General features: G+C 66.2%; 60 protein-coding genes and 2 tRNA genes (1 of these 62 cut by a window edge). 26 read left to right on the top strand and 36 right to left on the bottom strand.

Features of this window, described 5'->3' with window-relative positions; translation table 11 throughout:
* Positions 1–131: the final stretch of an apolipoprotein N-acyltransferase gene (gene lnt, locus VE759_RS07510; RefSeq protein ID WP_324929792.1), read on the top strand. 1384 nt of this gene lie to the left of the window's left edge; only the last 131 of its 1515 coding nucleotides appear in the window; its start codon lies off the left edge, out of view; the stop codon is at positions 129–131.
* On the opposite strand, the gene VE759_RS07505 is transcribed toward lnt, so the two are convergent.
* Positions 128–574 carry a universal stress protein gene (locus VE759_RS07505; RefSeq protein ID WP_324929740.1) on the bottom strand — a complete coding sequence of 149 codons (447 nt, stop codon included), beginning with the start codon at positions 572–574 and terminating at the stop codon, positions 128–130. The genes lnt and VE759_RS07505 overlap by 4 nt on opposite strands.
* A gap of 597 nt (positions 575–1171) precedes the next feature.
* Here VE759_RS07505 and VE759_RS07500 point away from each other — a divergent pair.
* The 6 genes from VE759_RS07500 (at position 1172) to VE759_RS07475 (ending at position 8348) form a co-directional block, all read left to right on the top strand.
* Complete coding sequence (locus VE759_RS07500; RefSeq protein WP_324929738.1) at positions 1172–2722, top strand: hypothetical protein; 1551 nt, start codon at positions 1172–1174, stop codon at positions 2720–2722.
* Positions 2723–2732: 10 nt separating this feature from the next.
* Positions 2733–3392 (top strand): UdgX family uracil-DNA binding protein, encoded by a 660-nt coding sequence (locus VE759_RS07495; RefSeq protein WP_324929736.1) that lies wholly within the window; start codon positions 2733–2735, stop codon positions 3390–3392.
* Positions 3393–3464: 72 nt separating this feature from the next.
* Positions 3465–4856, top strand: a complete 1392-nt coding sequence (locus VE759_RS07490; protein WP_324929734.1) for an amidase — start codon at positions 3465–3467, stop codon at positions 4854–4856.
* 142 nt (positions 4857–4998) lie between these two features.
* Entirely contained in the window at positions 4999–5871 is an 873-nt protein-coding gene (locus tag VE759_RS07485) for a TIGR03619 family F420-dependent LLM class oxidoreductase (protein ID WP_324929732.1), read from the top strand.
* Positions 5872–6058: 187 nt separating this feature from the next.
* Positions 6059–7234, top strand: coding sequence for an acyl-CoA dehydrogenase family protein (locus VE759_RS07480; protein WP_324929730.1), 1176 nt, complete (start codon positions 6059–6061; stop codon positions 7232–7234).
* A gap of 7 nt (positions 7235–7241) precedes the next feature.
* Positions 7242–8348: an acyl-CoA dehydrogenase family protein gene (locus tag VE759_RS07475; RefSeq protein WP_324929728.1), complete on the top strand. Its 1107-nt coding sequence runs from the start codon at positions 7242–7244 to the stop codon at positions 8346–8348.
* A 606-nt stretch (positions 8349–8954) separates the two neighbouring features.
* On the opposite strand, the gene VE759_RS22870 is transcribed toward VE759_RS07475, so the two are convergent.
* From VE759_RS22870 to VE759_RS07460, 3 genes are all read right to left on the bottom strand, one after another.
* Positions 8955–9158, bottom strand: coding sequence for a hypothetical protein (locus tag VE759_RS22870; RefSeq protein ID WP_414687853.1), 204 nt, complete (start codon positions 9156–9158; stop codon positions 8955–8957).
* 60 nt (positions 9159–9218) lie between these two features.
* Positions 9219–9289: transfer RNA gene (locus VE759_RS07465), tRNA-Cys, on the bottom strand.
* A gap of 112 nt (positions 9290–9401) precedes the next feature.
* A complete protein-coding gene (locus VE759_RS07460; protein ID WP_324929726.1) occupies positions 9402–10271 on the bottom strand; it encodes an SCO6745 family protein in 870 nt (289 codons plus the stop codon).
* A 24-nt stretch (positions 10272–10295) separates the two neighbouring features.
* On the opposite strand from VE759_RS07460, the gene VE759_RS07455 reads away from it, so the two are divergent.
* A complete protein-coding gene (locus tag VE759_RS07455; RefSeq protein WP_324929724.1) occupies positions 10296–10925 on the top strand; it encodes a maleylpyruvate isomerase N-terminal domain-containing protein in 630 nt (209 codons plus the stop codon).
* Entirely contained in the window at positions 10922–11644 is a 723-nt protein-coding gene (locus VE759_RS07450) for a haloacid dehalogenase type II (RefSeq protein WP_324929722.1), read from the top strand. The genes VE759_RS07455 and VE759_RS07450 overlap by 4 nt, the downstream gene beginning before the upstream one ends.
* 54 nt (positions 11645–11698) lie before the next feature.
* Here VE759_RS07450 and VE759_RS07445 read toward each other — a convergent pair whose 3' ends face one another.
* The 3 genes from VE759_RS07445 to uvrB form a co-directional block, all read right to left on the bottom strand.
* Positions 11699–11926, bottom strand: a complete 228-nt coding sequence (locus VE759_RS07445; RefSeq protein ID WP_324929720.1) for a deoxyribodipyrimidine photolyase — start codon at positions 11924–11926, stop codon at positions 11699–11701.
* A gap of 137 nt (positions 11927–12063) precedes the next feature.
* Complete coding sequence (locus VE759_RS07440) at positions 12064–13461, bottom strand: MFS transporter (RefSeq protein WP_324929718.1); 1398 nt, start codon at positions 13459–13461, stop codon at positions 12064–12066.
* A 109-nt stretch (positions 13462–13570) separates the two neighbouring features.
* On the bottom strand, positions 13571–15730 hold the full coding sequence (gene uvrB / locus VE759_RS07435; protein ID WP_324929716.1) for an excinuclease ABC subunit UvrB: 2160 nt from the start codon (positions 15728–15730) through the stop codon (positions 13571–13573).
* 56 nt (positions 15731–15786) lie between these two features.
* On the opposite strand from uvrB, the gene VE759_RS07430 reads away from it, so the two are divergent.
* From VE759_RS07430 to VE759_RS07410, 5 genes are all read left to right on the top strand, one after another.
* Complete coding sequence (locus tag VE759_RS07430; RefSeq protein ID WP_324929789.1) at positions 15787–16290, top strand: DUF402 domain-containing protein; 504 nt, start codon at positions 15787–15789, stop codon at positions 16288–16290.
* A gap of 113 nt (positions 16291–16403) precedes the next feature.
* Positions 16404–17402 (top strand): non-homologous end-joining DNA ligase, encoded by a 999-nt coding sequence (gene ligD / locus VE759_RS07425; RefSeq protein WP_324929714.1) that lies wholly within the window; start codon positions 16404–16406, stop codon positions 17400–17402.
* The gene (gene ligD, locus VE759_RS07420; protein WP_324929712.1) at positions 17402–18301 is read left to right on the top strand and encodes a non-homologous end-joining DNA ligase; all 900 of its coding nucleotides are present in this window, start codon (positions 17402–17404) and stop codon (positions 18299–18301) included. The genes ligD (VE759_RS07425) and ligD (VE759_RS07420) overlap by 1 nt, the downstream gene beginning before the upstream one ends.
* On the top strand, positions 18294–19073 hold the full coding sequence (locus tag VE759_RS07415) for an Fpg/Nei family DNA glycosylase (RefSeq protein WP_324929786.1): 780 nt from the start codon (positions 18294–18296) through the stop codon (positions 19071–19073). Before ligD (VE759_RS07420) ends, VE759_RS07415 begins: the two co-directional genes overlap by 8 nt.
* Before the next feature lie 47 nt (positions 19074–19120).
* Positions 19121–19654 (top strand): hypothetical protein, encoded by a 534-nt coding sequence (locus VE759_RS07410; RefSeq protein WP_324929710.1) that lies wholly within the window; start codon positions 19121–19123, stop codon positions 19652–19654.
* Between the two features lie 3 nt (positions 19655–19657).
* Here the strand turns inward: VE759_RS07410 and coaE are convergent, their stop codons facing one another.
* From coaE to polA, 3 genes are all read right to left on the bottom strand, one after another.
* Positions 19658–20818 carry a dephospho-CoA kinase gene (gene coaE / locus VE759_RS07405; RefSeq protein WP_324929708.1) on the bottom strand — a complete coding sequence of 387 codons (1161 nt, stop codon included), beginning with the start codon at positions 20816–20818 and terminating at the stop codon, positions 19658–19660.
* A gap of 12 nt (positions 20819–20830) precedes the next feature.
* Positions 20831–22276, bottom strand: coding sequence for a 30S ribosomal protein S1 (gene rpsA / locus VE759_RS07400; RefSeq protein WP_324929706.1), 1446 nt, complete (start codon positions 22274–22276; stop codon positions 20831–20833).
* 189 nt (positions 22277–22465) lie between these two features.
* Positions 22466–25141 (bottom strand): DNA polymerase I, encoded by a 2676-nt coding sequence (gene polA, locus VE759_RS07395; protein ID WP_324929783.1) that lies wholly within the window; start codon positions 25139–25141, stop codon positions 22466–22468.
* A 245-nt stretch (positions 25142–25386) separates the two neighbouring features.
* On the opposite strand from polA, the gene VE759_RS07390 reads away from it, so the two are divergent.
* From VE759_RS07390 to VE759_RS07375, 4 genes are all read left to right on the top strand, one after another.
* Positions 25387–25764, top strand: coding sequence for a Zn-ribbon domain-containing OB-fold protein (locus tag VE759_RS07390; protein WP_324929780.1), 378 nt, complete (start codon positions 25387–25389; stop codon positions 25762–25764).
* Positions 25761–26990 (top strand): lipid-transfer protein, encoded by a 1230-nt coding sequence (locus tag VE759_RS07385; RefSeq protein ID WP_324929704.1) that lies wholly within the window; start codon positions 25761–25763, stop codon positions 26988–26990. Before VE759_RS07390 ends, VE759_RS07385 begins: the two co-directional genes overlap by 4 nt.
* A 152-nt stretch (positions 26991–27142) precedes the next feature.
* Positions 27143–27607: a redoxin domain-containing protein gene (locus VE759_RS07380; protein WP_414687855.1), complete on the top strand. Its 465-nt coding sequence runs from the start codon at positions 27143–27145 to the stop codon at positions 27605–27607.
* A gap of 12 nt (positions 27608–27619) precedes the next feature.
* Positions 27620–28537 carry a cytochrome c biogenesis CcdA family protein gene (locus VE759_RS07375; protein WP_324929700.1) on the top strand — a complete coding sequence of 306 codons (918 nt, stop codon included), beginning with the start codon at positions 27620–27622 and terminating at the stop codon, positions 28535–28537.
* Here VE759_RS07375 and VE759_RS07370 read toward each other — a convergent pair.
* From VE759_RS07370 to VE759_RS07345, 6 genes are all read right to left on the bottom strand, one after another.
* Positions 28534–29274: an ABC transporter ATP-binding protein gene (locus VE759_RS07370; protein ID WP_324929699.1), complete on the bottom strand. Its 741-nt coding sequence runs from the start codon at positions 29272–29274 to the stop codon at positions 28534–28536. The two genes, VE759_RS07375 and VE759_RS07370, sit on opposite strands and share 4 nt — an antisense overlap.
* Positions 29258–30085 (bottom strand): ABC transporter ATP-binding protein, encoded by an 828-nt coding sequence (locus VE759_RS07365; RefSeq protein WP_324929697.1) that lies wholly within the window; start codon positions 30083–30085, stop codon positions 29258–29260. The genes VE759_RS07370 and VE759_RS07365 overlap by 17 nt, the downstream gene beginning before the upstream one ends.
* Positions 30082–31311 (bottom strand): branched-chain amino acid ABC transporter permease, encoded by a 1230-nt coding sequence (locus VE759_RS07360; protein ID WP_324929695.1) that lies wholly within the window; start codon positions 31309–31311, stop codon positions 30082–30084. Before VE759_RS07360 ends, VE759_RS07365 begins: the two co-directional genes overlap by 4 nt.
* On the bottom strand, positions 31308–32345 hold the full coding sequence (locus VE759_RS07355) for a branched-chain amino acid ABC transporter permease (protein ID WP_324929693.1): 1038 nt from the start codon (positions 32343–32345) through the stop codon (positions 31308–31310). Before VE759_RS07355 ends, VE759_RS07360 begins: the two co-directional genes overlap by 4 nt.
* A gap of 72 nt (positions 32346–32417) precedes the next feature.
* Positions 32418–33629 (bottom strand): branched-chain amino acid ABC transporter substrate-binding protein, encoded by a 1212-nt coding sequence (locus VE759_RS07350; protein ID WP_324929691.1) that lies wholly within the window; start codon positions 33627–33629, stop codon positions 32418–32420.
* Between the two features lie 142 nt (positions 33630–33771).
* Positions 33772–34401: an ANTAR domain-containing response regulator gene (locus VE759_RS07345; RefSeq protein ID WP_324929689.1), complete on the bottom strand. Its 630-nt coding sequence runs from the start codon at positions 34399–34401 to the stop codon at positions 33772–33774.
* Positions 34402–34575: 174 nt separating this feature from the next.
* Here VE759_RS07345 and VE759_RS07340 point away from each other — a divergent pair.
* Together VE759_RS07340 and VE759_RS07335 are read left to right on the top strand one after the other, a co-directional pair.
* Positions 34576–34649 (top strand) — tRNA-Leu (locus VE759_RS07340).
* A 199-nt stretch (positions 34650–34848) separates the two neighbouring features.
* The gene (locus VE759_RS07335; RefSeq protein ID WP_324929687.1) at positions 34849–35055 is read left to right on the top strand and encodes a hypothetical protein; all 207 of its coding nucleotides are present in this window, start codon (positions 34849–34851) and stop codon (positions 35053–35055) included.
* Positions 35056–35253: 198 nt separating this feature from the next.
* Here VE759_RS07335 and VE759_RS07330 read toward each other — a convergent pair whose 3' ends face one another.
* Genes VE759_RS07330 through VE759_RS07285 form a run of 10 tightly spaced genes read right to left on the bottom strand, consistent with a single transcriptional unit; the run spans position 35254 to position 40468 of the window.
* Positions 35254–35574, bottom strand: coding sequence for a gas vesicle protein K (locus VE759_RS07330; RefSeq protein ID WP_324929685.1), 321 nt, complete (start codon positions 35572–35574; stop codon positions 35254–35256).
* Positions 35549–35764, bottom strand: a complete 216-nt coding sequence (locus VE759_RS07325) for a gas vesicle protein (protein WP_324929682.1) — start codon at positions 35762–35764, stop codon at positions 35549–35551. The genes VE759_RS07330 and VE759_RS07325 overlap by 26 nt, the downstream gene beginning before the upstream one ends.
* Complete coding sequence (locus VE759_RS07320) at positions 35757–36548, bottom strand: GvpL/GvpF family gas vesicle protein (protein WP_324929680.1); 792 nt, start codon at positions 36546–36548, stop codon at positions 35757–35759. The genes VE759_RS07325 and VE759_RS07320 overlap by 8 nt, the downstream gene beginning before the upstream one ends.
* Positions 36538–36918: a gas vesicle protein gene (locus VE759_RS07315; protein WP_324929678.1), complete on the bottom strand. Its 381-nt coding sequence runs from the start codon at positions 36916–36918 to the stop codon at positions 36538–36540. Before VE759_RS07315 ends, VE759_RS07320 begins: the two co-directional genes overlap by 11 nt.
* Complete coding sequence (gene gvpO / locus VE759_RS07310) at positions 36915–37238, bottom strand: gas vesicle protein GvpO (RefSeq protein ID WP_324929677.1); 324 nt, start codon at positions 37236–37238, stop codon at positions 36915–36917. Before gvpO ends, VE759_RS07315 begins: the two co-directional genes overlap by 4 nt.
* Before the next feature lie 5 nt (positions 37239–37243).
* On the bottom strand, positions 37244–37486 hold the full coding sequence (locus VE759_RS07305) for a gas vesicle protein GvpG (RefSeq protein ID WP_324929675.1): 243 nt from the start codon (positions 37484–37486) through the stop codon (positions 37244–37246).
* Positions 37487–37489: 3 nt separating this feature from the next.
* A complete protein-coding gene (locus VE759_RS07300) occupies positions 37490–38290 on the bottom strand; it encodes a GvpL/GvpF family gas vesicle protein (RefSeq protein ID WP_324929673.1) in 801 nt (266 codons plus the stop codon).
* Positions 38287–38688, bottom strand: a complete 402-nt coding sequence (gvpJ, locus tag VE759_RS07295; protein ID WP_324929671.1) for a gas vesicle protein GvpJ — start codon at positions 38686–38688, stop codon at positions 38287–38289. Before gvpJ (VE759_RS07295) ends, VE759_RS07300 begins: the two co-directional genes overlap by 4 nt.
* The gene (locus tag VE759_RS07290) at positions 38685–39653 is read right to left on the bottom strand and encodes an SRPBCC family protein (protein WP_324929669.1); all 969 of its coding nucleotides are present in this window, start codon (positions 39651–39653) and stop codon (positions 38685–38687) included. The genes gvpJ (VE759_RS07295) and VE759_RS07290 overlap by 4 nt, the downstream gene beginning before the upstream one ends.
* 5 nt (positions 39654–39658) lie before the next feature.
* A complete protein-coding gene (locus tag VE759_RS07285) occupies positions 39659–40468 on the bottom strand; it encodes a hypothetical protein (protein WP_324929667.1) in 810 nt (269 codons plus the stop codon).
* A 599-nt stretch (positions 40469–41067) separates the two neighbouring features.
* On the opposite strand from VE759_RS07285, the gene gvpJ (VE759_RS07280) reads away from it, so the two are divergent.
* Together gvpJ (VE759_RS07280) and VE759_RS07275 are read left to right on the top strand one after the other, a co-directional pair.
* On the top strand, positions 41068–41466 hold the full coding sequence (gene gvpJ, locus VE759_RS07280) for a gas vesicle protein GvpJ (protein WP_324929666.1): 399 nt from the start codon (positions 41068–41070) through the stop codon (positions 41464–41466).
* On the top strand, positions 41463–42266 hold the full coding sequence (locus VE759_RS07275; RefSeq protein WP_324929665.1) for a GvpL/GvpF family gas vesicle protein: 804 nt from the start codon (positions 41463–41465) through the stop codon (positions 42264–42266). The genes gvpJ (VE759_RS07280) and VE759_RS07275 overlap by 4 nt, the downstream gene beginning before the upstream one ends.
* A 152-nt stretch (positions 42267–42418) precedes the next feature.
* On the opposite strand, the gene VE759_RS07270 is transcribed toward VE759_RS07275, so the two are convergent.
* Positions 42419–42613 carry a CsbD family protein gene (locus VE759_RS07270; RefSeq protein ID WP_324929663.1) on the bottom strand — a complete coding sequence of 65 codons (195 nt, stop codon included), beginning with the start codon at positions 42611–42613 and terminating at the stop codon, positions 42419–42421.
* A gap of 331 nt (positions 42614–42944) precedes the next feature.
* Here VE759_RS07270 and VE759_RS07265 point away from each other — a divergent pair, with 331 nt between their 5' ends.
* Positions 42945–44309, top strand: a complete 1365-nt coding sequence (locus VE759_RS07265) for an adenylate/guanylate cyclase domain-containing protein (protein WP_324929661.1) — start codon at positions 42945–42947, stop codon at positions 44307–44309.
* On the opposite strand, the gene VE759_RS07260 is transcribed toward VE759_RS07265, so the two are convergent.
* Positions 44249–45091, bottom strand: coding sequence for an alpha/beta hydrolase (locus VE759_RS07260; protein WP_324929659.1), 843 nt, complete (start codon positions 45089–45091; stop codon positions 44249–44251). The genes VE759_RS07265 and VE759_RS07260 overlap by 61 nt on opposite strands.
* 23 nt (positions 45092–45114) lie before the next feature.
* On the opposite strand from VE759_RS07260, the gene VE759_RS07255 reads away from it, so the two are divergent.
* Positions 45115–45738, top strand: coding sequence for a TetR/AcrR family transcriptional regulator (locus VE759_RS07255; RefSeq protein ID WP_324929658.1), 624 nt, complete (start codon positions 45115–45117; stop codon positions 45736–45738).
* Here the strand turns inward: VE759_RS07255 and VE759_RS07250 are convergent.
* Genes VE759_RS07250 through VE759_RS07240 form a run of 3 tightly spaced genes read right to left on the bottom strand, consistent with a single transcriptional unit; the run spans position 45735 to position 48368 of the window.
* A complete protein-coding gene (locus VE759_RS07250) occupies positions 45735–46487 on the bottom strand; it encodes an amino acid ABC transporter ATP-binding protein (RefSeq protein WP_324929778.1) in 753 nt (250 codons plus the stop codon). The two genes, VE759_RS07255 and VE759_RS07250, sit on opposite strands and share 4 nt — an antisense overlap.
* A 17-nt stretch (positions 46488–46504) precedes the next feature.
* The gene (locus VE759_RS07245) at positions 46505–47416 is read right to left on the bottom strand and encodes an amino acid ABC transporter permease (RefSeq protein ID WP_324929656.1); all 912 of its coding nucleotides are present in this window, start codon (positions 47414–47416) and stop codon (positions 46505–46507) included.
* A gap of 1 nt (position 47417) precedes the next feature.
* A complete protein-coding gene (locus VE759_RS07240; protein ID WP_324929654.1) occupies positions 47418–48368 on the bottom strand; it encodes an ABC transporter substrate-binding protein in 951 nt (316 codons plus the stop codon).
* Positions 48369–48513: 145 nt separating this feature from the next.
* Here VE759_RS07240 and VE759_RS07235 point away from each other — a divergent pair, with 145 nt between their 5' ends.
* Positions 48514–49149: an HdeD family acid-resistance protein gene (locus VE759_RS07235; RefSeq protein WP_324929652.1), complete on the top strand. Its 636-nt coding sequence runs from the start codon at positions 48514–48516 to the stop codon at positions 49147–49149.
* Between the two features lie 60 nt (positions 49150–49209).
* Complete coding sequence (locus VE759_RS07230) at positions 49210–49710, top strand: DUF4190 domain-containing protein (RefSeq protein ID WP_324929650.1); 501 nt, start codon at positions 49210–49212, stop codon at positions 49708–49710.
* Here VE759_RS07230 and VE759_RS07225 read toward each other — a convergent pair whose 3' ends face one another.
* From VE759_RS07225 to VE759_RS07205, 5 genes are all read right to left on the bottom strand, one after another.
* Positions 49711–51105 carry a bifunctional lysylphosphatidylglycerol flippase/synthetase MprF gene (locus VE759_RS07225; protein WP_324929648.1) on the bottom strand — a complete coding sequence of 465 codons (1395 nt, stop codon included), beginning with the start codon at positions 51103–51105 and terminating at the stop codon, positions 49711–49713.
* A 10-nt stretch (positions 51106–51115) separates the two neighbouring features.
* Positions 51116–51952: an acyl-CoA thioesterase II gene (locus VE759_RS07220; RefSeq protein ID WP_324929776.1), complete on the bottom strand. Its 837-nt coding sequence runs from the start codon at positions 51950–51952 to the stop codon at positions 51116–51118.
* Positions 51953–52063: 111 nt separating this feature from the next.
* Complete coding sequence (gene pyk, locus VE759_RS07215; protein ID WP_324929646.1) at positions 52064–53482, bottom strand: pyruvate kinase; 1419 nt, start codon at positions 53480–53482, stop codon at positions 52064–52066.
* Between the two features lie 32 nt (positions 53483–53514).
* Positions 53515–55017 (bottom strand): glutamate synthase subunit beta, encoded by a 1503-nt coding sequence (locus VE759_RS07210; RefSeq protein ID WP_324929644.1) that lies wholly within the window; start codon positions 55015–55017, stop codon positions 53515–53517.
* Positions 55010–55399 (bottom strand): hypothetical protein (locus VE759_RS07205; RefSeq protein WP_324929643.1); only part of this gene is annotated, 390 nt, incomplete at its 5' end. The genes VE759_RS07205 and VE759_RS07210, both read right to left, overlap by 8 nt.

Below are 55399 nucleotides of genomic sequence, written 5' to 3'. Positions count from 1 at the left end.
CGCTCGGCTCACAGACGACCGTGTACCAACGGTTCGGCGACTGGATGCTGCCGGTCGCGTTGTCGGTCTTGGCCGGCGCCGGCGTCGTGACGATGCTGCGGGCGCGCGGCGGCGTGGCTCGTGGTGCCTAGCCGGTGGTGTGCACGATCAGCACGTCGGACTTGGCCCGCCGGGAAACGTTGGCCGGAACCGATCCGAGCAGCCGGCCGGCAATGGTGCTGAGTCCGACGTTGCCGACGACCAGCAGGTCGGCGCTGACCTCCTCGGCAAGATCGACCAGCGCATCGACCGGCGGGCCGACGATCGGGCGCTCCTCGATGTCCTTGGCACCGGCCGCCTTGGCACGGTCGTGGGCCTCGCGCAGGATCGCGTAGATGGGCGCGTTGCCCGTCGCCTTGTAGCTCTCATTCTTCAGGACGTCTTGGGCGCGGTGGTCATCGCCGGCGGGGAAATACGCGGTCGCGACGATCAGCTTCGCGCCATCCGCGGCAGCGATCGCGCCTGCCCGGTCGACCGCACGCAGCGACGAATCCGAGCCGTCGGTCCCGACCACCACGGTCCGATAGCCGCCCATTTACCCTCCCAGTGCTCGGTGGCCCACTTTGTTAGGGCCAACCCCAGACACTAACGCTTCGCCGGACGACGTTGGGTCGGATTGGCGACGCGATGGCGCCCGCCGATGCGATCGTGCACCGGCCGACCGGCACGAACGCCGGCCACGTGAGCTTGGTGACAGCTTCATTGCGTTGTCATTGCGTTCTCTGAGGCGTTCTTCGAGGCGTTCTTTGAGGCGTTCTTTGAGCAATTCCGGTTCCGCCCGGCTATCGTCATCGCCAGCGTGACGCCGTTCACATCGCCTCTCTTCGGAGGTCACAGACATGCGCGCCGGTATGGGCAATCGGTTGCGACGACAGGCATTTCAGTCGCGACGCGGGAAGGCCGCGCGCAACGAGCGGTCCATGAATGCGGCATGGGCGGCCGATGCCGACAAACGACGCCGCAAACGCCTTGCGGAACGCCGCCATACCCGGGATCGCGCGTGCTCACCGAATCGGCGGCGATACAACGAGGTTCACGCCGACGTTCACGTTTGCGCCTGCGCGAGGGTTATTTCGGCGACTAGCAGGGTATTCAGCCCGCAGGAACCGAACCCCGCCAACCGAGCAGACGCGTGAACGCTGTTATCGCGGTCGCCCCGCACGCGGCCGAACAGAAGCCGAGCCGGGATAAAACGCGGCTACTGGACCCGCTGGCGATCGCGGCGTTTGCGGCCGCGGTCAGCCTCGCCGGGGCGGGAAGGCCGTCGCTGTGGTTCGACGAGGCCGCCACGATCTCGGCTTCGGCCAATCGGTCGCTGGGCGACATGATGCGCATGCTCGGCCACATCGATGCGGTACACGGCCTCTACTACCTGATCATGCGGGGCTGGTTCGCGCTGTTCCCGGCCACCGAGTTCTGGTCCCGAGCGTCGAGTGTGCTGGCCGTCGCCGGGGCGGCCGCCGGCGTGGTCGTGTTGGCCAAGCAGTTCTCGACCCGAGCGGTGGCGCTGTGCGCCGGCACTGCGTTCGCGATCATGCCGCGCACCACATGGGCGGGCATCGAGACGCGCTCCTATGCCTGGTCGGCGCTGGCGGCGGTGTGGCTGACGGTCCTGCTCGTCGCCGCCGCGCGCCGAAACGGGCCAACCCTCTGGATTCGCTACGGCCTGCTGATGGCGTTGTCGGTGCTGCTCAACGTCTACCTGGTGCTGTTGGTGTTGGTGCACGCCGCGGTGGTGCCGCGCCTGGCCCCCACCCGGTCGGCTGTGAAGCGTTGCGCCGCAACATCTTTCGCCGTGATCGCCGCCGTGACACCGTTCCTGGTGTTCGTGCACGGCCAGATCTTTCAAATCGGCTGGATCTCGCCGCTGAGCTGGAAGACGATCCGCGACGTTTGGGTCGGCCAATATTTCGACTACGGCGTGCTTTTCGCGATCGCGGCCGGCATGCTCATCGCGGCGGCCGGGTTGACTCAGGCGCGGCGTAGAGCCGATTTGGACGACGGGACTCGTCGGCTCCTCGCCGTCGCGCTGGCCTGGATCGTCATCCCGACCGGCGTCATCCTCGTCTACTCGGCGCTGTTCAACCCGATATACCACCCTAGGTATCTGTACTTCACGGTGCCGGCGATGGCGCTGGTGCTGGGGGTGTGCGTCGTCACGGTCGCCGGGAGCCCGGCCCTGATGACCGTTGTCTTGCTCGTCCTCTCCGCGGTGGCGGTGCCCACCGTTCTGTACCAACGGAGTCCGTACGCCAAATCAGGCATGGACTACAGCCAAGTCGCGGACCTGATCACCACCCACGCCGCCGCGGGCGACTGCCTTGTGATGGACAACACCGTAAGGTGGAAGCCGGGCCCGATTCGGCCGATGATCTCGGCGCGGCCGTCGGCGTATGCGAAGCTGATCGACCCTGGCCGCGGCGCGTCGGCGGCCTCGCAGGGCACGCTGTGGGACGGCCATATCGCGATCTGGGCCGTCGCCGACCGGATCAGCGACTGCACGGTGCTGTGGACGGTCTCCGAGTTCGACAAGACGCGCCCCGCCCACGAGACCGGAGCCAACCTGTCACCGGGCCCGAGCTTCGGCGATGCGCCCGCGTACCAGGTCCCCCACCGGCTCGGGTTTCGCCTGGTCGAGCGCTGGCAATTCAACTTCGCACAGGTCCTGAGGTCCACGCGATGACCAGGAGGCGATGACGATGGCAGCCCCGGGTGCTGTCGACTTCATACCCGACACCGACAAGCTGGCCGACCTGGCGGCCGCCGCGCAGGGCTGTCGAGGCTGCGACCTGTATCGAGACGCCGGCCAGGCCGTCTTCGGCGTCGGATCGTCGGACGCCAGCATGATGCTGGTCGGTGAGCAGCCCGGCGACCAGGAGGACCGCCAGGGGTTGCCGTTCGTCGGGCCCGCGGGCCGGTTGCTCGACAAGGCGCTCGTCGAAGCGGGCGTCGACCGCGGACAGGTGTATGTCACCAACGCGGTCAAACACTTCAAGTTCAGCCGCGCCGCCGGCAGCAAGCGCCGCATCCACAAGACACCCAGCCGGACCGAGGTCGTCGCGTGCCGCCCGTGGTTGGTGGCCGAATTGAATGCGGTCCAACCCGACGTGGTCGTGCTGATGGGCGCCACGGCCGCACAGTCGTTGCTGGGCAGCGGCTTTCGCCTCACCCAGCATCGCGGCGAGGAGCTGCGTCTGCCCGATGATTCGGCGATCGATCTGGACGTGCAGCCCAAGCTGGTGGCGACCGTGCATCCGTCGTCGGTGCTGCGCGGGCCGCCGGAGGATCGCGAGAAGGCATTCGACGCGCTGGTCCGTGACCTTCGATTCGCCGCGGGGTTGATGCCGCAGTGACGGTTCCGCGGTGCTTGCCGCGGGGTTGATGCCGCGGTGACGGTTCCGCGGTGAGACGATGATGTCTCGGGTATGAACGCTGACATCGCCTTCACCGGCGCCGCAGAACAGGCCCGGATGCTAGCCCGCGGCCAGATCACCGCGCCCGAGTTGGTCGAGCTTTACCTCGACCGGATCAACCGGCTGGATCAGGAGCTGAGGGCCTACCGGGTGGTGCTCGCCGACGCCGCCCGCGCCCAGGCCGCCGTTGCACAGCAACGGCTGGACGCCGGCGAACGGCTGCCGCTGCTCGGCGTGCCGCTGGCGATCAAGGATGACGTCGACGTCGCCGGCGAGGTCACCACGATGGGCTGCGGCAGTTACGGTCCGGCGAAAACGGAAGACGCCGAGGTGGTGCGCCGACTTCGGGCCGCGGGCGCGGTGATCCTCGGCAAGACGGCGGTGCCGGAGCTGTGCCTTTGGCCGTTCACCGAGTCCGTCACGTTCGGCGCAACCCGTAACCCATGGGACCCGGCGCGCACGCCGGGCGGCAGCAGCGGCGGCACCGCGGCCGCCGTCGCCGCCGGACTCGCGCCGCTCGGGCTTGGCTCCGACGGCGGCGGGTCGATCCGCATCCCGGCGACCTGGTGTGGCCTTTTCGGCGTCAAGCCGCAGCGTGACCGGGTGCCATTGGCGCCGCACGACAATGTCTGGTACGGGCTGAGCGTGAATGGCCCGCTGGCCCGCACGGTCGAGGACGCCGCGCTGTTCCTCGACCTCACCACCGCGACGCCCGCGCCCGACGGCGGCTTCATCACCGCGGCCGCTCGCCCACCGAACCGGTTGCGGATCGCGTTGAGCGCCAAGGTGCCCCCGCCGCTGGTCGCCAGGGTGGGCACGGCACAACAGACGGCTCTGGACGAGGCGGAGAAGCTCTTGCGCGACCTGGGTCATGACGTCGTGCGCCGCGATCCGCACTATCCGGCGGCGGCCACGTTGGCCGGCTTCATTCCCCGCTACCTGCGCGGAACCCGCGACGAGATGGCCGGTGTGCCGCGGCCCGAGGTACTGGAATCCCGCACCCGGGGCATGGCCCGCCTCGGCGGGCTGTTCTCGGATCGGCGGATGGACGCCGTGCTGGCCGCGGAATCGGCGATCACGGAGCGAGTGTTGCGGATCTTCGACGACGTGGACGTGGTGATCACGCCCGGGACGGCCACCGGCCCGTCGAGGATCGGTGCCTATCAACGGCGCGGGGCGATCGCGACGCTGTATCTGATCGGGGCGCGCGTGCCGTTCCAGGAGGTTTTCAACGTCACGGGGCAGCCCGCTGCGGTGCTGCCGTGGGGACTGGACGATCAGGGTGTGCCGCTGTCGGTGCAGCTGGTGGGCAGGCCGTTCGACGAGGCGACGCTGCTGGCGTTGAGCGCCCAGATCGAGGCGGCTCGCCCGTGGGCGCAGCGCCGCCCGCCGGTGAGCTCATGAAGAGCTCTGGCGATGCTCTGCGGCGCGGACGCTCGGTGCGGCACGGATGGTGCCCGCGGCACGGACGGTCTCTGCGGCACGGACGCTGATCGAATCCCATTAGGATTCGCCGAAGCCCAACGTCGAAGCTCGAGGAGGCGCGGTGCGGTTCACGTATGCGGAGGCCATGACCGACCCGACGTTCTACGTGCCGCTGGCCCGGGCCGCCGAGGCGGCCGGCTACACCAGCATGACTGTGGCCGACAGCATCGCCTACCCGTTCGAGTCGGTCTCGACGTACCCGTATACGCCGGACGGCAGCCGAGAGTTCTTGGAGGACAAGGCCTTCATCGAGACGTTTGTGCTGACGGCGGCGCTGGGCATGGTGACCACCACGCTGCGATTCACCACATTCGTGCTGAAGCTGCCGATTCGACCGCCTGCGCTGGTCGCCAAGCAAGCCGGTTCGCTCGCGGCGCTGATCGGCAACCGGCTGAGCCTCGGCGTCGGGATCAGTCCGTGGCGTGAGGATTTCGAATTGATGGGCGTGCCATTCGCCAAGCGCGGCAAGCGGATGGACGAATGCATCGAAATCGTCAAGGGCCTGGCGACGGGCGACTATTTCGAGTTCCACGGCGAGTTCTATGACATCCCGAAGATCAAGATGACGCCGGCGCCGACGCAGCCGATCCCGATCCTGGTCGGCGGGCACGCCGATGCGGCGCTGCGCCGGGCGGCCCGCGCCGACGGCTGGATGCACGGGGGCGGCGAGCCCGAGGCGCTCGATCGGCTTCTTAAGCGGCTCAAACAGTTCCGCGACGAGCAGGGCCGGACGGGACCGTTCGAAGTTCACGTCATTTCCGCTGACGCGTTCACCGTCGACGGGATCAAGCGCCTCGAGGACAAGGGCGTGACCGACGTCATCGTCGGCTTCCGGGTGCCCTACATCATCGGCGCCGACACCGAGCCGCTGGACAAGAAAATCCGGCACCTGGAGAAATTCGCCGAGCGGGTGATCGCAAGAGTCAACGGCTAGCCATCGTCGTGCTGGTTCCGCGGTGGCGCCGACTCGTGGCGTGGGTGGCCTCGCCGGGGGCGCCCTGGCCGCGATCTGTCGGCCGACGCGTTTATCCGTTTATCAAGGAGGGCGGTCGAACGACGACGTTCGGGCACGGCAGGATGGGTGAGGCACCCGCAAAGACGTGCGGATCATCGGAGGCAACATGAGACTGGCGCTCACCGACAAAGAGGCCGCTTTCCGCGACGAGCTTCGAACGTTCTACACCACAGAGATCCCGCCGGACATCCGCGACCAGGTCCGCGCGGGCCTGCCGCCCCAGCGCGACGACATCGTCACCAGCCAGCGGATCCTCAACGCGCACGGGTTGGCGGTGCCGAACTGGCCCGTCGAGTGGGGCGGCAAGGAGTGGACAGCGGTTCAATACCAGATCTGGTCGGACGAGATGCAGCTGGCCGGGGTGCCCGAGCCGTTGACCTTCAACACCAAGATGGTCGGCCCGGTGATCGCGCAGTTCGGCTCGCAGGAGCTCAAGGAACGGTTCCTGCCGCCGACGGCCAACCTGGACATCTGGTGGTGCCAGGGGTTCTCCGAACCCGAGGCCGGCTCCGATCTAGCCTCACTGCGCACCACCGCCGTCCGCGACGGCGACACCTACGTCGTCAACGGGCAGAAGACCTGGACGACACTTGGTCAGTACGCCGACTGGATCTTCTGCCTGGTCCGCACCGACCCCCAGGCGCCCAAACGACAGGCCGGCATCTCGTTCATCTTGATCGACATGGACACGCCCGGGCTGACCGTGCGCCCGATCAAGCTGATCGACGGCGGCCACGAGGTCAACGAGGTGTTCTTCGAAGACGTCCGCGTGCCGGCCGATCTTGTCGTCGGCGAGGAGAACCAGGGGTGGACCTATGCGAAGTTCCTTCTCGGCAACGAGCGCACCGGTATCGCCGGCATCGGCCGCACCAAGTTGAAACTGGCCCAGGTGAAGGAGCATGCCGCCGACACAACCGGCGGCAACGGCTCGGTGCTGGACGATCCGCTGTTCGCGGCACGCATCGCAGAAGTCGAAAACGAGCTGCTGGCACTGGAACTCACGCAGATGCGGGTGGCCGCCGACTCCAAGGACGGTAAGCCCAACCCGGCGTCGTCGATCCTGAAGCTGCGAGGCAGCCAGCTGCAGCAGGCCGTCACCGAACTGCTGGTCGAGGCCGCGGGCCCGGACGCCCTGCCGTTCGATGCCGGCGACGACATCGCGTCGCCCGGATGGGCGCAGCGCAGTGCCCCGACGTACCTCAACTACCGCAAGGCCTCGATCTACGGCGGTAGCAACGAGGTTCAGCGCAACATCATCGCCTCGACGATTCTCGGATTGTGAGACCGCCATGGACTTCGAACTGACCGAAGAGCAGCGCCTGTTACGCGATACCACTCGCGAGGTGCTGTCGCGAAGCTACGACCATGAGAGCCGCACCAAGGTGCTCGAGACCGAGCTCGGCTGGAGCCGTGACGTCTGGTCACAGCTGGCCGAACTGGGAATTCTCGGTCTGGGTTTCGACAGTGAAGAAGCCAGCTTCGTCGAAGTCATGGTCGTCCTCACCGAGTTCGGCCGACACCTGGCGCCGGAGCCGTTCGTTCACGCGGCGCTGATCCCCGGCACGCTCATCGCCGACGCGGGAACCGAGCAGCAGCGCCGAGCACTCGATGCGGTGTCCGGGGGCCAGCGGTTGCTCGCCTTTGCCCACCGCGAGCCCGGCGCGCGATGGCCGTCGACTGAGGTCACCACCAAGGCGACGCGGGCGGGCGACTCGTGGGTGGTGAGCGGTCGGAAAAACCCTGTGCTGGTGGGTGATTGCGCGGATCAGCTGGTGGTCTCCGCGGCGCTGCCCGACGGCGGCGTCGGGCTATTCCTGGTCGACGGCGACGCTGTCACGCGCCGCCGGTACTCGACGTTCGACGGTCGCCGCGGCGCGCAAATCGACTTCGACCAGGCCCCGGCCGAACCGCTCGGCGAAACCGCCGACGCTTCTGAGCACATCCGGCACGCCGTGATCCGCAGCCAGGCGGCATTGTGCGCCGAAGCGGTCGGCGCCATGGAGGAAGCGCTGCGGCTGACGACCGAATACCTGAAGACCCGCAAGCAGTTCGGGGTCACGCTGAACAAATTCCAGACATTGACGCAGCGCGCGGCGGACATGTACGTGTCGTTGGAGTTGGCGCGCAGCATGAATCTGTACGCCGGGTTGTCGATTGCCGACGGCAACATCGACCCCGTGATCGCCTCGCGGGCGAAACTGCAGATCGGTCGCTCGGCGCGGCACGTCGGCCAAGAGGCCATCCAGCTGCACGGCGGAATCGGGATGACGGCCGAGTATCCGGTGGGGCACTACACCGCGCGGCTCACTGCGATCGAGCACACGCTCGGCTCGAATGATGATCATCTGCGTGTGCTGATGGACCAGCTCCGGAACTACGACGTCGTGTCGCTTTGACGGGTCAGAACCAGCGGCCGGCCCTGACGACGCCGGTCGCAGCTAACTTAACTAGCCTTTCCAAATGGGTACGGTCCCTGTGGCTGTATTGAGGTCGCGTTGAAAATATAGTTAACCCGCACCCAGCCCCTTCCGTTATCCGGCTCGAAGGTGGCGCAGCCGCATCCGCCGTCGCACTCGCTGGCGGGGTGTGGTGGGTGCCCGCACACGCAGGGCTCCAGGGACTCCGCCGTCTGCGCGGCCGCCGGCGCGGTGGTCACGAGCTCACGAACGATGTCCCACGGCGGTCGGACGAAGTGCCTCGCGACAGTCTGCAGGGTCCGCAAGCCACTTGGCGGCAAGGCGCGGGCGAGGCCGCCTGTGGCGGTGACGTCGTCCATCACTCCAGACTCGCCGCGCGCGGTCATTTGGTCGTCAACGCTGGCACCCATTGCCGCTTGCGGTTAGCTGCAATTCCGGCTCACCCTCACCACCGCTCGGTTAGCCGATCGGCTAAGCGTCAAAAGCCGTCAGCTAACCTAGGCGGTGTGGTTGCCGATGAACCTGCAGCCGGCCGACCGCAGTTCTGCCGGCACAACGTGTTGTGCTGACGATCATGCGCAGTGATTACCTCAGCCGAGCCCAACGGATGCCAGGCAACACGGGTGTGGTCGGCTCGGTGGCCACCGCAGGCAGCATTGGGGTGGCGAGCTCGGCGACGACCGCGGGCAGCTTCGGGGTGGTGGGCTCGGCGGCCACCGCCGGCAGCGTCGGAGTGGCCCACTCGGCAGGCACCGCGGGCAGCGTCGGCGTGACGATCTCGGGCGGCACTGCAACCCGCCTGCGAGGGGCTGACTTTAGAGCCAGCGGCGGTGAGCGAGTGGCGGTGTGAGCGAGTGGCGGGATTCGAACCCGCGTAAACGGCTTTGCAGGCCGGTACCTAACCACTCGGTCACACCCGCGTCGGGTCCCGATCCTGCCAGCGCGGCCGGGGACCGCCCAGTGTTTCGATCGTCGTGATCGCTAGCGGTCAGGCCTGTGAAATAAGACTTCGGCGCGCCCCGAACCCAATAGTCAGCGGTGCTCGCCGAATCTGGGACCGAGCCCCGCCGCCGGCAACACGCCCGCCGACAACACCGCCGCGCGCACCGCCCTGGCCAAACGGCGGAGCTCATCGGCCTGGTCGTCGGGGATGGTCCGCCACGGCTGGTATGCCAGGTCGTCGGTGAGATCCTCGATGCGCGAACGAACGTCGTCGCCCAACGGAGTCAGCTTGCCCGCCGCGTCGAGCAATCCGCGGTCGCGCAATCGGTCGACTCCGGCGTCCCATTGCTCGGCGCTCCAGCCGCGCAGCCGGCGGGCGAAGTCATTGGTGAACCCGATACCGGCGGCCGAGTGCGTAATCAAGGCCTCCAATCCACCGAGCTCGTGCGCGATCAGCGCCGCGATGTGCCCGTCGCCGCGGTACTCGCGCAGCAGCGTGACCGCATGCCACAGCTGTCCGCATACCGACTGGGGCCACGGCAGTTCGGCGTGCGCCGCGTAAAGCGGGCGCCCGTCCCCGTCGGGTATCGACTCCGCCGCCCTGCGCAGGATGACCGCGCCTCGCGCCAGCTCCGACGACCCGGCCAGCTGCTCGCCGAGCACCCGTGGCATCGCCTCCTCGACGATCTCGTACCGCATCCGCGTCACGGCCGCCGGCGACGCGATCTGCCAGGCCGCGGGAATCTTCGCTGCGACCAGCTCGGGATTGAAGTTGTAGAACGTCGCGGCAACCACGCCGGCCGACACCGCGCCCATCGGCGCGGAGCGGCTCGCGAAATACCGCATCCGGTTGTCCATGCCAAGCGCGCCGAACTTCTCCTCGGTCTCCGGCACGAAATAGGACGCGGAATGAAACGGGTCAATGGTTCGGCACAGGAGGCCGGCCGAGAACGCGTCCACGATCACCGACCCTATGCTGTGGCGGTGAGGGACGGTTATGACGCGGCACTGTCCACCTATGCGTCCGCGGCGCGGAGCTTCGCCCGGCTTGTCGCCGACATCCCACCGGATCGGTGGAGCGGACCGGGCCTTGGCGAGTGGAATCTTCGGTCTCTTGTCGGCCACACCTCGCGGTCGCTGACGACGGTGAACACATACCTGAGCAGCGTGGCCGAGCGGATCGACATCGCCAGCCCGCAGGAGTACTTCGCGCACGCCAACGCGATGGCGGCCGAGCTGGGCAGCGACGAAGTCGTGGAACGCGGCCGACAGGCCGGCAAGTACCTCGGCGCCGACCCGGCGGCGTCCGTGCACGCACTGGTCGACTTGGTGTTGGGCAAGCTTTCGGACAGCGGTGACCATCCGATCCAGGTGATCGGTGGGCTGGGCATACGCCTGCGCGACTACCTGCCGACCCGGACATTCGAGCTCGCCGTGCACAGCATGGACATCGCCATGGCACTTGATGTGTCGTTTGCGGTGCCGGAAGACGTCCTGACAGAGTCGACCGCACTGGCCGGGCAGATCGCCGTGGCGATCGGCGCGGGCGAGACGGTGCTGATGTCGTTGACGGGTCGACGGACGCTGCCGGAGTCGTTCTCGGTCGTGCGATGATCGGCGAGCGCCTCACTGCGCCAAAGGCGTTGCTGTTCGATGTGCAGGGAACGGCAACGGATTTCCACACGACCGTATGCGACGAGGCAGCGAGGATCGACGCCGGGCGGCGTCCGAATATCGACTGGGGCGGATTCGTTGCACGCTGGCGTACCGGATATTCCGCGGCGCTGGAGGCGGCAACCGCCGGCCGTGGCGGTTGGGTGTCCGTGCACACGGTGTATCGCCGCGTGCTCGACCGTGTGCTCGACGAATACGGCATCGCCGATCTTTCGAGTGCTGGTCGCGACGAGCTCGCGCTGGCCTGGCAGCGGCAGAAGCCGTGGCCTGATGTCGTACCGGGACTGCATCGGCTGAAGCGCAAATTCACATTGGCAACCCTGTCCAACGCGGATGTCTCGATGGTCGTGAACATGTCCAAGCGGGCCGCCCTGCCGTGGGATGCCATTTTCACCGCGGAAATGGCCGGCGTGTTCAAGCCAGACCCGTTGATTTACCGAACGGCCGCTGCTTACCTCGGTTTGCAGCACTCCGACATCATGATGGTGGCCAGCCACAAGTACGACATCCGCGCCGCGGGGCGTCTGGGCTTTCAAACCGCGTTCATTGCTCGCCCGCTGGAGTTCGGCGTGGCCGGCCGGGTCGACACGGCCTTCGACGCCGAATTCGACATCAATGCCCACGATTTCATCGATCTGGCCGACCAGCTGAGCTGTTAGAACCGGATCAATTGGCCGAACTGGTAAAGCCGGCTGCTACCAGGCGTTGACGGGCTACTTCTTGGAGGGAATGACGATCACGACGATCAACGTCAAGATTGAGAAGAACAGGCCCAGAATGCCCCAGCCAAGGGGATTGCGGCCCTTCATCGCTGCGATGATCGCGCACACGATCGCTGCAATGATGCTGCCGATCGCAACGAAAATGCCCTTGATTCCCTTCAGAATCAATCCTGCCGCTTCCGGTTGACTTTGCGCGGCAAGCACCAACCCGTGGAGCATGGTGACCCCTCATGCTAGCGACGCGCTGTTGTGTCGCGCGTCTGTGCGGTCGCGGATACCCGCTTGCGGGGCGTGTCAACCTCGACGACGTGTCGAGGCTACTCCAGACCTGGACGGTGGCTTGGGCTGTGACGCGACTACGGGCCGGCGCGGCTGGCCCGAACCGACGCGGCCGTCCCGACCGCGGCGAGCACCGCGAACACTGTGAACAGCCAACGGGCCGCCGATAAGTCACCGGCATCGACCAAGTTCACCACGACGCCGGCAAGACCGGCGCCGACGGCGCCGGAGATCAACTGCACCGTGTTGATCGCCGCGGCCGCTGCTCCCCCCTCGACGGGATCGTCGACCGAACCCATCACCCACGCCGACAGGTGTGGCCACGCCATGCCGACGCCCGTGCCGACGATGAAGTGCGCCACCGCCCACACCGCGACCACCACCGGCGAGGCGCCGGACTGCTGGGTCAGCGCCGCGAGCCCCAACCCGACCGCGGCGACCAGCGGTGCGACGGAAACCAGCCGGTGCACGTGACGTGCGCCGGTCACCGATGCGCTGACGATTTCGGACAATGTCCACCCGACGGCCAATGCGGCGCCGAGGAATCCGGCGGTCACCGGCATCAGATGCGCGAGCCGTTGACCGAACAACGGCACATACATGTTGGCCATCGTCGCCGCCATCAACAGTCCGATCGTGACGTACATCCACTTCAGCGGACCGGGGCCAAATGCCATGCGGGGCAACACTGAGTGACGTACCCGTCGATCGACGAACAGAAAGCACCCCACCAGGCCGACACCCGCCGCGAGGAAGACCGCAGTGGCAGCTGCGGCGCTCTGCACACCCGCCACGCTCACCGCCAGCGCAGCGGCGCCCAACAAGAGCAGCGACCACACCGGGATGCGGACCAGGGGCACGCCGTCGTCGTCGGGCGCACGCGCGGGAAACGCGGCAGGGACCAACACCGCCATCAGCCCTGTCAGTATCGTAAGCGAGCCGAAAGCCCAACGCCACAAGCCGAATTGAGCGAAAAGGCCACCCGCGGCCGGACCGGTCAGCGTGCTGATGCCCCACATCGCCGACACCAGTGCCGACGCGCGCGTCCACAGCGATTCAGGCAGTGCGGCCCTGATGACCGCGTAGCCCAAGCCGGCGAGCGACCCGCCGGCCAGGCCTTGGACGGTGCGGGCCACCAGCAAGGTTTCCATGGTGGGCGCGATCGCACACCCCGCGCTGGACAGGCCGAAGAAGGCCAATGTCACCAGGTACGCCAGTCGTGGTCCGCCACGCGCCAGCAGCGGCCCGACAGTCGTCGCCGCGATCACCGACGCGATCAGATAAACGGCGGTCACCCATGCGTAGTACTTCTGGCCGCCGATGTCGGCGACCGCGCTGGGCAGCAGGCTGTTGGTGAGGAATTCGTTGGTGGCGTACAACAAGACACCGCCGGCCAACACCGTCGCCGCGCCGCCGTGCTCGCGGCCCAGCAGCGCGCGCCAGCTGCCGGTGGCGGGCGTCGCCGTTTCGGTCACCTCGGCCACGCTAAAGGCTCAACCATGGTTGAGATCAAGCGCCCGAGTGTGCAGTCTTGTACGTCCAGTGCGGCGTGTCGGGTATGAAACCGCACAGTGGGCGTTCAGATCACTTCAGCCCCGCGGCGTCCATGCCGCGCAGTTCCCGCTTCAGATCGGCGATCTCGTCGCGGATCCGGGCCGCCAACTCGAACTGCAGATCGCGGGCGGCGGCCATCATCTGCGCGGTGAGATCCTTGATGAGGTCTGCCAATTCGGCCCGCGGCATGTTCGAGGTGTCGCGGCCCTCGTAGATCCCGGCGCTGACCGCGCGGCCCGGTTCGCCCTGCGCCCGGCGTCCCCGCGACGCGTTGCGTCCCGAGCCGCCGATTTCGACGGTGTCACTGTCGTCGGCCTCGCGGTACACCTGGTCGAGGATGTCGCCGATCTTCTTCCGCAGCGGCTGCGGGTCGATGCCGCGCTCCTCGTTGTAGGCGATCTGCTTGGCCCGTCGGCGTTCGGTCTCGTCGATGGCTTCCTTCATCGAATCGGTGATGGTGTCGGCGTACATGTGCACCTCGCCCGACACGTTGCGGGCGGCGCGGCCGATGGTCTGAATCAGGCTGCGCGGCGATCTCAGGAAGCCCTCCTTGTCGGCGTCGAGAATCGCGACCAGCGACACCTCGGGCAAGTCGAGCCCCTCACGCAGCAGGTTGATGCCGACCAGCACGTCGTATTCGCCGAGCCGCAGCTGTCGCAGCAGCTCCACCCGGCGCAGCGTGTCGACCTCGGAGTGCAGGTACCGGGTGCGGACGCCCATCTCCAGCAGGTAGTCGGTGAGGTCCTCGGCCATCTTCTTGGTGAGGGTCGTGACCAGCACCCGCTCGTCGGCGTCCGCCCGCTTGCGAATTTCGCCGATCAGGTCGTCGATCTGGCCCTTGGTCGGCTTGACCACCACCTTGGGGTCGACCAGCCCGGTCGGCCGGATCACCTGCTCGACGAACTCGCCGGCGGTCTGGCTCAGCTCGTAGGGCCCCGGCGTCGCCGACAGGTACACCGTCTGCCCGATCCGGTCGGCGAACTCCTCCCACGTCAGCGGCCGGTTGTCGACGGCGGACGGCAGCCGGAAGCCGAAGTCCACCAGGTTGCGCTTGCGGGAGATGTCACCCTCGTACATGCCGCCGATCTGCGGCACGGTGACGTGCGACTCGTCGATGACGAGCAGGAAGTCCTCCGGAAAGTAGTCCAGCAGCGTGGCCGGCGCCGAACCCGGAGGACGCCCGTCGATGTGGCGCGAATAGTTCTCGATGCCCGAGCAGAACCCGACCTGACGCATCATTTCGATGTCGTAGTTGGTCCGCATCCGCAGCCGCTGCGCCTCCAGCAGCTTGCCCTGACCCTCAAGCTCGGCCAGCCGTTCGGCCAGCTCCTCCTCGATCGTCGAGATCGCATGCGCCATCCGCTCCGGCCCGGCGACATAGTGGGTGGCCGGGAAGATCCGCAGCGAATCCACCTTGCGGACGACCTCACCGGTCAGCGGGTGCAGGTAGTAGAGCTCCTCGATCTCGTCGCCGAAGTACTCGATGCGCACGGCCAGCTCTTCGTAGGACGGGATGATGTCGACCGTGTCGCCGCGCACCCGGAAGGAGCCGCGGGTAAAGGCCAGGTCGTTGCGGGTGTACTGGACGTCAACCAGCAGCCGCAGCAACGCATCCCGAGGCACCTCGGTGCCCACGGCCAGTTCGACGGACCGGTCCAGGTACGACTGCGGCGTGCCCAGGCCGTAGATGCACGACACCGACGCCACCACTACCACGTCGCGCCGCGACAGCAGGCTGGAGGTGGCGGAGTGCCGTAGCCGCTCCACGTCGTCGTTGATCGAGCTGTCCTTCTCGATGTAGGTGTCGGTCTGCGCGATGTACGCCTCGGGCTGGTAGTAGTCGTAGTACGAGACGAAGTACTCAACGGCGTTGTGCGGCAACATTTCCCGCAGCTCGTTGGCCATCTGTGCGGCCAGCGTCTTGTTGGGCTCCATGACCAGGGTGGGCCGCTGCACGCGTTCGATCAGCCATGCGGTGCTCGCCGACTTGCCGGTCCCGGTGGCGCCGAGCAGCACCACATCGCGCTCCCCAGCCTTGATGCGGCGCTCGAGCTCGTCGATCGCGGCGGGCTGGTCTCCGGCGGGTGCGTACGGGCTGACCACCTCGAACCGGCCGCCGACGCGCACGACGTCCTCGACCGCGCGGTACTCCGAGTGCGCGACCATCGGATGTTCGGTAGCGAAAGCCATGTTCACCAGCGTAGAACTGGGCACCGACAGGTTCTGTTCCTGCGTAGGATTTCCTCATCCACCCGCCGAAACACGAGACGTTCGACCTGGTCGCGCGCACAAACACCGATCCGAAAGGAATTGTGCGGGCCGTGGACGTCTACACGGTGCGGCCGTGGGGTCTCTACATGGCGCGCCCGACACCGGGCCGGTCCCAGTTCAACTACATCGAATCCTGGCTGCTGCCGTCACTGGGATTGCGCGTCACGATCTTCCACTTCAACCCGGGCCACGAGCGCGCCCAGGACTACTACCTCGACGTCGGCGAATACACGCCCGGCCCGACGGCCTGGCGCGCCGAGGACCACTACATCGACCTGGTCATCCGTACCGGCGTCGACACCGAACTCAAAGACGTCGACGAGTTGCTGACCGCGGTCCGCCACGGCTTGTTACCGCAGCGGGTGGCGCAGCGGGCGATATTGCGCGCGGTCGCGGCGGTCGACGGGCTGGCCGGCCATGGCCACGACCTGCAGCGCTGGTTGTCCGCCAACGGCATGGACCTCACCTGGCGGGCGTAGTCGGGTCGGTTGCCAAACTTCAACTACTGCGGTGCCCGGCTTGTCGCGCAGCAGTTCAGTGTCGCGGGGCCGCGTGCGGTTTCCGGCTTTGAGCAGCGGGTAGGCACCTGGCCATGAGCCCGATCGATCGCCTACCCGACGAAGTGCGGGTGAAATTGCGCGACGAAGCGGTGCCCACCTGGCGGGCTCCCACGCTGGCCACTCTGACCGACAGGCCGTTCTCCGACTCGAAGTGGGTCTTCGAACGCAAATGGGACGGCGTACGCGGCTTGGCGTTCCGCGACGGCAGCCAGGTGCGGCTGCTGTCGCGCAATCGCCAAACACTCAACGCGACGTACCCAGAGCTGGTCGACGCGCTGGCCGCACAGAACCTTTCCCGGTTCGTAGTCGACGGGGAAATCGTGGCTTTCGAGGGTCGGCGCACCAGCTTCGAAAGGCTGCAGGGCCGCCTGGGCATCACCGAACCCCAGCAGGCCCGCGCGTCGGGCATCCAGGTTTTCTACTGCCTTTTCGACCTGCTTCACCTCGACGGCCGCGCCACCACCGAGCTGCCGCTCATCTGGCGTAAGCGTCTGCTCCGCAATGCATTTGAGTTCCACGATCCGCTGCGCTACACGACGCACCGCGTCGCGGACGGCCAGACGGCCTTCCGTCAGGCGTGCCAGCGCGGCGACGAGGGCGTCATCGCGAAGCTGGCGGACGCGCCATATGACGGGCGGCGCTCCAGCAACTGGCTGAAGTTCAAATGCGTGCGTGATCAGGAGTTCGTGATCGGCGGCTACACCCCCCCGAAGGGCAGCCGAGTCGGTCTGGGCGCGCTGCTCGTCGGCTACTACGAGGGCCGTGATCTGGTGTACGCCGGCAAGGTGGGCACCGGCTTCGACACCGTCACGCTGCGCGATCTGCACCGACGGCTGTCCCGCAGCGAGCAGGACGCGTCGCCGTTCACCCGCGGGCACATCCGCGAACCCGGCGTCCATTGGGTGCGGCCGGAGCTGGTGGCGCAGATCGGCTTCACCGAGTGGACGCGGGACGGCAAGCTGCGCCACCCCCGCTTCCGCGGCCTGCGCACCGACAAGAATCCCGACGAGGTCGTGCGGGAGACACGCTGATGCCCCGAATCAAGGTCGAGATCACCCACGCCGACCGGGTGATGTTCCCGGCCGACGGCATCACCAAGGGTGATCTCGTCGATTACTACTCGGAGGTGGCCGACGTGATGGTGCCGCACCTGAAGGGCAGGCCGCTCACGCTGTGGCGGTATCCGCGCGGCATCGGCGAGCATGGATTTGTGCAGCAGGACTTCGCCGACTCGTTGCCGGAATGGATGGGCCGGGTAGAGGTCGACAAGGAGGGCGGCACGGTCGTGCATCCCGTGGCCGACCACCGCGAGTCGCTGGTGTGGCTGGCCAACCAGAACTGCGTCACGATGCACGCGTGGCTGTCGCGGCGGGAACGGCTGCACACGCCCGACCGCCTGGTATTCGACCTGGACCCGTCCGACGGCGACTTCGGCGTCGTGCGCGCGACGGCCCGCGCGGTGGCCGACGTGCTGGAGGATCTCGGGCTGGCCTGCTACCTGCAGACGACGGGGTCTCGTGGCTTGCACGTCGTGGTACCGGTCAGCGGCGACACCGATTTCGACGCGGCGAGGCAGTTCACCCGCGAGGTCGCCGAGGTTGTCGTCGCCGACGATCCCGCGCACCGCACGATCGAGATGCGCAAGGCCAAGCGTGGCGACCGGGTGTATCTCGATGTGATGCGCAACGCGTACGCGCAGACCGCGGTCGCGCCGTACTCGGTGCGCGCACGCCGCAGTGCGCCGGTCGCGACTCCGCTGGAGTGGGACGAGCTGCGCGGCCGCGGGCTGCGGGCAGATCGGTTCACGATCCGAGATGTGCCGAAACGCGTTGCGACACATGGTGACCCGTGGGTCGACCTGGGTCGGCGCGCCCGCTCGCTGACTCGCCCGATGCGGCGCCTGTCCAAACTGCGAGGCGGCCCTGCCTGAACTGCCCGACGTGGAAGGGTATCGCCGGGAGCTGGCCAAGACACTGCCCGGGCGGCGGGTGCGCCACGTAGAAGTGCGCGACCCCGGGGTGCTGCGCAATGCAAGCGCTCGAACGTTGGCACGCAACCTGGTCGGTCGCCGCTTCGACAGTCCGCGCAGGCACGGCAAGTGGCTGATGCTGCCGACCGACGGCCCGACGCTGCTGGTGCACAGCGGCATGACCGGCCATCCGTACTACGCCCCGGCCGGGGCGGAAGAACAGGGGTTTGAGCGCCTGGTGGTCACGCTGGACCGCGGCGAGCTGCGATACGCCGACTTGCGCAAGCTGCGCGGCGTGTGGCTGGCCGCCGGCGAGGACGACGTGGGGAAGGTGATGGGCCCGCAGGGGCCCGACGCGCTTGGCCTCGACCTGCGTGGGTTCACCGAGGCACTGCGCGGGCGGCGTGGACGGCTCAAGCCCACGTTGATGGACCAGTCCGTGATCGCCGGACTGGGCAACTTGCTCGCCGACGAGATCTGCTGGCAGGCCCGGCTCAATCCGTTTCGGCCGGTGGCCGGCCTGACCGACGACGAGCTGCGACACATGCACACCACGATGAAACGGGTGCTGCGCACCTCGGTGCGGCACGGTCGGGTGCCCGGGCTGCGGGGATGGCTCACCGGCGTGCGCGACGAGCCCGACCCCAGTTGCCCGCGCTGCGGCACCCGCCTGCGGCGTGCGCGGGTCCTGGGCAGGACGACGTGGTGGTGTCCTCGCTGCCAACCGGACTGACGCCGTCAATTGGACCCGGATTTGACCCGCGCGTAACCTCGGCTCTCGTGAAACGGGTCGCGCGTACGGGAGTCCTCGGCGCGTCGCTGGCCGCGTTGGTCTTCGGCGGCCAGCTGGCCGCCGGCGGTGCGCTGGCCGATCAGGTGACGCAGGGCGGCCTGCACAACGTCACGTACCGCGCGCGGGTCGACGGCGTGTCGCGCGGCACATTGATCAGCTACAGAGTCAAAGACAGCGCTCTGGAGACCGCGAACCCGACGATGCTGCCCGGCCGCACGTTCGAAGCGAACACCGTGCTGGCCGACCCAAAGAATGCGGGCATGGAGGTATCCGTGCGGTGGCCGTATTCGGCCAACTTGCATTGCGAGATTCTGGTGGACGACACGATCACGGCCCAGGCCGACGATTTCGTTGCGCCGCGGTTGCTGCCGGCCAATGATGATCCGGGTTACGGCAAGCTGGTCTGCGGCTCCGATCTGGGCACCGGCAGCGGCAACGTGGTAAATGATCAACCCGTCAGCGCCCCGCCGGGCGGGGCGCCAGCTCCGGCAGCGCCGCCGGCGCAGGGCCCGCCGACCTGATCGCTAGGGCTGCCAGCCGGTCGCGTCGGCCCAGGACCGTGCCCTGCGGTAGGCGTCGCGCAACCACGGCTCCTTGGCCGCCACGTAGTCGGGGGCTGACTGTGCGTACCGCTTAACGGCCAGATACTCCTCGCGCACGTCCGGGTTCGCCTCGAGCCAGTCCCGGAACAGCAGCGCGAACTGTTGATTGGGCCAGCCATCGACGCGCAGGTGCACGTTCGCGGGGCGCCCGGGATCGGCGGATGCGTGGATGCGCTTGCGCCACAATGACGGATCGTCGGTCTGCGGCACATCGCTGGTGATGCCCTCGACCCGCGGGTATCCGATGTCGGCCAGTGTGTCGCTGAGTTCGTCGGCGACATCAAGGGATTCGACCGTGACTTGGACGTCGATCACGTCTTTGGCATCGAGACCCCGCACAGCGGTGGAGCCGATGTGGTCTACCCGCAACGCGCGTGAACCGCAGGCGGTCTGGATGCGCGCGACGATGCGACGCGCCTGATCGGGCCACGACGTGTCGTACGGCACTAACTGCGTTGGCGCGCTGACGGTTCGGCGCATGCGGATGTTCTCCGCGAGCGGTAGCACGCGGCGCTGCCACAGCTCTCGGGCCTGCTCGACCAGTTCTGCCTCGGCGCCGGAGTTGTCCAGCCACACGTCGGCGACTGCCCGCCGCTGCTCCTCGGTGGCCTGCGCGGCGATCCGCGCGTGGGCGTCGGACTCGTCCATCCCGCGCTTGATCAACCGCTTGACCCGAACCTCTGGGTCGGCGTGCACGATCACGACCAGCGGAAACAGTGGCGCCATGTTGGACTCGACCAGCAGCGGGATGTCCTCGACGACGACCTTGTCCTCGGGCACCGACGCGATGATCTGCTGCCGTCGGCGTGCCACCAGCGGATGCACGATGCCGTTGAGTGTCTTGCGCTGCTCCTCGTCGGCAAAGGCCTTGGCGGCCAAGGCGGGCCGGTTCAGCTCGCCGCTGGGCAACAGGATGTCCTCGCCGAACGCGTCGACGAGCGCGGCGAGGCCTTCGGTGCCGGGTTCGACGACCTCACGGGCGATCACGTCGCCGTCGACAATCACGCCGCCGCATTCGGCGAAGGTCGCCGCCACCGTCGACTTGCCGGCGCCGATACCGCCGGTCAGCCCGATCCGCAGCATCCGCCGGGCCGGCTACGCGCTTCCGGCCAGCTTCTCCCGCAGCGCCGCCAACTGGGCGTCACTGGCCAGCGATCCGCTCGCGGACTGCTCCTCGGAGCGCTGCGCGCCGTTGCCGGACGGCTGCTTCTCGGCAGCGGCGGCGTCTGCCGCGGCGAACTTCTCCATCTGCGCCGTGTGCATCTTGTGCCGGCGCTCGGCCTCCGCGTAGCGGGCTTCCCACTCGGCGCGCTGCTTTTCGAAGCCGGACAGCCACTCGTTGGTTTCCGCGTCGAAGCCCTCGGGGAAGATGTAGTTGCCCTGCTCGTCGTAGCTGTCGGCCATGCCGTACTTCGACGGGTCGAATTCCTCGGTGTAGTCCTCGTTGGCCTGCTTGAGGCTCAGCGAGATGCGGCGGCGCTCCAGGTCGATGTCGATGACCTTGACCATCGCGTCGTCGCCAACCGCGACGACCTGATCCGGCACCTCGACGTGGCGTTCGGACAGCTCCGAGATGTGCACCAGGCCCTCGATGCCCTCCTCGACGCGGACGAACGCGCCGAACGGCACCAGCTTGGTGACCTTGCCCGGAACGATCTGGCCGATGGCGTGGGTACGGGCGAAGTGGCGCCACGGATCTTCCTGGGTTGCCTTCAGCGACAGCGAGACCCGTTCGCGGTCCATGTCGACGTCGAGCACCTCCACGGTGACTTCGTCGCCGACCTGGACCACCTCGGACGGGTGATCGATGTGCTTCCAGGACAGCTCGGACACGTGCACCAGGCCGTCCACCCCGCCGAGGTCGACGAACGCGCCGAAGTTGACGATCGACGACACGACGCCCTTGCGGATCGCGCCCTTCTGCAGCTGGTTGAGGAACTCGCTGCGCACCTCGGACTGCGTCTGCTCGAGCCACGCCCGGCGGCTCAGCACGACGTTGTTGCGGTTCTTGTCGAGCTCGATGATCTTGGCCTCGAGCTCCTTGCCGATGTAGGGCTGCAGGTCGCGCACCCGGCGCATCTCCACCAGCGACGCCGGCAGGAAGCCGCGCAGGCCGATGTCGAGGATCAGGCCGCCCTTGACGACCTCGATGACGGTGCCCTTGACGGCCTCGTCCTTTTCCTTGAGCTGCTCGATCGTGCCCCAGGCCCGCTCGTACTGGGCGCGCTTCTTGGACAGGATCAGCCGGCCGTCCTTGTCCTCCTTGGTGAGGACCAGCGCCTCGACGTGGTCGCCGACCTTGACGACCTCGTTCGGGTCGACGTCGTGCTTGATCGACAGCTCGCGGGACGGGATCACACCCTCGGTCTTGTAGCCGATGTCGAGCAGGACCTCGTCACGGTCAACCTTGACGATCGTCCCTTCGACGATGTCGCCATCGTTGAAGTATTTGATGGTTTTGTCGATGGCGGCGAGAAAGTCCTCGCTCGAGCCGATGTCGTTGACGGCTACTTGTGGCGAGGTGACGGCGGGACTTGGCATATTGTGGGGTTGCTCCGGACAGGTTGGGGTCGTAGGGACAAAGTGGCTTACCCGTCGAGGCTACTCGACTCGGCACAGCCTGGCCAAACCCGCTACCGGCGTCGGGTATTGCCCGGCACAGTCGCCAATCTGAAAATTGACGCGGCAGAAATCGCGGAATCCGCCGGTGGATCGATGCTGGGCGAACGCTCAGTGCGCGGCCGAATCCCAGCTGCGGCCGTAGCCGACCGACACCTCCAGTGGCACATCCAACGGGTAGGCGTGGCCCATCCTGTCGCGGACCAGCTTCTCGACGGTGTCCCGCTCTCCCGGCGCAACCTCGAACAGCAGTTCGTCGTGGACCTGCAGCAGCATCCGGGATGTCAGGCCGGCGTCCTTGAGCGCCGTATCGACGTTGATCATCGCGACCTTGATGATGTCGGCGGCGCTGCCCTGGATCGGCGCGTTGAGCGCGGCCCGCTCGGCCGCCTCGCGGACCTGCCGGTTGCTGCTGTCCAGCTCGGGCAGGTACCGGCGGCGGCCCAGCACCGTGGAGGTGTAGCCATCCTTGCGAGCCTGGTCGACGACGGCATGCAGGTAGTCGCGCACCCCGCCGAAGCGGGCGAAGTACTGCTCCATCTGCACCTTGGCTTCCTCGGTGGAGATCTTGAGCTGCTGCGCCAGCCCGTAGGCGCTCAGCCCATAGGCCAGCCCGTACGACATCGCCTTGATGCGGCGCCGGAGTTCCGGTGTGACCTCATCGATCGGAATGTCGAACGCCCGAGACGCGACGAAGCTGTGCAGGTCCTCGCCGGTGCGAAACGCCTCGATCAGCCCGTCGTCCCTGGACAGATGGGCCATGATCCGCATCTCGATCTGGCTGTAGTCGGCCGTCATCAGCTCGGCAAATGGTCCATCGCTGCCCTTGCCGACCACGAACGCGTCGCGGATGCGGCGGCCCTCCTCGGTGCGGATCGGGATGTTCTGAAGGTTCGGCTCCATCGACGACAGCCGCCCGGTCGCCGCAATGGTCTGGTTGAAGGTGGTGTGGATGCGCCCGTCGGGCGCGACCGATGCCAGCAACCCGTCGACGGTGACCTTGAGCCGCGTGACGTCTCGATGGGCCAGCATGTGCTGCAGGAACGGGTGGCCGGTCTTGTCGTACAACGACTGCAGCGCGTCGGCGTCGGTGGTGTAGCCGGTCTTGGTGCGCTTCGTCTTCGGCATCGCGAGCTCGTCGAACAACACCACCTGCAGCTGTTTGGGTGAGCCGAGGTTGATTTGCTTGCCGATCACCGCGTAGGCCGCCTCCGCGGCGTCCCGGATGCCGGCGGCGAACTCACTCTGCAGCTCGCTCAGCTGCGCGAGGTCGACTGCGATGCCCGCCGTTTCCATGCCGGCAAGCACGCGCTGCACCGGCAACTCCATCTCGCCGAGCAGCGACGCCGAGTCGATGCGGGCCAGCTCGGCGTCGAGCGCGTCGGCCAGGTCGTACACCGCTCGTGCCCGCAGAATCTGGGTCTGGACCGCCTGGTCGTCGACCCCCTCGGTGTCGTCGAGCAGCGACAGTTGGGCCTGCTCGGGGTTATCGGCGCGCAGCTCGCGCCGCAGGTAGCGCAGCGACAGGTCCTCGAGCGTGAAGCTGCGCTGCCCCGGCCGCACCAAATAGGCGGCCAGCGCGGTGTCCGAGGTCACCCCGCACAGCTCCCAACCGCGCCCGGCGAGGTCATGCATCGCCCACTTGGCCTCGTGTAGCGCCTTGGGCCGCGCCTCGTCGGCCAGCCAGCGGCCCAGCGCCGCCTCGTCGTCGGCGGTCATCGTCGCGGTGTCGATGTACGCGCCGTCGCCGTCGGACGCGGCGATCGCAACCGCGGTGGCGTCGCCCTGCGCGGCCGCATGCGTGCCCACCACCGACAGCCCAGACCGGCGGCCGTCGGATGCATGCTTGTCGAGCCACTCGGCGACGGCCCCTGGCGCCAACGCACCGCCCCGCACGTCGAAGCCCTCGTCGACCTCGGGTTCCACGGCCGCCAGCGTGTCGAACAGCCGGTCGCGCAGCACACGGAACTCCAGGTCATCGAAGAGCCGGTGAATCTGGTCGCGGTCCCACGGCTGCATCCGCAGGCTGTCGGGTGTCTGAGCCAGGGGCACGTCGCGGACCAGGTCGGTGAGCTCACGGTTGAGCACCACGTGGGACAGGTTGGCCCGCAGCGCGTCGCCCACCTTTCCCTTGACCGTGTCGACGTTGTCGACCAGCGCCTGCAACGAGCCGTACTCGGCGATCCACTTGGTAGCCGTCTTCTCGCCCACGCCGGGTATGCCGGGCAGGTTGTCGCTCGGGTCGCCGCGCAGCGCCGCGAAGTCCGGGTACTGCTGCGGGGTCAGCCCGTATTTCTCGAACACCGCGTCGGGGTTGAACCTGGTCAGCTCACTGACGCCCTTGCGCGGGTAGAGCACGGTCACGTTGTCGCTGACCAACTGCAGTGAATCGCGGTCGCCGGTGACCACCAGCACCCGGAAACCGGCCTGCTCGGCCCGGGTCGCCAGCGTCGCGATCAGGTCGTCGGCCTCGAACCCCGGCTCGGACAGCACCGTAATACCCAGGGCGACAAGCACTTCCTTGGTGATCTCGATCTGGCCGTGGAACTCATCGGGGGTCGACGTGCGGTTGGCCTTGTACTCCGGGTACTTGTCGGAGCGGAACGTCTGGCGCGACACGTCGAACGCGGCGGCCACGTGGGTCGGCGACTCGTCGCGCAGCAGGTTGATCAGCATCGCGGTGAACCCGTAGACGGCGTTGGTGGTCAGCCCGCCCTTGGTCTTGAAGTTCTCCGCGGGCAGCGCGTAGAACGCCCGGAACGCAAGCGAATTGCCGTCCAGCAGCATCAATGTCGACCGGTCGTCGGCGACGGCTTCGGTCGGGCTGGCCTTGGTCGATGCGGTCCTGGCTGGGCTCACGGCACTACTTTAGGCACCCGCGCCGACAACAGAGCCGGCCGAGCGTCAACGTCCGGGAAAACTGGAACACGTTTCAATTTTGCCTCGGTCCTCGGTACTCTGGCCGGGTGCGAGAAGCTACTGACCTCGTCCGGCCGGCCATCGACGGCTGGTTCGACACCGACGAGCCCGGGATGCCGCATCTGATCGGCAGCAGGTGCCCACGCTGCGGCACCTACGTCTTTCCCCCGCGCGCGAACAACTGTCCCAATCCCGGATGCGACGGCGATGCGCTTGACGCGGTGCCGCTGTCGCGGCGCGGCACGCTGTGGAGCTATACCGAAAATCATTACCCGCCGCCGCCGCCGTATCCCGCGCCGGATCCTTTCGAACCGTTCGCTGTCGCCGCGGTGGCGCTGGCCGAGGAGGGCCTGATCGTGCTGGGCAAGGTCGCCGCGGGAACAGCGGCCGCCGATCTGCGGATCGGCATGGAAATGCAGGTGGCCGTCGAACCGCTGTACCGCGACGACGACGGCGTCGAGCGCACCGTCTACGCGTGGAGGATCGCATGAGTTCGCCAGCGGCGGGGCCGGCGACATCCGGCCCCGAACCTGTCTACATTCTCGGCGCGGGGATGCATCCGTGGGGCAAGTGGGGCAACGACTTCACCGAATACGGGGTGACCGCGGCCCGGGCGGCGCTGGCCGAGGCGGGACTTCAGTGGCGACAGATCCAATTCGTCGCAGGGGCCGATACGATCCGCAACGGCTATCCCGGCTTCGTCGCGGGTGCGACGTTCGCGCAGAAGCTGGGCTGGAACGGAGTGCCGGTCAGTTCGAGCTACGCGGCGTGCGCCAGCGGGTCGCAGGCAATCCAAAGCGCCCGGGCGAACATCCTGGCCGGCTTCTGCGACGTCGCGCTGGTCGTCGGCGCCGACACCACGCCGAAGGGGTTCTTCGCACCGGTCGGCGGTGAGCGCCGCGACGACCCGGACTGGCAGCGTTTCCACCTGATAGGGGCGACGAACCCGGTCTACTTCGCCCTGTTGGCCCGTCGCCGCATGGACCTTTTCGGCGCGACGGCAGAGGATTTCGCGGCGGTCAAGGTGAAGAACGCGCGGCACGGCCGGTCCAACCCGAACGCCCGGTTCCGCAAGGAGACCTCGGTCGAGGATGTGCTGGCCAGCCCGGTGGTGGCCGATCCGCTTCGCCTGCTTGACATTTGCGCGACGTCCGACGGCGCCGCGGCGCTGGTGCTGGCCGGCGGCGAGTATGCCCGCAGGCACCTCGGGTCGCTGGACGGTGTGCCGTCGGTGCGCGCGGTCAGCACGGTCACCCCGCGCTACCCGCAGCATCTGCCCGAATTACCTGACATCGCAACCGATTCCACCGCTGTGGTAGCGGCGCCGGAGCGGGTGTTCAAGGACCAGATCCTCGACGCCGCATACGCCGAAGCGGCCATTGGCCCGGAAGACCTCGGCCTGGCTGAGGTCTACGACCTGTCCACGGCGCTGGAACTCGACTGGTACGAGCACCTCGGGCTGTGCGCCAAGGGCGAAGCCGAGCAGCTGCTGCGCAGCGGCGCCACCGCGATCGGCGGCCGCATTCCGGTCAACCCTTCCGGTGGGCTGGCGTGCTTCGGCGAGGCGATACCCGCCCAGGCCATCGCTCAGGTTTGCGAGGTGGCATGGCAGCTGCGCGGTCAGGCCGTCGGCCGCCAGGTCGATGGCGCCACGGTCGGAATCACCGCCAACCAAGGCCTGTTCGGCCACGGCTCCTCGGTCATCGTCGCACGATAAGCGCACGATAACGCGGGCGTGGACTGAACCAAAGCGGTACCTTTTTCGTGATCAAAGGGTGTGGTCTGCGCCATGCAGCGATGGGGGTTGCACGAGGAGGTGCCACCATGGCGGTCCGATTTCCGACAGCTAGCAAATCGTTGCTGCTGGGCATGTTGGTCATTGCGCTGTTGTTCAGCCTGGCCAGCGGACCCGTCGCCCGCGCCGACGATCGGCTGCAGTTCACCGGAACCACGCTGGGCGGTGCCCCGTTCAATGGCGCCAGCCTGGCGGGTAAGCCGGCGGTGATGTGGTTCTGGGCGCCGTGGTGCCCGTTCAGCAATGCCGGTGCCGCGGCGGTCGGCCAGGTGGCCGCCGCCAATCCCAGGGTCACTTTCGTCGGTGTCGCGGGCCGCGCGGATGTCGCCTCCATGCAGGCGTTCGTGTCGAAGTACAACCTCAAGTTCACCAATCTCAACGACGCCGACGGCACAATCTGGACGCGCTTCAATGTGCCGTGGCAGCCGGCGTACCTGTTCTACCGTCCCGACGGCTCGTTCACCTTCGTCAACAACCCCACGACGGCCATGCCGCAACAGGAGCTGTCCGAGCGGGTGGCCACCCTGGTGAACGCTTAGGCGGCCGACATCGTGGAACCGGACATGGTGGGATTGGCGTTCGCCGCGGGATTGGTGGCGGCGCTCAATCCCTGTGGGTTCGCCATGCTGCCTGTCTATCTGGCTCTCGTCGTTCGCGGCGAGGGCACCAGCCAGATTGTCGCGGTGGCCCGCGCGCTTGCGGCCACCGCCGCAATGGCACTTGGCTTCCTGACGGTGTTCAGCGTGTTCGGATTGCTGACGGTGTCGGTGGCCTCGACGGCGCAGCGAATCCTGCCGTTTGTCACCGTCGTCATCGGCGTTTTCCTCGTGTCCCTTGGTATCTGGCTGCTATTGGGCCGCCAGATCGCAATATTGAATCCGTTCTCGCGTAATTCTCGATGGGAACCGACGACGCGAATCGGCTCGATGTTCGGGTACGGGGTTGGCTACGCGATCGCCTCACTTTCGTGCACTGTCGGTCCGTTCCTGGCAGTCACCGGTGCCGGCTTCCGCGGCGGCGCCATCATCGACGGGTTGTCGATCTACCTCGCCTACGGCGCCGGAATCACCCTGGTGGTCGGAGTGTTGGCCATCTCCGTGGCGTTCGCGCGCTCAGCGCTGATCGACCGGATGCGGCGAATCGTCCCGCACATCACCCGGATTAGTGGCGCGCTGTTGATCGTGGTCGGCCTGTACGTGGGCTATTACGGCTCCTACGAGGTCCGCCTGTTCAATCTTGGCGGCAACCCGCGCGACCCGGTGATCGCGGCCGCAGGGCGAGTACAGGGCGTCCTGGCCAGTTGGGTGCACCAGCACGGGGCCTGGCCGTGGGTGCTGGCGCTGGCCGTGCTGTTGGCGCTCCTGCTGGCGACAACGATATGGCGCCTGCGTGCGCGTAGACGATTCCGCGCGGGGGCTAGTGAGGTGTATGTGCCGCGCATGACCGTGCCGCCGCGGTGCGACCGTTAGGCCACGCCGAGGTACGCCGCGCGAATACTGTCGTCGGCCAACAGCTCTCGGGCCGGCCCGGTACGGGTGATCTCCCCCGTCTCGAGGATGTAGGCCCGGTCGGAGCGGCTCAGCGCCTGCTGCGCGTTCTGCTCGACGAGCAGCACCGTGGTGCCCTGCTCGTTGATGTCGGCGATGATGCGGAAGATCTGCGAAATCACCATCGGCGCCAAGCCCATCGACGGCTCGTCGAGCAGCAACACCTTTGGCCGTGCCATCAGCGCGCGCCCGAGCGCCAGCATCTGCTGCTCGCCACCGGACAGCGTACCGCCCATCTGGTGGACCCGCTCGGCCAGCCGCGGGAACGTCTCAAGCACCCAATCCAGCTGCACCCGGTGCTCGGCCTTGGTCGCGAATTTACGCCCGTAGCACCCCATTTCGAGGTTCTCGATGACGGTCATGCCGGGAAACACGCCGCGCCCTTCTGGTGCCTGAATCAGCCCGTCGGCTACCCGTTGATGCGCCTTGACCCGGGAGATGTCCCGGCCGTCGAACCACACCGAGCCCGACGTCAGCGGCCGCAGTCCGGATATCGCCCGCATCGTGGTGGTTTTGCCGGCGCCGTTGGAGCCCAGCAGCGTCACCAGCTCACCTTCGTGGACGACCAGCGATATGCCGTGCAGCGCACGGATTCGGCCGTAGTGCACGACGATGTCGCGGACCTCCAGAAGGACCGGTCGGTCACTCGAGCTCGTCATCGGGCACTCCAAGGTAAGCGGCGATCACGGTGGGGTCCTCGCGGATCTGCGACGGCAGGCCTTCGGCGATCTTGCGACCGAACTCCAGCACCACAATGCGATCGGTGACCCCCATGACCAGCCGCATGTCATGCTCGATCAGCAGCACGGTGTATCCGTCGTCGCGAATCTTGCGGATCAGATCGATCAACGCGGCCTTCTCGCTGACGTTGAAGCCCGCGGCCGGCTCGTCCAAGCACAACAGCTTCGGTTCGGTGGCCAGCGCGCGGGCGATCTCCAACCGACGCTGATCGCCGTAGGGCAGATTCTTGGCCTTTTCCTCCGCGCGATGGGCAATGCCGACGAACTTCAACAGCGCGACCGCACGCTCGATCGCGTCGTGTTCCTCCCGCCGGTGCCGCGAAGTGCGGACGAGCGCGCCGGGCACCGATGTCTTGTGCCGCGCGTCGGTGCCCACGACCACGTTTTCCAGCGCCGACATCTCGCCCCACAGCCGGATGTTCTGGAACGTGCGCGCGATTCCGCGCCGGGTGATCTGGTAACGCTTGATGCGGCCCAGCGGTGCACCGTCGAATTCCACCGATCCCGAACTGGGCCGGTACACACCGGTGATCGCGTTGAAGCAGGTGGTCTTGCCCGCGCCGTTGGGGCCGATCATGCCGAGAATCTCACCGCGCCGGATCCCGAACGTCACCGAGTCCAACGCCACCAGGCCGCCGAATCGAACCGTCAAATCAGTTGTCTGCAAAAGGATCTCGCCCTCGGCGGCGTGCACATCCCGGTGCAGCCCGGCGATTTCTTCGACGCTCATGCCGGCTCCTTCACGGAATCACGGCGCAGCAGCCGCCGCGCAGTCAGGCCGTAGGCCAGCAACTGCTGGCGCACCGGAAACAGGCCCTGCGGGCGGAAGATCATCAGAACCACCAGGGCCAGGCCGAAGAACAGGTACTTCAGGTCCCCCATGTTGATGCCGAAAAGGTGCACGCCGAGTAGCCGGTTGGGCAGATAGACGATCACGAACGCGCCGAAGATCACGCCGAGCTTGTTGCCCTGCCCGCCCAGCACCACCGCGCACAGGAACAGCATCGAGTTGATGATGTTGAAGTTCGTCGGTGCGACGAACTGCACCTGGCCGGCGTACAGTGCCCCGGACAGCCCGCCTATCCCGGCACCGATCACGAACGCCCATAGTTTGAAGCGAAAGGTGTTCACCCCCATCACTTCCGCGGCGTCCTCGTCCTCCCGGATGGCCACCCACGCGCGTCCCACCCGGCTGCGTTCGAGATTGCCGACGAATAGCAGGATTATCACCAGGAGCACCAAACCCAGCCAGTACCACCAGGTTCCGTAATTTGCATGGCCCGCAGAATTCCCGCTGGAGAAGTATCCGCCGGAAACCTTGCCATCCCCGTAATGCGGGTACGCGATGCCACCCAGCCCGCGCGAGCCATTGGTGATGTCGGACAAGTTGTCTGCCAACAGCCGGATGATCTCGCCGAATCCGAGCGTGACTATCGCCAGATAGTCGCCGCGCAGCCGCAGGGTGGGTGTGCCGAGAATGAGGCCGGCGAGCGCGGTGAACGCCATGGCAAGCGGCACGCACGACAGCCATGCCCAGTCTGGGCTGAAGAAGCCCGTCGGCCCGAGCTTGTTCCACGGGCTGGCCGGGCTCGTCAGCAGTGCGACGGTGTAGGCGCCCACGGCGTAAAAGCCGACGTAGCCGAGATCCAACAAGCCGGCCTGGCCGACGACGACGTTGAGCCCAATCGCGATGATGGCGACCATCGCGAACTGCGCCATCGTGCCGCCGAAGCTGATGCTGGGGGTGTTCAGAAACGGCGGCGTGTAGAGCGGCAACAGGGCCAGTGCCACAAAGCCGATCACGCCGACCGCCCACTTCTGCACCCGGGTAAGCCTCGACCACCATCGCCGCAGCGCATCGCCGATGCGGGCCAGCCACTGCCTGATGGGCCGGGTGCGTTCGACGAACCAACGCCAATTCGCGGGGACCGTCGGTGGTAGCCAGTTCCCGCTCATACTCGTGCCTTCCCGAGGCTCTCACCGAGTATCCCGGTTGGTCGGAAGAGCAGCACCAACACCAGCAAGACGAATGCGACGACGTCGCGCCACTGGGTGCCGAACACCGCCTGCCCGTAGTTCTCCATCACCCCGAGCAGCAGACCACCGAGCAGCGCGCCGCGCAGATTGCCGATGCCGCCGAGCACGGCTGCCGAAAAAGCCTTGATGCCGAGCAGGAATCCGCCCGAGTAGATGATGCCCTGCGGCACCTTCAACGTGTACAACAGCGCGGCCGCGCCGGCCAGCAGACCGCCGATCAAAAACGTCAGCATGATGATCCGTTCCCGGGAGACTCCCATCAGCGTCGCTGTGGTGGGATCCTGCGCGACAGCCCTGATACCGCGTCCGAACTTGGTGCGGTTGATGGCGATATCGGTGAGCACCGCGAAAACGGCTGCGGCTGCGATAATCACGAGCGAGATGTTGGAAACCGTCGCGCCGAAGACCGTGAACTGCGTCTTGGGCACCACCAGGATGATGGGCTGCTGGGCATTGCTACCGCCGTAGCCCTTCAGCAGCTGCGGCAAGATGAAGTGCACGAACTCCTGCAGCACGAAAGACATCCCGATGGCGGTTATCAAGAACGCCAGTGACTTCGCGTTGCGTCTTCGCAACGGCCGATAGGCGACCGCTTCGAGCGCCACGGCCGCCGAGCCCGACACCGCCATCGCGACCAACATCGCAATGCCGAGATAGAACACCGTCAGCAGGACACCCATGTCGTAGGCATTACCGCTCGGAGCAAAGCCCAGGATCATGTCCAGCGCGAAGTAGGCGCCGAACATGCCGAGCATGAAGATTTCCGAGTGCGCGAAGTTGATCAGCCGCAGCACACCGAACACCAGCGTGTAGCCAACGGCCACCAGCGCGTAGATCGCGCCCCACGACAGCCCGTCGATCGTCAACTGCCAGAAGCCCCGCCGCAGGCCCTCGAGGTTGAAGGTGATGTTCGCGGCGTAAAACGCGCACTGGCCGAGGCACTCGTGGATCATCCGGTGGCGGCTCCTGAGTCCTACGAGAACGCGTCCGAGCCTTTCGGTCTCGGACGCGTCCCGCCTCTTCGGTTACTGGACCTTGTAGATCCAGATCAACGTCGACGTGAGTTCTCCTTGCGGAGTCCATTGGTACTGGCGCGCGACGCCGGGCCCGTTGTAGCTGCGTACGAAGTCCAGCAGCGCGGGCCGGGTGAGCGCGCCGGAGTCGATGCCCTTCAGCATGATCGTGCCGAGGTCGTAGCCCTCCGTGCTGTAGGTGCCGGGCGCCTGGTTGAACTTTTTGGTGTATTCATCTGCGAACGCTGGAGGAGCCGGACTGCACGGGCACGACAGCAGCGCGTCCTTCGACGCTCCGCCAGCCTGCTTGACGAACTCAGGATCCTTGGTGCCGTCGCCCGAAACGAACGTCGCCGTGACGCCGCCGTCACGCAACTGCTGCACGAAAGGGGCGGCCTCCGCGTAGTAACCGGCGTAGAAGATGGCGTCCGGCGATACGCCCTTGACCTGGGTCACGGCGGCCGAGAAGTCCTTGTCGCCCTTCTTGACCGAGATGTTGCAGCTGCCCTGCGCCACCGGTCCGAGCGTGTTGCGCATGACCTCCGCAAGCCCGGCGCCGTAGGCGGTGCTGTCGTCGACTACGCAGACCTTCTTGGCGTTGAGCGTGTTCTTCAGGTAATTCGCTACCGCCGCACCTTGGCTGCCGTCATTTCCGAGGCCGCGGAAGAATGTCTTCCAACCCTTTTCGGAAAGCGAGACGCGGGTCGCGGACGCGGTGGCTGCGGTGAGGCTGGCCTGATCGAAGACCGGTCCGGTCGCCTCGGTTTCGCCGGAGAATGCCGGCCCCACCAGACCGATCGTGAATGCGTCATTGATGATCTGCGGCGCGATCTGGGTGGCCTTCTGCGGATCACCCTCGGTGTCGAACGTCTTCAACTGCACCTGGCACCCGGGATTGGCCGCATTATGCCTGTCAACCGCTAGCTGCACGCCGTACTTGATATTGATGCCCAGCGCGGCGTCGGATCCGGTGAGCGCCCCGGCCATCGCGATGCTCACCGGAGGACAGGTGGCCTTACCGTCACCGGCCGGATCGGCGGCGGCGCCGGTGTCCGGCGGCTTGATCTCGTGACCACTGTCGTCGATCGGTACTTGCTCGACGATCTTCAGGTTTGTTTGTGACGCGTTGCCGCCCGGTTTGGACTGCTGACAGCCCGTCATGCCCAGTACCAGGAGTCCCGCGGTACCCAATACGAATACACTCCGCGTCGCACGGCCGCGCACGTGTCACCTCCAGGTCAACGGTTTCGTCTGCGTCGCCCGGCTGGCGACTCGTCGCGCGAGCGCTAACTGTCCATCCGGGTTGTCGACGCTGGAAAGAACATAGCCAACGGCGGCCCGCGGTGCGCGGTGTTGGAAAACCGGGCTACGAAGCCGACGGCGCGTCCTTCGGGCTGTCCAGGGTCTCCAGCACCACCTCGGCAACCCGCTTCATCGTGGTGCGGCGGTCCATCGCGGCACGCTGGATCCACTTGAACGCCTCGGGTTCGGTCATCCCCTGGTTGGTTTGCAGCAATCCTTTGGCGCGTTCGACCAGCTTGCGGGTCTCCAGCCGGTCGGCCAGCGTTGCGACTTCCTGCTCCAGCGCGCTGATCTCGCTGAACCGGCTGACCGCCACCTCGATCGCCGGAATCAGGTCGGTGATCGAGAACGGTTTCACCAGGTAGGCCATCGCGCCGGCGTCTCGGGCGCGCTCCACGAGGTCGCGCTGGCTGAACGCGGTGAGCACAACGATTGGGGCGATGCGTTTGGTGGCGATCTCCGATGCGGCGTCGATGCCGTCCCGACGCGGCATCTTGACGTCCATGATCACGAGATCGGGGCGCAGCTCCTCGGCCATGTCAACGGCCTCCTGGCCATCACCGGCCTGGCCGACGACCTCGTAACCCTCTTCCTTGAGCATCTCGGCCAAGTCCAGCCGGATGAGCGCCTCGTCTTCGGCGACGAGGACGCGCCGCGGCTTGGTGGCGGCGGCGTCGGTCGATGACCCGGTCATGACGCCATTCTGTCGAAACGTGCGGCGATCAGCGACCGCGGGGCTGTGACGTCGGACAAGTCGAAGGCATCCTCTATGGTGGAAGGCCGCGAAAACCGCGCCGGCGGGCAGGAGCGAAGCGACACGGGACTGGACACCGGCGGGCAAGAGCGAAGCGACACGGGAGTGGACACGGCCCTCGTATCCCAACTGGCAGAGGAACTGGACTCAAAACCCAGACAGTGTGGGTTCGAATCCCACCGAGGGCACCGCCGAGGGTATCGAGCGGCTCGGCCCGTCTTCGAAGGCGGAAAGACAGCTACATTGGGCTGTCGGTCCGCCGAAACGTGGCCCGTTAACACCGCGCCGAAATGCTTGTCTGCAGTCGTTGTCCGCCGAGCTCCCCTCTCTTACGGCTCGGTTAATAACTTCGGATGCGGGTACCCATTCGGGGTAAGGAGGTTCATCATGCGAGTGCTAAATGGGCTGCTCAGCGTGGTGTTGGGGATAGTCAACGCCGTGCTGGGCGTGGTGTTGGGTCTGGTTGCGGCGGTCGTATGCCTGCTCGGCGGGGTGTTATGTGTGACAGTCATCCTGCTTCCGCTTGGCATTCCCGTTTGGAAGCTCGGGCGTCGTCTGTTCGCCCTTGCGGGCCAGCTGATGCATCTGCCCTGACGGGCAATGCTCGGCGCCCCGTGTAACGGGGCAAGGGGAATTACCGGTCGACGAACACACGAAAACGACGAAGGAGAGCCGGAAAGGCTCGGTTGTCGCGGACCCCTCCGGTTACCGTGTGCCGATCGGTGACTTTCCGGGCGCTCAGCGGCGCCGTAGTGCCTTAGGTTCGATCCGATTGCACCGTGATGGGATTACTCAATCCGACGACAGCAGCGGACCCAGCGGTCCGAGGTCTATGTTCAAATCTTCCGGCGTCAAGCCGAAGTGCTCGCGCAATTCGGCCATCTTTTCCTCCAGCAGCATGAGCGTTGTGCCGATCCGCTCGACCTGCTCGTCGGTGAGATCGCCTCGGTCAACACGCCGGATAGCCTGACGTTCCATCAGCTGGCGTAGCAGCTCGACGAGCGTGAGCACCAGGCTGACAAGGCCTTTCTCCACTGTGGCGGGATCGGAGTTGATGCGCTGTCGCGGGGCTGGCCGCCCGTCGTGTTCAGGCTCGATCACTGTCGCCTCCACCATCCTCGTCGGGGCCCAGCACCGCCCCGACCGAGGAGATCAGCGTGCGCAGAGAGATCACCACCATGTCGACGTCGGCGACAGACAACGTGATGTCGCCGCTGATGACCACCCCGCCGGCAAGTACGCGGTCGAGCAGGTCGACGAGTGCGATGCGCCGGTCGTTGTCTGCGGGAAGGACTTCACTCACGGCCGACCACATCCCCGGCGAACGAGTACGGCGGCCATGGACCGGTGATTTCCAGTTCGATTCCCTCGGCGTTGCGACCCAGCGCCGCAACGGCTGCCCGGAAGTCCTCGACGCTTGTTGTGTCCACGAGATAGGTTCCGTTGAGAACCGTCCACGCGTCCGTGCCCGACAAGCTCCGGTCGGTTGCGGGCTTACGTTTGCCATCGACCGCCTGCTCTAGCAGCTTGGCGTGGATGCTTTCGGCGTGGGCGGCCGCGAGGCGAAAGGCATCCTCCTGCGATGCGAGTTCTCGTCGTCGGCGTAACAGATAGGCCGTGCCGGATCGACCGTCGCCGCTGTCTTGCTGTCCGGAGCCACCTTGTCTGGCAAGGCTTTTCGGGTCGGCGTACACCTTGACGCCGAGCTCCTCTCGACCCGTTACCAGATCCAGCGCGGCGCAAAAGTCGGCGCGCCTGCTGTCGAGCAGCTGCCGTACCCGCGCGTCGTCCAAATAGACAGTGGCCATGCGGACCGGGATCACCGCACCGGAGCGGGCGATGGCCGATATCACCGCGTCGTGGGCCCGCGCCTTGGCGGCCAGCCAGTCGAGGTCTTCGAGATTCCGCCGCAGCGCCGACTCACCGAACTCGGCCAGCCCGACGGTGCCGACCACCGCTACGAGATCGCCGGCGGTTACCTGGCGTATCGGCTCACCGGCGACACCGCGCAAGCCCGCGACACGCTCCTCGGCCGAATCGCCGCGGATGACCGCATACGCCCACATCCCCACACCGTCAGTCGACATCCTCAATCTCCGCGGATCGTGCCTCGACCGCGTGACGTTCGCCGTCTCGCTGCTCGAGCTGTTCGATCCTGGTGCGCAGCCGCTCGTTCTCGAGCTGAAGCTGGGATTTGTTGCCGGTCAACCACGGGTCGTGCTGCCACCAATCGATCCCAACTTCCTTGGCGGTCTCCAGTGATGCGACCACCAGCCGTAGTTTGATCGTCAGCAGCTCGATGTCGAGCAGGTTGACCTGGATGTCGCCGGCGATCACCAAACCCTTGTCGAGAACCCGTTCCAGGATGTCGCCCAGGTTGGTCGACTGCGAACTGCCGACGGGTGCGCCGCCGTAGCCGCGCGGTACCGGCGCAAAGTTATCGTCGGCCAGCGTCACCTGACCCCACCTCCATCGGCGGTCTGGGCACGCAGGTAACGACGCGTCCTGCGGTACGCCAGTAATTCCCCATCGGCGTCGAGTTCCACCTCGTAGAGCGCAAGAATGTCCGACGACGAGGGAATGCGCCGGGCTTCGAGGGCTTCCACCTCGACGATCCAACCGCCCGCATCGGTAGGTGTCACCGACGTCATCAATTGCGGCTCGCGTTCGGTTATCTCGGTGACGTACTCACGGGCAAGCTGGGCGGCTTCACGCGCGGTGATCGGTGGTTCAGCGTCGCGGTCATCGCGCGGCTGGGCTCGGGTGCGTTCAGCCATGGCTGTCACCGCTTGGGAGCAAGAGGATTAGCCATCTTCGCCTGCAGTATGGCTTGCTGGGCTTTCTTTTCCTCTTCAGGAGAGATCTCGCCGCGTTCACGCGCTTCCTGCAGCTCCTCCAGCCGACGACGGGTGGTGGCGGGGTCGTTGAGCTGCTGTTCGGCTTGGCGCTGGATGACTTCTGCGAGCGAGATCACGCCGCGCACCGGCGCCAGTGGCCACAGCACGATCGCCGAGAAGATGCCCATCGGTCAGCCCTGCTGTTGGCTGGTCACGACGAAGTCGTACGGGGCGAGCGGTCCGAGCAGGCGCACCTCGACGCGGCCCTGCCAGTTCTCCGCAAGTTGGTGCAAGGCCGCTTCCAGGTCGTGTTGGCGACCCACCTCGGCGAGCAGGGCGACGTTGACGGCGTCGTATTCGTGCGTCGGCGGGCGGGGGTTGACCTGGCTGGCGAGCTCGCCCACGGCGTCGATGACGATGTTGGTGTCGGCCTGGCGTTTGGACTCGATGGCATTGGAAATGAGCTCACCCAGAGCCATGCGCGAATTCCGCGATGCGTCCTCGGACTTGTTCGCGATGTCTTCCCGCAGTTGGCGCGCCTGATCGTTTTCCGACAACACTTCGCCCAGGATCGCGTTCTGGTCGTAGCGGCCCTTGATGATGTATTCGGCGCGGCCCTCTAGCTGCTGTAGTGCCTGTGCGAACTCTTCATGGTGTTCGCGCAGCAGCTCGTTTGCCACCGATTCGGCGTCGCTCATCACCGCGCCGAACCGCATCGGCAGCACCGGCGCCGCGCTGGCGGTGCCGTCCAGCAACTGCGCGTGGGCTTGCAAATCATCCGGGGTTCCCAGCGCACGATCGACCGAGACCTCGCTGATCAGTGCGGCGATATCACCTTCGCGGACCATGTCGACTTTCGCCGGTGGATCACCGATGCCTTTAGCATGTTCCTCGACCTGGACATCAACAGGGACAATCCCATACACATATATTCCCGTGGTGGCCTGCGCGCCTTGCGCTGGGTTCTTGACCTGGTCTTCCGAGGTGGTCATCGGTCCTCCCTTTGGCTCTTAACGTGGGTCGCCTTTTCGCGTTGGGGCTGGCCCTGGCTCAGGAAGTCACTGACCTTCTGCCCGGCGGCATCCAAGGCTTCCTGGGTCTTGGACTTTGCGGCATGTCGGGTGGCGTCGCCGGCAAGATCCGGTAGACCCTTGGGTTCGGTGTCGGAAATTTGCAGCCGGTTCACCGCCTCGGCGAACCGCAGGTAGGTGTCCACGCTGGCCAGCACGACACGGGCGTCGACCGTGATGATCTCGATTCCCACAAGTGAGAGGCGTACGTACGCGTCGATCACCAGACCCTTGTCGAGGATTGTGTCGATCACGTCGGCCAAGCCGCTGGAACTCGGCCCGCCTCCCGCACCGCCTGCCGGCTGTATTGCTGTGGTCATGCTCGCCTCCTTTGCTGTGCCGGCGCTCGTCGCCGACTTTTTGAACCGTTGCCCTGGGCCGTACGCCGCTGTTTCGGCCGTGACGCCGTCTCGCTCTGCTCTTTGTGTGTCCGGCCCTTTTCTGCGTTCGAAACCACCTTGCCTTCGCGGATTTCGCCCTCCCAGCCCTGCACGTCGTCGGTGTGCAACAAGCTCTGGGTCATCAGCTGGCGCTGGAAGTGCTTCAGCTCCAAGCGAGCACGCCGACCCTGAGCTCGCCAGAGATTGCCGGTCCGTTCGAACAGCCCCTGGGGATGGTATTCGAGCACCACGATCACCCGCGTGAGATCCGGCGCGAGTTCATGGAACGTGACCGCCCCGTCGACGTATCCCTTGTTGCCTTTGGAGCGCCATATGATCCGCTCGTTGGGTACTTGCTCGGTGATCGTAGACTCCCACGTCCGGTGCGACAGGAAGACCTGCGCCTTCCACCGCAGCTTCTCCTCGGAGAGCTGTTCGACCTGTTCGACCTTCTTCATGAATTTGGGGAACTCGCCGAACTGGGTCCACTGCTTGTACGCGAGGTCCACGGGCACGCCGACGTCGATTTGCTCGACGATGTTGGTGACCTTGGACTTCTTGCCGCCTTTTCCTTTACCGCCAAGTAGCGATCCGGCGGCGTTCTTCGCTGTGTCCTTGAATTTGCCGCCCGCGTTTCCCAGACCCGTCTTGACCGCCGACTTGACCGGCGACGTGAGGTCATCTACGCCGGTGACGGCCGACAACAGCCCGCCGGTCCCTGACTCCGCGTAGTCGGTGAGACGGTCGCTCGCGCCGCTGAGGCGGCCCGACAACGACGACACCGCGCGCTCGGTGAACGTTCCGGCCAGCTTTTGCAGGGAGGCCTGCAACTGTTCTGACGGGGATAGGCTCTCGGCGGCCCGCTTGGCCTTTCCTGTTTGCTGTCCCGCGGTTGCCTGCGCCATCGTTCTCACCTGCCTCGCCGTACCGGTGCCCGCTTCGTCGCCGCCTTGCTGGGCCGGCGGCGAGCAGCTCCCACAGAGGGTTCGTCGACGGAATCTGCCCGGCCCGACCGTCGCCCGGACGCACGGGGACGGGTGGGCTGACGCGTCGCGCGTCGCCGGGTCACGGCTCGCGGCGGTTCTTCGTCCTCGGGCTCCTCGTCGATGTCCTCCAGTTCGGGCTCCTGGTCCTCCTCGGGCTCCTCGTCGATGTCCTCCAGTTCGGGCTCCTCGTCAACCTCCGCGAAATCCTCGTTCGCGCCTTCCTCCTCGTCGACGTCCAGCGGCTGTTCGTCCTCGGCGTCGTCGTAGCCTTCTGCTTCGTCGTAGAGGTCCTCGTCCTCATCTCGCCTGCGGCCGCGTCGAAGACCGGTCACCGATGCCACTGAGCGGCCCACCGTGTCGAGGCTGCCGTCGACCGTGTCGCCGACCGTTTCGCCGACGTCGTCGAGCACCTCGTCGGCGTCCACGGTCCCCGTCGCGCCCTGCAGTCGGTTGTTGAGCGCGTCGACCTGGTGGGTCGCCGCCGTCAACGCGGCTGCTCTCGCGGCGTTGAGCACCTCGCCGCGCAATTGCTCAGTGAGCTCACTCAGCTCTGCCGATGCGCCGAGGGACTTGAGGCCGTGGGCTACAAGATCTGTTGGCCGAGCTGGAAACTTCCCTGTTATCCCAGCCGCTGCAAGCATCATGGCCAGCCGCATCTTGCGCGTTCTGCCGAGCAGATACCCCGCTCCTACGGCCGCTGCGACCTTGGCTCCTGTCGCCACGCCATTTGACATGATCCACTCTCCTTGTTGCGTCGTCGCCATGCCGATGCAGCCGGAGCGAATGCCCGGAGCCACTTGCCAAGGCCTTCGGCGGATGCATGTGTTGCGACTACCCAGCGCAGGCGGTGCCAATCGCTAACTTCCGCGTCAAAATCAAGATATTTTCGAACCGCAAAGTGTGTTCGATTGGCAAACGGAACGTTGGAGGGTAGCTCCGCATAGCCGGCATCGGCCGCCACCTCGACAATCGTTTTGATCCACGGTTCGCTCAGCTATGGTTAGCATGTACCGACGTCATCAATGCGTGCCTCGCCGCCGTCATCGGACGCGCGCAGCATTGGTTACTGGCCGCATAGTCAGAGTGCTGTTGATGGCACGCGACGATTCGATCGTTGCAGAGGGAAAGATCTTGAATTTCCCCTCGGAACAACGGGGTTAGGCGTGCGGGCTTTGGGTAGCCGCAGCCCCATACCGGCCGAGCGCCTTGGAGGGTTGAAAGGGGTCGTCCGCGACGCTCACTCCGGCTGCATCCGACATGTGAGGTCGCGAGAGGAAAGAGCACATGCAAAGTGGTGTAGATCAGTGGAATCCGCACGGCAGGGGGCTCTAGCATGACCACCGCCATACAGCCCGCCGGCGGGGCGGGCGGTCCGAGCTCCAGCGGCTTGGCCGATGTGATCGACACGATTCTCGACAAGGGCCTGGTCATCGACGCCTACGTCCGACTGTCGCTCGTCGGGATCGAGTTGATAACGATCGACGCTCGCGTGGTGATCGCCAGCGTGGACACCTATCTGCGATTCGCGCAGGCCGTCAATCGACTGCAGATATCGACCAGCGAACCCAAGGGTCTGGCCGACATCGTGTCGAGCGTCAAGTCGGGCGGCTCCAAGAGCAAGACCCAGGGCGTTTTGGAGGCCGCTGGTGAGAAGCTCGGTGACTTTCTCGCCCAGGGGCAGCCCCAGGGCCAGAAGTCCAAGCGGGTCCGAAGCCGCCGGGAGGAGCGATGACCTCCTCGCAGCTTGAAGACCAAGACCAACAAGACCAAGATGTCGAGCCGCGCACCGCAATCTATGTTTATGGGATCGTCCCCGGTGACGTCGAGGTGGAGGAGGATGCTCAAGGCATCGGCGATCCTCCCGCGAAGGTCGACGTGGTCCGCGAGGGTGAGATCGCCGCGCTGGTGAGTCCCGTTCCAAGCGATCGCGCGTTGGGCAGCCCGGAGGACCTGCGGGGCCACGCGAAGTTGTTGGACGGCACCGCAAGCGTGGCTCCGGTGCTTCCGTTGCGGTTCGGCGCGGTCATGAGCGACGCCGAGTCGGTGGCCGGTGAGCTGCTGCGCGAGCACCACGACGAGTTCGCACAAGCGCTCAGCGCGCTTGAGGGCAGCGCCGAGTACATCGTCAAGGGCCGCTACGACGAGGAGGCGCTCCTCGTCGAGGTGCTGTCCGAGAGTGAGCGGGCTCGCGCGCTGCTGGAGGACATTCGCAACAAACCCGAAGAGCTGTCGCGTAATTCGCAGATTGCGCTCGGCGAGCTGATCGCCAATGCGATCGAGCTCAAACGCCGGCAGGACACCGCGACGGTGGTCGACGCGGTCGGTGAGCTGGCCAGCGCCGTCAATGTCCGCGAACCCACCCACGAATACGACGCCGTGCATGTCGCCGTGCTTGCCCGGGTGGACTCCCAATCCGAGCTGGAAACTGTGTCGAATCGGCTCGCCGACGCCTGGGGGGAGCGGGTGAGTTTGCGGTTACTGGGTCCTCTTGCTGCTTACGACTTCGTCGTCACAACCAGGCCGCCAGGGTAAGCGGGGCGACGCAGCGACGTTGCAACTCGCATCGGGAGCGGTGCGCGCTTGACTGTCAGCTGCCGCATCCCTGTGTGCCTAGCTGGTGCGTGTCGATTGTCGATTAAGCCGAAACAGGTAGGGTCACCGTGCTTGGCGGCCTCGCGCATCTCCTACCGCAGACGTCCGCTGCCCTTCGGACGGACTGCATCCTTGACCTTCTCGCCCGCGTCCTTCATATCAGCGGCGCGTTGGTCGTCTTTGCCTTGGTTTTCGAGCGCACGATCTCCGGTGCCTCGACCCGCCACCTCTTTGATCTTGCCCTTAGCCTTTTGAGCCTTGTTGCTGGCCTTATCGCGACCGCTCATGGCCACCCTCCTCTGCGCGTGCTCGGGAAATGGCTACCCACTGTCGATTGCACGAAACCCGGCGGCCCTAGCGCCGTAGCTGTTACGTGCCAGCTCCAGAGCCGCTGCGGTGCCCGGGCACCCGCGTGCAGGTCTCGATCGCCGGATATGCCGAGATCGTCCGCGAGCAGCTCGCGATCGCGCCGGGGTACACGATCTTGTGCGGTCTCGCGGTTGGCCGCGCAGAGCCGGGCTTCGCCGCCAACATGCCGCGCGTCGGTCGCAATCCGATCGAACAGAATGGGGTGTTCCTGGACGCCGGAAACCGCGGCGATAGCGTTAGGCTTCGACCATGGCCGCCGAGCTCGACGGCACGGCGTCGGAACAGCCACCGCTCTTCCGACGGTCCTATTGCGGCCCGCCACCGCGGCTGGCGATCCGTCAACCGGCCCGGATCAGGCATTACCTCGAGAGCATCAGGCGCCGCCGGCGGGTCATCGACATCACCACATATCTCGCCGCGATCGTCAGCGTCACCTTCTCGGTGTTGCAGCTGGTGACGCCGAGCGGGTTGTGGGAAGTCGCGGTGATCAACTTCGTCGCGGCCCTGATCTTCGTGGCCGTCCCGCTTCTGCACCGGTTCGGCCCGCTGGTCCCGAGCCTCACATTGATTCTGACCTCGTACGCATCTCTATCGGTCGTGACCTGGACCGTCGGCACCAGTTCCGGGCTGCAGTTCTACTATCTGGTCGCGGCCACCATCGTCTTGCTGGTGATCGGCACCGACCACATGGTGATCGCGTCGATATTGGCCGCGACCGGCGCCGCGATAGTGATCGCGCTGCAATTCCTGGTGCCCGCCGATACCGGCGCCCAGCCGGGATGGGCCATCACACTGGGCTTCGTGATCAACGTGATCGCGGCGTGGGGCATGGTTCTCGCGACGGTGTCCTATGCGCTGCGTGAGATCGCACGCGCGGAAGACGCGATGGACCAGGAGTATGAGCGGTCCGAGTCGTTGCTGGAAAACATCCTGCCGGGCAGCATCGCGGCGCGGCTGAAAAATCCGTCGGCCACGATCATCGCCGACAGGTACGCCGATGCCTCGATCCTGTTCGCCGACATCGCCGGCTACACCGAGCGGGCCAGCGACATGACGCCGGCCGACCTCGTCGAGTTCCTGAACCGGCTCTACACCGATTTCGACCAGCTGGTCGAACGTCACGGGCTGGAGAAGATCAAGACGAGCGGCGACTGCTACATCGTGGTGAGCGGAGTCCCCGAGCCGCGGCCGGATCACCTCGAGGCACTGGCCTGCCTCGCGATCAACATGCGCGACACCGTCGACGGGCTGATCGATCCACGTGGACGCGAGGTGCCGCTGCGGATGGGCATCGGCGCGGGACCGCTGGTCGCCGGCGTGGTCGGCACGCGCAGATTCTTTTACGACGTCTGGGGCGACGCCGTCAATGTCGCCTCGCGCATGGAATCCACCGGCGTCGAGGGGAAAATCCAAATCCCGCACGACCTTTACCGGCGACTGGATCCGGAATTCGTTCTCGAGGAACGCGGCGAGGTGACCGTGAAGGGCAAGGGCAAGATGCGCACGTGGTTCCTCGTCGAGCAACGAGACCTGGACGGCAACGGTGCCGCCGATCAGCCGGTGCGCAGCGAGGTCTCGGTGGCCAGCAGGTCCACCAGTGCCGACGTCACCTGATCGGGACGTTCTTCCATCACGTAGTGGTCGGCGCCGCGCAGGCGGGTCAGTGTCGCGCCGGGAATCCGGTCGGCGAGTTCGCGTGCGGTGCTGAATGGGATGTAGGGATCCGCATCGCCCCACACGATCGCGGTCGGGCAGTCGATCCGCTCCAACCCAGCGGCCAGCCACGGAATCGGCGGCACGTGGTAGTGCGCGAAGAACTCCCAGTAGGTCCGTTTGCCGGCGTGGGAGTCCATCCAGCCGAGGTACTCGGCTTCCAACTCGGTGTCGAAGCAGCCAAGCGTGCGATAGCGCCGCAGCGCCAGGTGATGCAAAGCCTTCAGCGGCAGCCGACGCCGTGCAACCGCGGCGACATCGTGCGTCGCGACCCAGTGCTGACCAAGCGAGAACCGATAGAACCACGGACGAAAGACGCCGTGCGCCCGCGTGTTCAACAGAGCGAGCCGCAGCACCCGGTCCGGATGATTCATGGCGTAGCCGAGCCCGAGGAATCCGCCGTAGTCGTGAGCGAAGAGGTTGAAGCGGTCCAAGCCCAACCAGTCAGCCAACTGTTCGATGCGTCCGACCTCGGCCTCATAAGTGGGCGGTGTGGCGGGCGGCTCGGATCGGCCGAACCCGGGCCAGTCGGCTGCGATGACCCGGTGGCGCGGGGCGAGCGCAGCGATTTGATGACGCCAGCACGACGCGCTCTGCGGGTAGCCGTGCAGCAGCAGGACCGCTTCACCGGCGCCGGCCTCGATGTACTGGACGCGGCGCCCGTCGATCTCGCATGTCTTCATTTTGTACAATGTAGTATAAAAATGTGGAGTCCGGAACGAAGCGGCGCGGGCGCCCGCGAGAATATGAACCCGACGCGGCGCTAAAACGCGCGCGCGACACGTTCTGGTGCAACGGCTATGCCGCGACGTCGCTCGACGAGCTCGCCGCCGCGATGGGCATGAACAGGCCGAGCATCTACGCAGGCTTCGGCGACAAGCGGGCGCTGTATCAGGCCGCGGTCACCCGCTATGGCGCCGACAGCCGGTCAGCGCTTGCTGCCGAGCTTGCCAAGCCGCGGCCGCTGCGTGCGACGTTGCGCGCGGTCTACCGCGGCGCGGCCGAGTTTTATCGGGGCGGCGAGGGCTGCTCGCGTGGTTGCTTCCTGGTCGGCACCGCGGTGACCGAGGCGGTGCGAGACGAGCGGGTCCGATCCGAAGTCGAGGCGACGTTCGACGCGTTCACCGAGCTGTTCACCGAGCGGTTCCAGCGCGCGGCCGAAGACGGTGAGCTGGCGGCCGCACCCGCTCCGGCGCTCGCCGAAATCGCCACGGCCGCATTGAACAACATCGCCCTGCGCATCCGCACGGGGGCGAACGGCAACGTGATTGACGGCTTGATCGATGCGGCCGTCAACGTCATCTGCGGTCCGGAAACCGCCTCGCGCTAAAGCAGCTTCGACAGAAATGCTTGGGTCCGTTGGTGTTTGGGGTTGGCCAGCACTTCGCGTGGCTTGCCACTCTCCACGATAACCCCGTCGTCCATGAACACCAGCTGGTCGGCGACCTCGCGGGCAAACCCCATCTCGTGGGTCACCACCAGCATCGTCATGCCCTCACCGGCAAGCTTTTTCATCACGCCCAGGACTTCGCCGACCAGCTCGGGGTCCAGCGCCGAGGTGGGCTCGTCGAAAAGCATCAGCTTCGGGTTCATGGCCAACGCCCGGGCGATCGCGACTCGCTGCTGCTGTCCGCCGGAGAGCTGCGCCGGGTAGGCGTTTGCCTTGTCCGACAGCCCGACCTGGTCGAGCAGGTCCTTGGCCCGGGCGACGGCCTGGTCACGCTTGACCTTGTTGACGTGAACGGGCGCCTCGATGATGTTCTCCAACGCGGTGCGGTGCGGAAAGAGGTTGAAGTGCTGGAACACCATGCCCACGTCGCGGCGCTGCTTGGCCGCATCGCGGGGCCGCAGTTCGTGCAGCTTGCCGCGGGCCTCGCGGTAGCCGACGAGCACGCCGTCCACGTATAGCCGGCCCGCGCTGATCTGTTCCAAGTGGTTGATGCAGCGCAGGAACGTCGACTTCCCGGACCCGGACGGTCCGACGATGACGAGCACCTGACCCTTGCCCACCTCAAGAGTTATGCCCTTGAGCACCTTGAGCGCGCCGAAGTTCTTGCAGACCGCGTCGGCGAGCACCATGGGTCGCGTCGATGTCGTCATGGGTGCTGGCCCACCTGTTGGGCCTCGGCCAGCGCCTCGAGCTGTTTAGAGGTCAGCTTGCGAGAGATTCCGCGCGAGAAGTACCGCTCCAGGTAATACTGGCCGACCATCAGCGCGCTGGTGATCGCCAAATACCACGTCGCCGCAACGAGCAACAGCGGAATGGGCTGGAAGATCACACCCGAGATGTCGCGGGCCCGGCCGTACAGATCGAGGGTGTACGGCACCGCAGTCACCAGCGACGTTGTCTTCAGCATGCTGATCACTTCGTTACCGGTCGGCGGGATGATGACACGCATGGCCTGCGGAAGCACGATGCGCCGCATCGTCATGAACCACGACATGCCAAGGGCTGTTGACGCTTCGAACTGTCCTTCTGGCACCGAATTGATGCCGGCCCTGATGATTTCGGCCATATAGGCGGCTTCATTGAGTCCCAGCCCGACGGCTGCAAGGATGAAGTTGATCGAAAGACCTTGCAAATGAATGTGAAAGAACGCCGGCCCGAACGGAACACCCAGCTGAATGTTCTGGTAGAGCGTCGGAAACAGCCCCCAGAACACCAACTGCACATAGACCGGGGTCCCGCGGAAGATCCACAGATAAACCCACGCCACCGACTTGAACACCGGATTCGGCGATAGTCGCATCACCGCCAGGACGACGCCGAGCACCAGCCCGAGCACCATTGCCCAGATGGTCAGCTGAAGGGTGTTCCACGCAGCCGACGAAACGCGTTGGTCGAAGAGGTATTTCCGATATGTGGACCAGCCGTATGCCGAGTTGGTCGCCGCGCCGTACAGGAACAGCCCGACCAGGACGATGATGAGGACCGCCGTGAACCATCGCCACGGGTGCCGCAACGGGACGGCGTCGATGGCTTGCGGCGACGTGGCCGGTGCGGTCATGTCAACTGACGGCGCCGTTGATCACCGGCTTCTGGATCATCCCGGACTGGACACCCCAGTTGGACGCGATGGTCTTGTAGTCGCCGGTCTGCATCAGGTGTTCCAACGCCTTCAGCAGTGTTTGCCCGAGCGGCGATCCCTTGGCCACCGGCCAGCCGTACGGCGCGGAGTCAAAGGTCTCGCCGGCCGCCTGGAGCCTGCCGTTGCTCTGCTTGATGGCCCAGGACGTCACCGGGGAGTCCGCCGACATCGCGTCGACCTTGCCCAGCACCAGCGCGTTGGTGGCGTCGTCTTGACGGTCGTATTTCTGCTTGTCGATCGGCGGCTTGCCGGCCTTGACGCAGGCGTCGCTCTTGGCCGGGATCTCGTCGGTGTCCTCGATGGTCGTTGACTGCACGGCCACTTTCTTGCCACAAGCATTGTTCGGATCGATCGGCGCGCCCGCGCGTTGAGCCCACAGCACACCGGCCGAGAAGTAGGTGACGAAGTCGACGGTCTGCTCGCGTTCCTTGGTGTCCGTGAACGACGACATTCCGACGTCGTACGTGCCGCCCTGGATCGACGGAATGATCTTGTCGAAGTCGGATTCACGGTAATCGGGCTTCAATCCGAGCACCGACGCGACCGCATTCATCAGATCGACATCGAAGCCGATGATCTTGCCGCTGGGGTCCTTGAACTCGTTTGGCGTGTAAGGGACATTGACGCCGACGACCAGCTTGCCGGACGACTTGATCTTGTCCGGCAGCGTGTTTGCGATGTCATCCACCTTGGCGACCGACACCGATGTGGTCGCGCTCGTCGAAGTTCCGGACGTTTCGGTGTTACTGGCGCATCCGACAAGCGCCACCAGTGCGGATGCAGCGATCACCGCTGCGAGTCGCCATCCCGTGCTTGATTTCCCCCGACGTCGTTGACATCCGCTCACCACGATTGCCTCATCTTTCCGCATCGGGCCGTCGACGTGCTGACGTTAACGACCGTGGACCCAGCGCGCATTGCCGGTAACGGAACATTAACGACCCGGCCGCCTCACGACGCGTTATTCAAATGACGAAAGTCCACTCGGCGGATCGGTGCTGTGAAACACTTCTTGCATGACTAGTCCTGAGCCGCCAAGCCTATTGCGGCATCTCTGGAAATCGACGCTGCTCTCCGGGGTCTTGTCCATCATCCTGGGTGTTCTGATGCTGGTTTGGCCCGGCATATCGATCCTCGCCGCGGCGATCTTGCTGGGCGCCTACCTGGTGGTGTCCGGCATCGCACAGGTGGTGTTCGCGTTCAGCCTGCACGTGTCGGCGGGTGGGCGTGTCCTGCTGTTCATCAGCGGCGCGGCATCGTTGATTCTTGCGGTGCTGGCGTTTCGGCACTTCGGGAAGGATCCATCGACCGCTATCCTTCTGCTCGCCATCTGGATCGCGGTCGGTTTCATCTTCCGCGGCGTCGCGACCACGATATCGGCGATTAGCGAGCCGGGCCTGCCCGGACGTGGTTGGAATATCTTTTTCGGTGTCATTACCATCATCGCCGGCGTCGTCGTGCTGGCATCGCCGTTCGATTCGCTGGTCACGCTGGTGCTCGTAGTCGGCATCTGGCTGATCATCATGGGCGTGTTCGAAATCGCGTCGTCGTTCGGCATCCGTGGGGCGGCCAACAAGGTCGACGACCTCCGTGGGGGGCGGGTCACCACGGCCCAGGGCCCAGGTCCGACCAGGGGCGCGACCGCAGGCTGAGGCGGCCGACATTCGCTGTCCGCCAACCGGGGTCGAGCGTCGGCGGGTACCGTGTCGGCCATGACCGAACCGGACAAGCCAGCGACGCCACCGCCCCCGCCGCCGCCGTATTCGTATCCGCCCGGCCAGGGTTATCCGCCTCCACCGCCACAGCCGTACGCGGGTTACTCCGCGGCGCCGCCGGTTGGACCGCGCAATGGGCTCGGGGTCGCATCGCTGGTCATCGCGATCATCGCGGTGTTCACTTGCGCATCGGTCGTGCTCGGCATCATCCTGGGCATCGTCGCGGTGGTGATCGGCTTTGCCGGGCGGGGCCGCGTCAAGCGCGGCGAGGCCGACAACGGCGGCATAGCGATCGCAGGAATCGTGTTGGGGTTTGTCGCCATCGTTGCGAGCATTGCCTTCATCGTGATCTGGGTCGCGGTGTTCAAGGAGGTTGGCGCCGGCGACTACGTCGACTGCCTGAACAAAGCGGGTAACGACTCGACCAAGGTGCAGCAATGCGCCGACCAGTTCCGGCAGCACATCCAGAATCGCTACAGCGTCACGCTGACCCCGTAGTCACAGCCGGCGCCGGCGCGGCATGAATTCCAGTGACAGCAGCACGAACAACGCCGGCAGGATGTGCTGCACGGACACCAGCGCATAGCGCCGCCCGCCCAGCGAATGGAACTTACGCAGGTAGCGATACAGCGACTCCAGCGCGATCAACGGGTCGAGGAGGTGAATCAAGGCATAAAACAGCTTTTGGATCCGGCCGCGGTTCTTCGCGTTGAAGAGCTCGGGGAACGCCGCGAATGCCAATGAAACGCGCTGGGCGCCAAGTGCTCTCGATTCACAGATCATGTCGACGGACAGTCGCTCATCGATGCCGTTGGGTGCACCGGGACGGCGCCATGGCACGTCGAGAGTGACATCGCTGCCGGCGCCTGCCACCGCGTAGCGGTGGAAACCCTGCACCCGCCCCGAGCGGTCACGAGCAACGATCAGCCGGATACCGGGATACCGGCCCTCCAGCGCGCCATCGAGGATCATCGAAAATCCGCGCTCGAAACGCGCACCGCTGTGCGACGCGTACAGCACCTCGGCCAGCTCGGCCCGCAGCTTGTCGTCGATCTCCTGTTCCCCGACGATCTCGGTGGTGATACCGAAATTGTGTGTCCGCTGAACCGCCTGCCGCAGGTTGCGGTACTTGCGGCCGACCATGTCGAAGGACGAGACGTCGATGACCACGTCATATCCGATCGGCACTCGCATCATGGACTGGCCGATCACGGTGGGGTCGCCCCACAGATCAAGCCGTCGCTCGCTGCAGCCAAGCACCATGATGCGCCAGCCCCAGGTGTGGCACATCGAGATGAAATCCGCCACCAGCTCCCGAAATCGGGTTTCGTCGCCGATCGGATCACCGCTGACCACCGCGAAGCCCATGCGGGAGCGGTAGGCGATCGCCGCCGTCCCGTCGGCGTTGAAGTGATAACTCTTCATCGCCTGCATTGCAAAGGGCGCCAGCGGATCTCCACTCGTTGCGTTCACCAGCGCCCACACCCGCGGCAGCGCGTCGGGCTGCGGCGGCGCGGTCGTCGGCCACATCAGCGCCAAACCCGCGCCGGCGATCAAGAAGTTGCCGATGACGTCGAATGACAGAACGCGCGCACCCAGTCCCGCCAGCAACACGATCGCCGCGGCGCTGGCGTGTGCGGCGGTCACCGGTCTGCCCAGGAAGATGCCGCGGGCAATCAAGGCCACCGCCGCCAAGATGGTCAGCGACCACGCCAAGCGGCCGGCGGCTTCCCAATTCGGATGGTGATGATCCCGGGCCAGCAGCACGATCAGCCAGCAAAACATGCTGAGGACCGCCAGCGAGCCGATCCACCGCGCCGCGGGCGAGTCGACATTAACCACTACCCGTTCCCGGGCGCGGACCTTGGCGACCTTGACCGGCGGATCTGTCACTACCAGAAGATTACCCAGGAAAGTGCTTGACGATGCCTTCCTGAACGACTGTTGCCAGAAGGTGACCATTCCGGTCGAAGAAATGGCCGGTGCCGAGGCCGCGGGAATCGTGCGCGGCCGGCGACGAGCTCGAGTACAGCACCCAGTCGTCGAACCGGACCTGCCGGTGAAACCAGACCGAGTGGTTGGCCGACACGGCAAAGATCCGGTCGTAGCCCCATGACAGACCGTGGGTGGTGATGATCGAGTCGAGCAGGGTGGTGTCGGATGAATACACCATCGCGGCGGTGTGCAGCAGCGGATCGTCGGGGAGGTCGCCGGCGGCCTTCATCCACACCCGGTTGTAGGTGAGCCGCTCCCCCTTATCGCGCATCACCCAGGTCGGGTCATTGGTATAGCGCCAGTCGATCGGCCGCAGCGCCTTGACGAAATGCGGAACGACCTCCTCATAGCCGCGCAGCAGCTCGTCAACCGGCGGCACGGAGAGCGGATCGGGCACGTCTGGCGGGCTGACGCCGTGCTCGAGCCCCCGGCCACCGGACAAGAAGGACAGCATGGTCGAGGCGAGCAGGTTGCCGTCCTGCAATGCGTCGACCCGCTGGTTGGCGAACCGACGCTCGTTGCGCAGCCGCACCACCCGGTATTCGATGTCCTTCGTCGGGTCGCCGCCCGCGATGAAGTGCGCCTGCAGCGCAGCGGGCGGATTGGCGTGGGTCAACGCCCGGGCGCCCGCGATCAGCGACTGCGCCATCAACTGGCCGCCGAAGGTGCGGGGCGGGTTCTTCGACGGATGCGACCCGAGATAGGTCTCGTCGTCGACCCGCTCGAGGTCAAGCACGGCGAGCAACTGCTCGAAGTCGGAGGGCTCATCGGGAGCTGATGCTCTTCGCGCAAGCGGCTCATCGGGAGCTGATGCTCTTCGCGCAAGCGGCTCATCGCCGGCGGACAATGAGCCCTCCTATACGTCTTCCTCCCCGATCCGGTGCACGTGGATCAGATTCGTGGAGCCTACTGTGCCCGGCGGGGCGCCCGCGACGATGACCACCAGGTCGCCGCGCTTGTAGCGGCCGAGCTCCAGCAGTGACTTGTCGACCTGCCGGATCATGCCGTCGGTGCTTTGCATCTGCGGCACGATGAACGTTTCGGTGCCCCAGGTGAGCGCCAACTGGCTGCGGATCTCCGGCATCGCGGTGAACGCCAGCAAAGGCAGCGGGGTGTGCAGCCGAGCCAGGCGCCGCACGGTGTCGCCGGACTGGGTGAACGCGACCAACGCCTTGGCGTCGAGGCGTTCTCCGATGTCGCGCGCGGCATACGAGATCACGCCGCGCTTGGTGCGGGGTACGTGTGCCAGCGGCGGTGCGGCCACCGAGTTCTGCTCGACCGCGGAAATGATCCGCGACATCGTCTTGACCGCCTCCAGCGGGTACTTGCCCACCGAGGTCTCCCCCGACAGCATCAGCGCGTCGGCCCCATCGAGCACCGCGTTGGCGACGTCGGACGCTTCGGCACGGGTCGGCCGGGAGTTCTCGATCATCGACTCCAGCATCTGGGTCGCGACGATCACGGGTTTTGCGTTCTCCCTTGCCATTTGGATGGCACGCTTCTGCACCAGCGGTACTTCCTCGAGCGGCAACTCCACACCCAGGTCGCCGCGCGCGACCATGATCGCGTCGAAGGCAAGTACGACGGCTTCCAGATTGTCGATCGCATCCGGCTTTTCCAGCTTGGCGATGACGGGCACCCGGCGGCCCAAACGGTCCATCACCTGGTGCGCCAACTCCACGTCCGCGGGCGACCGGACGAACGACATCGCCACCAAATCGATGCCGAGGCTCAGCGCGAACTCGAGGTCGTCGATGTCCTTTTCGGACAGTGCCGGCACCGACACGTTCATCCCGGGCAGGGACAGACCCTTGTTGTTGCTGACCGGACCGCCCTCGGTAACCCGGCACACCACGTCCGTGCCGTCGACCCCCTCGACCACCAACGCGACCTTGCCGTCGTCGACCAGCACGCGATCGCCCGGGGCCGCGTCCTCGGTGAGGTGCTTGTAGGTGGTGGACACCCGATCGTGGCTGCCCTCGCAGTCCTCCACGGTGACACGAACCGTTTCGCCGGTCTGCCAGTACGTGGGGCCCGCGGCGAAGCGGCCGAGGCGGATCTTCGGGCCCTGCAGATCGGCCATGATTCCGACCGCATGACCGGTGACATCGGAGGCCCCGCGGACCCGATCGTAGTGGGCCTTGTGGTCGGAGTGGTCGCCGTGGCTGAAGTTGAGCCGGGCCACGTCCATGCCGGCTTCCACGAGGGCTCTGATGGACTCGTCGGTGCTGGTCGCCGGCCCGAGCGTACAGACGATCTTGCCGCGCCTATTCACGGCTTCCGAGCATAGTCGCGCCGACCGCCATTTCACACGACGGCGAGCGGCAGCGCGGTGGGCTGGACCGGATCGGGCAGATCTGACTCCCCCATCAGGTAGGTGTCGACGGCGTGGGCGGCGCTGCGGCCCTCCGCAATGGCCCAGACGATCAGCGACGCGCCGCGGTGCGCGTCGCCGCACACGAATACCCCGGGGGCGGTGGTCTGCCAATCCGGCCCGCACGGCAGCGCGCCGCGGCGGTTCAGTTTCAGCCCGAGGCCATCCAGCAGCGGCATGTGTTCGACTCCGTCGAAGCCGATTGCCAGCAGCGCCAACTCGCATGGCAGTTCCAGCGAGTCGCCGACCGGGGTGATGACGCGCCGGCCGTCGGCGTCGCGGGTGACGCGCACCTCGGCTACCTCGATGGCGCGCAGGTTGCCGTGGTCGTCGCCGATGAAGCGCTGCACGGCGACCTCGTAGCGGCGCTGACCACCCTCCGCGTGGGCGGGCGAGGTGCGCAGCACCAGCGGCCATGTCGGCCAGGGGGATTGGTACTCGTCGCGGACCCCGGGCGGCTCGGGGTTGTAGTCGAGCTGGGTGACGGACCGCGCGCCCTGGCGGTGCGCGGTGCCAAGGCAGTCGGCGCCGGTGTCGCCGCCGCCGATGATCACGACGTGCTTGTCCTCGGCCGTGATTGGTGACGGTCCGTCGCCCTCGCGTTCCCGGTTGGACGGCACCAGATGCTCCATCGCGAGGTGCACACCGTTGAGGTTGCGGCCCTCGACAGCGTAGTCACGGGCCCGCAGCGCACCGACCGCGAGTACCACGGCATCGTGCTCGTCGCGTAGCGCCGCGACGGAAAGGTCAACGCCCACTTCGGTATCGGTGACGAAACGCGTTCCTTCCGCGCGCATTTGGGCCAGCCGCTGATTGAGCACGGACTTCTCCATCTTGTATTCGGGGATCCCGTAGCGCAGCAGGCCGCCGATCCGGTCGTCGCGCTCGTAGACGGTGACCTCGTGGCCGGCGCGGGTGAGCTGTTGTGCGGCAGCCAATCCCGCAGGGCCGGAGCCGACGACGGCGACACGCTTGCCGGTGCTGATCGCGGCGGGCTGCGGTTCGACAATCCCGTTGAGCCAGGCGTGGTCGGCGATGGTGTTCTCGATGCGTTTGATCGTGACGCTGCCGCCGGTCTTGTCCTCTCCAATGGACAACACGCACGCCGCCTCGCACGGGGCCGGACACAGCCTGCCGGTGAACTCCGGGAAATTGTTGGTGGCGTGCAGCCGATCGCTGGCGGCGTCCCAGCGGCCCCTGCACACCAAGTCGTTCCATTCGGGGATCAGATTGCCGAGCGGGCAGCCGGCGGTTCCGGAGTGGCAGAACGGGATACCGCAGTCCATGCAGCGGCGGGCCTGCTGAGAAACCTCGCCGGCGCGCGCGTTCGGGTCCTGGCGCTCGTAGACCTCCTTCCAGTCCCCCACGCGTTCGTCAACGGGCCGCTTGGCGGCCTCCACCTTGGCGACTTCGAGGAACCCATGCGGATCAGCCACGGCTGGCCTCCATGATCGCGGCATCGACGTCGCGCCCCTCCGCCTTGGCCATCCGGGTCGCCTCGAGCACCCGCTGGTAGTCGGCGGGCATGACCTTAGTGAATTGGGCGCTGCGCCTGGGCCAGTCGGACAGCACTGAGGTTGCGACGGTGCTGCCGGTGAGCTGGGCGTGCCGGGCGACGACGTCTCTGAGCCAGACGAGGTCGTCGTGGTCGAGGGTCTGCAGCTCGACCATTTCCCTGTTGACGTTGTCGGGTTGCAAGCCAAGCACGTACGCGATGCCGCCGGACATGCCCGCGGCAAAGTTGCGGCCGGTGCGGCCCAGCACCACCACGCGGCCGCCGGTCATGTACTCGCACGCGTGATCGCCGACGCCCTCGGC

The organism is Mycobacterium sp. (assembly GCF_035640695.1).
In the GTDB taxonomy this organism is placed as follows: domain Bacteria; phylum Actinomycetota; class Actinomycetes; order Mycobacteriales; family Mycobacteriaceae; genus Mycobacterium.
Note: the sequence above shows the minus strand (reverse complement) of the source record. Positions and strands in the feature narration are given on the sequence as shown.

What these genes read in the sequence shown, in the direction of transcription:
- VE759_RS07445 (WP_324929720.1), bottom strand. Translation starts at nt 11,926, where the DNA reads ATGCTCCACGGGTTGGTGCTTGCCGCGCAAAGTCAACCGGAAGCGGCA.
- VE759_RS07265 (WP_324929661.1), top strand. Translation starts at nt 42,945, where the DNA reads ATGGCCGCCGAGCTCGACGGCACGGCGTCGGAACAGCCACCGCTCTTC.
- VE759_RS07245 (WP_324929656.1), bottom strand. Translation starts at nt 47,416, where the DNA reads ATGACCGCACCGGCCACGTCGCCGCAAGCCATCGACGCCGTCCCGTTG.
- VE759_RS07290 (WP_324929669.1), bottom strand. Translation starts at nt 39,653, where the DNA reads ATGGCGCAGGCAACCGCGGGACAGCAAACAGGAAAGGCCAAGCGGGCC.
- gvpJ (WP_324929671.1), bottom strand. Translation starts at nt 38,688, where the DNA reads ATGACCACAGCAATACAGCCGGCAGGCGGTGCGGGAGGCGGGCCGAGT.
- VE759_RS07300 (WP_324929673.1), bottom strand. Translation starts at nt 38,290, where the DNA reads ATGACCACCTCGGAAGACCAGGTCAAGAACCCAGCGCAAGGCGCGCAG.
- VE759_RS07355 (WP_324929693.1), bottom strand. Translation starts at nt 32,345, where the DNA reads ATGATCCACGAGTGCCTCGGCCAGTGCGCGTTTTACGCCGCGAACATC.
- VE759_RS07450 (WP_324929722.1), top strand. Translation starts at nt 10,922, where the DNA reads ATGATCGGCGAGCGCCTCACTGCGCCAAAGGCGTTGCTGTTCGATGTG.
- VE759_RS07235 (WP_324929652.1), top strand. Translation starts at nt 48,514, where the DNA reads ATGACTAGTCCTGAGCCGCCAAGCCTATTGCGGCATCTCTGGAAATCG.
- VE759_RS07490 (WP_324929734.1), top strand. Translation starts at nt 3,465, where the DNA reads ATGAACGCTGACATCGCCTTCACCGGCGCCGCAGAACAGGCCCGGATG.
- VE759_RS07335 (WP_324929687.1), top strand. Translation starts at nt 34,849, where the DNA reads ATGCGAGTGCTAAATGGGCTGCTCAGCGTGGTGTTGGGGATAGTCAAC.
- VE759_RS07320 (WP_324929680.1), bottom strand. Translation starts at nt 36,548, where the DNA reads ATGTCGACTGACGGTGTGGGGATGTGGGCGTATGCGGTCATCCGCGGC.
- VE759_RS07360 (WP_324929695.1), bottom strand. Translation starts at nt 31,311, where the DNA reads ATGAGCGGGAACTGGCTACCACCGACGGTCCCCGCGAATTGGCGTTGG.
- rpsA (WP_324929706.1), bottom strand. Translation starts at nt 22,276, where the DNA reads ATGCCAAGTCCCGCCGTCACCTCGCCACAAGTAGCCGTCAACGACATC.
- VE759_RS07365 (WP_324929697.1), bottom strand. Translation starts at nt 30,085, where the DNA reads ATGAGCGTCGAAGAAATCGCCGGGCTGCACCGGGATGTGCACGCCGCC.
- coaE (WP_324929708.1), bottom strand. Translation starts at nt 20,818, where the DNA reads ATGCTGCGGATCGGGCTGACCGGCGGTATCGGCGCCGGCAAGTCGACG.
- VE759_RS07345 (WP_324929689.1), bottom strand. Translation starts at nt 34,401, where the DNA reads ATGACCGGGTCATCGACCGACGCCGCCGCCACCAAGCCGCGGCGCGTC.
- gvpJ (WP_324929666.1), top strand. Translation starts at nt 41,068, where the DNA reads ATGACCACCGCCATACAGCCCGCCGGCGGGGCGGGCGGTCCGAGCTCC.
- VE759_RS07385 (WP_324929704.1), top strand. Translation starts at nt 25,761, where the DNA reads ATGAGTTCGCCAGCGGCGGGGCCGGCGACATCCGGCCCCGAACCTGTC.
- VE759_RS07270 (WP_324929663.1), bottom strand. Translation starts at nt 42,613, where the DNA reads ATGAGCGGTCGCGATAAGGCCAGCAACAAGGCTCAAAAGGCTAAGGGC.
- VE759_RS07475 (WP_324929728.1), top strand. Translation starts at nt 7,242, where the DNA reads ATGGACTTCGAACTGACCGAAGAGCAGCGCCTGTTACGCGATACCACT.
- VE759_RS07305 (WP_324929675.1), bottom strand. Translation starts at nt 37,486, where the DNA reads ATGGGCATCTTCTCGGCGATCGTGCTGTGGCCACTGGCGCCGGTGCGC.
- VE759_RS07390 (WP_324929780.1), top strand. Translation starts at nt 25,387, where the DNA reads ATGCCGCATCTGATCGGCAGCAGGTGCCCACGCTGCGGCACCTACGTC.
- VE759_RS07260 (WP_324929659.1), bottom strand. Translation starts at nt 45,091, where the DNA reads ATGAAGACATGCGAGATCGACGGGCGCCGCGTCCAGTACATCGAGGCC.
- VE759_RS07495 (WP_324929736.1), top strand. Translation starts at nt 2,733, where the DNA reads ATGACGATGGCAGCCCCGGGTGCTGTCGACTTCATACCCGACACCGAC.
- polA (WP_324929783.1), bottom strand. Translation starts at nt 25,141, where the DNA reads ATGCTGCTGGACGGCAATTCGCTTGCGTTCCGGGCGTTCTACGCGCTG.
- VE759_RS07250 (WP_324929778.1), bottom strand. Translation starts at nt 46,487, where the DNA reads ATGGTGCTCGCCGACGCGGTCTGCAAGAACTTCGGCGCGCTCAAGGTG.
- uvrB (WP_324929716.1), bottom strand. Translation starts at nt 15,730, where the DNA reads ATGGCTTTCGCTACCGAACATCCGATGGTCGCGCACTCGGAGTACCGC.
- VE759_RS07380 (WP_414687855.1), top strand. Translation starts at nt 27,143, where the DNA reads ATGTTGGTCATTGCGCTGTTGTTCAGCCTGGCCAGCGGACCCGTCGCC.
- VE759_RS07240 (WP_324929654.1), bottom strand. Translation starts at nt 48,368, where the DNA reads ATGCGGAAAGATGAGGCAATCGTGGTGAGCGGATGTCAACGACGTCGG.
- VE759_RS07275 (WP_324929665.1), top strand. Translation starts at nt 41,463, where the DNA reads ATGACCTCCTCGCAGCTTGAAGACCAAGACCAACAAGACCAAGATGTC.
- VE759_RS07370 (WP_324929699.1), bottom strand. Translation starts at nt 29,274, where the DNA reads ATGACGAGCTCGAGTGACCGACCGGTCCTTCTGGAGGTCCGCGACATC.
- VE759_RS07285 (WP_324929667.1), bottom strand. Translation starts at nt 40,468, where the DNA reads ATGTCAAATGGCGTGGCGACAGGAGCCAAGGTCGCAGCGGCCGTAGGA.
- VE759_RS07480 (WP_324929730.1), top strand. Translation starts at nt 6,059, where the DNA reads ATGAGACTGGCGCTCACCGACAAAGAGGCCGCTTTCCGCGACGAGCTT.
- ligD (WP_324929712.1), top strand. Translation starts at nt 17,402, where the DNA reads ATGCCCCGAATCAAGGTCGAGATCACCCACGCCGACCGGGTGATGTTC.
- VE759_RS07230 (WP_324929650.1), top strand. Translation starts at nt 49,210, where the DNA reads ATGACCGAACCGGACAAGCCAGCGACGCCACCGCCCCCGCCGCCGCCG.
- VE759_RS07505 (WP_324929740.1), bottom strand. Translation starts at nt 574, where the DNA reads ATGGGCGGCTATCGGACCGTGGTGGTCGGGACCGACGGCTCGGATTCG.
- gvpO (WP_324929677.1), bottom strand. Translation starts at nt 37,238, where the DNA reads ATGGCTGAACGCACCCGAGCCCAGCCGCGCGATGACCGCGACGCTGAA.
- ligD (WP_324929714.1), top strand. Translation starts at nt 16,404, where the DNA reads ATGAGCCCGATCGATCGCCTACCCGACGAAGTGCGGGTGAAATTGCGC.